This is a genomic window from Buttiauxella sp. AC142 (genome assembly GCF_979253435.1).
Genome location: NZ_CEEDCH010000001.1, coordinates 1,670,150 through 1,726,667 on the forward strand (window position 1 = coordinate 1,670,150; position 56,518 = coordinate 1,726,667).

The 56,518-nt window shown below is 50.0% G+C and carries 58 protein-coding genes, 1 other RNA gene and 1 other annotated feature (2 of these 60 cut by a window edge); of the genes, 36 read left to right on the plus strand and 23 right to left on the minus strand.

Annotated features, from left to right (window positions below; genetic code table 11):
• A protein-coding gene (gene kduD, locus AC0IWZ_RS07635) for a 2-dehydro-3-deoxy-D-gluconate 5-dehydrogenase KduD (protein WP_034494783.1) crosses the window boundary here: on the minus strand, positions 1 to 643 show its 5' portion. It extends 119 nt beyond the left edge of the window; only the first 643 of its 762 coding nucleotides appear in the window; it begins with the start codon at positions 641 to 643; the stop codon falls past the left edge of the window.
• Positions 644 to 799: 156 nt separating this feature from the next.
• Entirely contained in the window at positions 800 to 1,468 is a 669-nt protein-coding gene (gene hxpB / locus AC0IWZ_RS07640) for a hexitol phosphatase HxpB (protein WP_034494785.1), read from the minus strand.
• Positions 1,469 to 1,634: 166 nt separating this feature from the next.
• On the opposite strand from hxpB, the gene AC0IWZ_RS07645 reads away from it, so the two are divergent.
• Positions 1,635 to 2,171: a YniB family protein gene (locus AC0IWZ_RS07645; RefSeq protein ID WP_471679077.1), complete on the plus strand. Its 537-nt coding sequence runs from the start codon at positions 1,635 to 1,637 to the stop codon at positions 2,169 to 2,171.
• Between the two features lie 38 nt (positions 2,172 to 2,209).
• Here the strand turns inward: AC0IWZ_RS07645 and AC0IWZ_RS07650 are convergent, their stop codons facing one another.
• From AC0IWZ_RS07650 to pfkB, 3 genes are all read right to left on the minus strand, one after another.
• Positions 2,210 to 3,070 carry a fructosamine kinase family protein gene (locus tag AC0IWZ_RS07650; RefSeq protein ID WP_034494789.1) on the minus strand — a complete coding sequence of 287 codons (861 nt, stop codon included), beginning with the start codon at positions 3,068 to 3,070 and terminating at the stop codon, positions 2,210 to 2,212.
• Positions 3,071 to 3,173: 103 nt separating this feature from the next.
• Positions 3,174 to 3,464, minus strand: coding sequence for a type V toxin-antitoxin system endoribonuclease antitoxin GhoS (gene ghoS / locus AC0IWZ_RS07655; RefSeq protein WP_034494791.1), 291 nt, complete (start codon positions 3,462 to 3,464; stop codon positions 3,174 to 3,176).
• Positions 3,465 to 3,564: 100 nt separating this feature from the next.
• Entirely contained in the window at positions 3,565 to 4,494 is a 930-nt protein-coding gene (pfkB, locus tag AC0IWZ_RS07660; RefSeq protein WP_471677698.1) for a 6-phosphofructokinase II, read from the minus strand.
• A 289-nt stretch (positions 4,495 to 4,783) separates the two neighbouring features.
• Here pfkB and AC0IWZ_RS07665 point away from each other — a divergent pair, with 289 nt between their 5' ends.
• The 17 genes from AC0IWZ_RS07665 to selO all read left to right on the plus strand — a co-directional run bounded on the left by AC0IWZ_RS07665 (position 4,784) and on the right by selO (position 20,107).
• A complete protein-coding gene (locus tag AC0IWZ_RS07665) occupies positions 4,784 to 5,542 on the plus strand; it encodes a DUF481 domain-containing protein (RefSeq protein ID WP_034494794.1) in 759 nt (252 codons plus the stop codon).
• 271 nt (positions 5,543 to 5,813) lie between these two features.
• A complete protein-coding gene (locus tag AC0IWZ_RS07670; RefSeq protein WP_471677697.1) occupies positions 5,814 to 6,044 on the plus strand; it encodes a hypothetical protein in 231 nt (76 codons plus the stop codon).
• A 469-nt stretch (positions 6,045 to 6,513) separates the two neighbouring features.
• Complete coding sequence (gene thrS / locus AC0IWZ_RS07675; RefSeq protein WP_034494799.1) at positions 6,514 to 8,442, plus strand: threonine--tRNA ligase; 1,929 nt, start codon at positions 6,514 to 6,516, stop codon at positions 8,440 to 8,442.
• Positions 8,443 to 8,446: 4 nt separating this feature from the next.
• On the plus strand, positions 8,447 to 8,989 hold the full coding sequence (gene infC, locus AC0IWZ_RS07680; RefSeq protein ID WP_072011152.1) for a translation initiation factor IF-3: 543 nt from the start codon (positions 8,447 to 8,449) through the stop codon (positions 8,987 to 8,989).
• A 96-nt stretch (positions 8,990 to 9,085) separates the two neighbouring features.
• Entirely contained in the window at positions 9,086 to 9,283 is a 198-nt protein-coding gene (gene rpmI, locus AC0IWZ_RS07685) for a 50S ribosomal protein L35 (RefSeq protein ID WP_005968897.1), read from the plus strand.
• A 45-nt stretch (positions 9,284 to 9,328) separates the two neighbouring features.
• A complete protein-coding gene (gene rplT, locus AC0IWZ_RS07690; RefSeq protein WP_000124850.1) occupies positions 9,329 to 9,685 on the plus strand; it encodes a 50S ribosomal protein L20 in 357 nt (118 codons plus the stop codon).
• Between the two features lie 77 nt (positions 9,686 to 9,762).
• Positions 9,763 to 9,886: a sequence feature (Phe leader region), on the plus strand.
• Positions 9,768 to 9,812, plus strand: coding sequence for a pheST operon leader peptide PheM (gene pheM, locus AC0IWZ_RS07695; RefSeq protein WP_001386830.1), 45 nt, complete (start codon positions 9,768 to 9,770; stop codon positions 9,810 to 9,812). It overlaps the preceding feature by 45 nt.
• Positions 9,887 to 9,941: 55 nt before the next feature.
• The gene (gene pheS, locus AC0IWZ_RS07700) at positions 9,942 to 10,925 is read left to right on the plus strand and encodes a phenylalanine--tRNA ligase subunit alpha (protein WP_034494802.1); all 984 of its coding nucleotides are present in this window, start codon (positions 9,942 to 9,944) and stop codon (positions 10,923 to 10,925) included.
• A gap of 14 nt (positions 10,926 to 10,939) precedes the next feature.
• Complete coding sequence (gene pheT, locus AC0IWZ_RS07705) at positions 10,940 to 13,327, plus strand: phenylalanine--tRNA ligase subunit beta (RefSeq protein ID WP_034494804.1); 2,388 nt, start codon at positions 10,940 to 10,942, stop codon at positions 13,325 to 13,327.
• A gap of 4 nt (positions 13,328 to 13,331) precedes the next feature.
• Complete coding sequence (ihfA, locus tag AC0IWZ_RS07710; protein ID WP_001229265.1) at positions 13,332 to 13,631, plus strand: integration host factor subunit alpha; 300 nt, start codon at positions 13,332 to 13,334, stop codon at positions 13,629 to 13,631.
• 118 nt (positions 13,632 to 13,749) lie between these two features.
• Complete coding sequence (gene btuC / locus AC0IWZ_RS07715) at positions 13,750 to 14,730, plus strand: vitamin B12 ABC transporter permease BtuC (protein WP_471677696.1); 981 nt, start codon at positions 13,750 to 13,752, stop codon at positions 14,728 to 14,730.
• Positions 14,731 to 14,759: 29 nt separating this feature from the next.
• Positions 14,760 to 15,308 carry a glutathione peroxidase gene (locus AC0IWZ_RS07720; RefSeq protein WP_034494808.1) on the plus strand — a complete coding sequence of 183 codons (549 nt, stop codon included), beginning with the start codon at positions 14,760 to 14,762 and terminating at the stop codon, positions 15,306 to 15,308.
• Positions 15,308 to 16,054, plus strand: coding sequence for a vitamin B12 ABC transporter ATP-binding protein BtuD (gene btuD, locus AC0IWZ_RS07725; RefSeq protein ID WP_232062467.1), 747 nt, complete (start codon positions 15,308 to 15,310; stop codon positions 16,052 to 16,054). Before AC0IWZ_RS07720 ends, btuD begins: the two co-directional genes overlap by 1 nt.
• Positions 16,055 to 16,133: 79 nt before the next feature.
• Entirely contained in the window at positions 16,134 to 16,595 is a 462-nt protein-coding gene (locus AC0IWZ_RS07730; RefSeq protein ID WP_034494811.1) for an NlpC/P60 family protein, read from the plus strand.
• 128 nt (positions 16,596 to 16,723) lie between these two features.
• The gene (locus AC0IWZ_RS07735; protein WP_034494813.1) at positions 16,724 to 17,698 is read left to right on the plus strand and encodes a LacI family DNA-binding transcriptional regulator; all 975 of its coding nucleotides are present in this window, start codon (positions 16,724 to 16,726) and stop codon (positions 17,696 to 17,698) included.
• A 168-nt stretch (positions 17,699 to 17,866) separates the two neighbouring features.
• Complete coding sequence (locus AC0IWZ_RS07740) at positions 17,867 to 18,592, plus strand: EAL domain-containing protein (RefSeq protein ID WP_471677695.1); 726 nt, start codon at positions 17,867 to 17,869, stop codon at positions 18,590 to 18,592.
• Positions 18,593 to 18,661: 69 nt separating this feature from the next.
• Positions 18,662 to 20,107 (plus strand): protein adenylyltransferase SelO, encoded by a 1,446-nt coding sequence (gene selO, locus AC0IWZ_RS07745; RefSeq protein WP_410372630.1) that lies wholly within the window; start codon positions 18,662 to 18,664, stop codon positions 20,105 to 20,107.
• A gap of 42 nt (positions 20,108 to 20,149) precedes the next feature.
• Here the strand turns inward: selO and AC0IWZ_RS07750 are convergent, their stop codons facing one another.
• From AC0IWZ_RS07750 to ppsR, 8 genes are all read right to left on the minus strand, one after another.
• Positions 20,150 to 20,929, minus strand: coding sequence for a heme ABC transporter ATP-binding protein (locus tag AC0IWZ_RS07750; RefSeq protein ID WP_471677694.1), 780 nt, complete (start codon positions 20,927 to 20,929; stop codon positions 20,150 to 20,152).
• Positions 20,922 to 21,884: a FecCD family ABC transporter permease gene (locus AC0IWZ_RS07755; RefSeq protein ID WP_471679076.1), complete on the minus strand. Its 963-nt coding sequence runs from the start codon at positions 21,882 to 21,884 to the stop codon at positions 20,922 to 20,924. The genes AC0IWZ_RS07750 and AC0IWZ_RS07755 overlap by 8 nt, the downstream gene beginning before the upstream one ends.
• 35 nt (positions 21,885 to 21,919) lie before the next feature.
• The gene (locus AC0IWZ_RS07760; protein WP_471677692.1) at positions 21,920 to 22,735 is read right to left on the minus strand and encodes a heme/hemin ABC transporter substrate-binding protein; all 816 of its coding nucleotides are present in this window, start codon (positions 22,733 to 22,735) and stop codon (positions 21,920 to 21,922) included.
• A complete protein-coding gene (locus AC0IWZ_RS07765; RefSeq protein WP_471677691.1) occupies positions 22,732 to 23,763 on the minus strand; it encodes a hemin-degrading factor in 1,032 nt (343 codons plus the stop codon). Before AC0IWZ_RS07765 ends, AC0IWZ_RS07760 begins: the two co-directional genes overlap by 4 nt.
• A 9-nt stretch (positions 23,764 to 23,772) precedes the next feature.
• Complete coding sequence (locus tag AC0IWZ_RS07770; RefSeq protein ID WP_471677689.1) at positions 23,773 to 25,749, minus strand: TonB-dependent hemoglobin/transferrin/lactoferrin family receptor; 1,977 nt, start codon at positions 25,747 to 25,749, stop codon at positions 23,773 to 23,775.
• A gap of 93 nt (positions 25,750 to 25,842) precedes the next feature.
• Positions 25,843 to 26,007 (minus strand): hemin uptake protein HemP, encoded by a 165-nt coding sequence (hemP, locus tag AC0IWZ_RS07775; RefSeq protein ID WP_115629195.1) that lies wholly within the window; start codon positions 26,005 to 26,007, stop codon positions 25,843 to 25,845.
• A gap of 223 nt (positions 26,008 to 26,230) precedes the next feature.
• A complete protein-coding gene (gene aroH, locus AC0IWZ_RS07780) occupies positions 26,231 to 27,277 on the minus strand; it encodes a 3-deoxy-7-phosphoheptulonate synthase AroH (RefSeq protein ID WP_471677688.1) in 1,047 nt (348 codons plus the stop codon).
• A gap of 159 nt (positions 27,278 to 27,436) precedes the next feature.
• Positions 27,437 to 28,270, minus strand: coding sequence for a posphoenolpyruvate synthetase regulatory kinase/phosphorylase PpsR (gene ppsR, locus AC0IWZ_RS07785; protein ID WP_034494827.1), 834 nt, complete (start codon positions 28,268 to 28,270; stop codon positions 27,437 to 27,439).
• Between the two features lie 289 nt (positions 28,271 to 28,559).
• On the opposite strand from ppsR, the gene ppsA reads away from it, so the two are divergent.
• Positions 28,560 to 30,971 (plus strand): phosphoenolpyruvate synthase, encoded by a 2,412-nt coding sequence (ppsA, locus tag AC0IWZ_RS07790; protein WP_471677687.1) that lies wholly within the window; start codon positions 28,560 to 28,562, stop codon positions 30,969 to 30,971.
• Between the two features lie 137 nt (positions 30,972 to 31,108).
• Here ppsA and AC0IWZ_RS07795 read toward each other — a convergent pair whose 3' ends face one another.
• Entirely contained in the window at positions 31,109 to 32,506 is a 1,398-nt protein-coding gene (locus AC0IWZ_RS07795) for a glycoside-pentoside-hexuronide (GPH):cation symporter (protein ID WP_471677686.1), read from the minus strand.
• 321 nt (positions 32,507 to 32,827) lie between these two features.
• Between AC0IWZ_RS07795 and AC0IWZ_RS07800 the strand changes: the two genes are divergently transcribed.
• Positions 32,828 to 35,203, plus strand: coding sequence for a glycoside hydrolase family 3 N-terminal domain-containing protein (locus AC0IWZ_RS07800; RefSeq protein ID WP_471677685.1), 2,376 nt, complete (start codon positions 32,828 to 32,830; stop codon positions 35,201 to 35,203).
• Between the two features lie 3 nt (positions 35,204 to 35,206).
• On the opposite strand, the gene rprA is transcribed toward AC0IWZ_RS07800, so the two are convergent.
• Positions 35,207 to 35,313, minus strand: an RNA gene (gene rprA / locus AC0IWZ_RS07805) — antisense sRNA RprA.
• 207 nt (positions 35,314 to 35,520) lie between these two features.
• Positions 35,521 to 36,621, minus strand: coding sequence for an AI-2E family transporter YdiK (gene ydiK, locus AC0IWZ_RS07810; RefSeq protein WP_034494835.1), 1,101 nt, complete (start codon positions 36,619 to 36,621; stop codon positions 35,521 to 35,523).
• A 205-nt stretch (positions 36,622 to 36,826) separates the two neighbouring features.
• Between ydiK and ydiJ the strand changes: the two genes are divergently transcribed.
• Both ydiJ and menI read left to right on the plus strand, forming a co-directional pair.
• The gene (gene ydiJ / locus AC0IWZ_RS07815) at positions 36,827 to 39,883 is read left to right on the plus strand and encodes a D-2-hydroxyglutarate dehydrogenase YdiJ (protein WP_471677684.1); all 3,057 of its coding nucleotides are present in this window, start codon (positions 36,827 to 36,829) and stop codon (positions 39,881 to 39,883) included.
• Positions 39,880 to 40,290: a 1,4-dihydroxy-2-naphthoyl-CoA hydrolase gene (gene menI / locus AC0IWZ_RS07820; RefSeq protein WP_034494839.1), complete on the plus strand. Its 411-nt coding sequence runs from the start codon at positions 39,880 to 39,882 to the stop codon at positions 40,288 to 40,290. Before ydiJ ends, menI begins: the two co-directional genes overlap by 4 nt.
• On the opposite strand, the gene nadS is transcribed toward menI, so the two are convergent.
• Both nadS and AC0IWZ_RS07830 read right to left on the minus strand, forming a co-directional pair.
• Entirely contained in the window at positions 40,291 to 40,581 is a 291-nt protein-coding gene (nadS, locus tag AC0IWZ_RS07825) for a NadS family protein (RefSeq protein WP_034494842.1), read from the minus strand. It abuts the gene before it with no gap.
• A complete protein-coding gene (locus AC0IWZ_RS07830) occupies positions 40,470 to 40,949 on the minus strand; it encodes a type II toxin-antitoxin system RelE/ParE family toxin (protein WP_072011153.1) in 480 nt (159 codons plus the stop codon). Before AC0IWZ_RS07830 ends, nadS begins: the two co-directional genes overlap by 112 nt.
• Before the next feature lie 274 nt (positions 40,950 to 41,223).
• Here AC0IWZ_RS07830 and nudI point away from each other — a divergent pair, with 274 nt between their 5' ends.
• The 5 genes from nudI (at position 41,224) to AC0IWZ_RS07855 (ending at position 44,595) form a co-directional block, all read left to right on the plus strand.
• The gene (gene nudI / locus AC0IWZ_RS07835) at positions 41,224 to 41,649 is read left to right on the plus strand and encodes a nucleoside triphosphatase NudI (RefSeq protein WP_034494846.1); all 426 of its coding nucleotides are present in this window, start codon (positions 41,224 to 41,226) and stop codon (positions 41,647 to 41,649) included.
• Between the two features lie 34 nt (positions 41,650 to 41,683).
• Positions 41,684 to 42,997, plus strand: coding sequence for a sensor histidine kinase (locus tag AC0IWZ_RS07840; protein ID WP_471677683.1), 1,314 nt, complete (start codon positions 41,684 to 41,686; stop codon positions 42,995 to 42,997).
• A complete protein-coding gene (locus AC0IWZ_RS07845) occupies positions 42,997 to 43,611 on the plus strand; it encodes a response regulator transcription factor (protein ID WP_034494850.1) in 615 nt (204 codons plus the stop codon). The genes AC0IWZ_RS07840 and AC0IWZ_RS07845 overlap by 1 nt, the downstream gene beginning before the upstream one ends.
• A 101-nt stretch (positions 43,612 to 43,712) precedes the next feature.
• A complete protein-coding gene (locus AC0IWZ_RS07850) occupies positions 43,713 to 44,216 on the plus strand; it encodes a GlcG/HbpS family heme-binding protein (protein WP_051873657.1) in 504 nt (167 codons plus the stop codon).
• 217 nt (positions 44,217 to 44,433) lie between these two features.
• Positions 44,434 to 44,595, plus strand: a complete 162-nt coding sequence (locus tag AC0IWZ_RS07855) for a hypothetical protein (RefSeq protein ID WP_167333335.1) — start codon at positions 44,434 to 44,436, stop codon at positions 44,593 to 44,595.
• A gap of 71 nt (positions 44,596 to 44,666) precedes the next feature.
• On the opposite strand, the gene AC0IWZ_RS07860 is transcribed toward AC0IWZ_RS07855, so the two are convergent.
• Together AC0IWZ_RS07860 and AC0IWZ_RS07865 are read right to left on the minus strand one after the other, a co-directional pair.
• The gene (locus AC0IWZ_RS07860; RefSeq protein WP_471677682.1) at positions 44,667 to 44,981 is read right to left on the minus strand and encodes a hypothetical protein; all 315 of its coding nucleotides are present in this window, start codon (positions 44,979 to 44,981) and stop codon (positions 44,667 to 44,669) included.
• Positions 44,982 to 45,196: 215 nt separating this feature from the next.
• Positions 45,197 to 45,709 carry an anti-virulence regulator CigR family protein gene (locus AC0IWZ_RS07865; protein ID WP_471677681.1) on the minus strand — a complete coding sequence of 171 codons (513 nt, stop codon included), beginning with the start codon at positions 45,707 to 45,709 and terminating at the stop codon, positions 45,197 to 45,199.
• 213 nt (positions 45,710 to 45,922) lie between these two features.
• Between AC0IWZ_RS07865 and AC0IWZ_RS07870 the strand changes: the two genes are divergently transcribed.
• From AC0IWZ_RS07870 to ldtE, 8 genes are all read left to right on the plus strand, one after another.
• Positions 45,923 to 46,750 (plus strand): aminoglycoside phosphotransferase family protein, encoded by an 828-nt coding sequence (locus AC0IWZ_RS07870; protein ID WP_471677680.1) that lies wholly within the window; start codon positions 45,923 to 45,925, stop codon positions 46,748 to 46,750.
• A 414-nt stretch (positions 46,751 to 47,164) separates the two neighbouring features.
• A complete protein-coding gene (gene sufA / locus AC0IWZ_RS07875) occupies positions 47,165 to 47,539 on the plus strand; it encodes a Fe-S cluster assembly scaffold SufA (protein ID WP_471677678.1) in 375 nt (124 codons plus the stop codon).
• Between the two features lie 8 nt (positions 47,540 to 47,547).
• Positions 47,548 to 49,032: a Fe-S cluster assembly protein SufB gene (gene sufB, locus AC0IWZ_RS07880; RefSeq protein ID WP_034494857.1), complete on the plus strand. Its 1,485-nt coding sequence runs from the start codon at positions 47,548 to 47,550 to the stop codon at positions 49,030 to 49,032.
• A gap of 16 nt (positions 49,033 to 49,048) precedes the next feature.
• Complete coding sequence (gene sufC / locus AC0IWZ_RS07885; protein WP_034494859.1) at positions 49,049 to 49,795, plus strand: Fe-S cluster assembly ATPase SufC; 747 nt, start codon at positions 49,049 to 49,051, stop codon at positions 49,793 to 49,795.
• A complete protein-coding gene (sufD, locus tag AC0IWZ_RS07890) occupies positions 49,770 to 51,050 on the plus strand; it encodes a Fe-S cluster assembly protein SufD (RefSeq protein ID WP_034494861.1) in 1,281 nt (426 codons plus the stop codon). Before sufC ends, sufD begins: the two co-directional genes overlap by 26 nt.
• On the plus strand, positions 51,047 to 52,267 hold the full coding sequence (gene sufS / locus AC0IWZ_RS07895; protein ID WP_471677677.1) for a cysteine desulfurase SufS: 1,221 nt from the start codon (positions 51,047 to 51,049) through the stop codon (positions 52,265 to 52,267). The genes sufD and sufS overlap by 4 nt, the downstream gene beginning before the upstream one ends.
• Before the next feature lie 13 nt (positions 52,268 to 52,280).
• Positions 52,281 to 52,697, plus strand: a complete 417-nt coding sequence (gene sufE / locus AC0IWZ_RS07900; RefSeq protein ID WP_034494866.1) for a cysteine desulfuration protein SufE — start codon at positions 52,281 to 52,283, stop codon at positions 52,695 to 52,697.
• Between the two features lie 100 nt (positions 52,698 to 52,797).
• Positions 52,798 to 53,847, plus strand: a complete 1,050-nt coding sequence (gene ldtE, locus AC0IWZ_RS07905; RefSeq protein WP_471677676.1) for a L,D-transpeptidase LdtE — start codon at positions 52,798 to 52,800, stop codon at positions 53,845 to 53,847.
• Between the two features lie 75 nt (positions 53,848 to 53,922).
• Here ldtE and AC0IWZ_RS07910 read toward each other — a convergent pair whose 3' ends face one another.
• The 3 genes from AC0IWZ_RS07910 to ynhH form a co-directional block, all read right to left on the minus strand.
• Positions 53,923 to 54,159 (minus strand): major outer membrane lipoprotein, encoded by a 237-nt coding sequence (locus tag AC0IWZ_RS07910; RefSeq protein ID WP_034455915.1) that lies wholly within the window; start codon positions 54,157 to 54,159, stop codon positions 53,923 to 53,925.
• A gap of 307 nt (positions 54,160 to 54,466) precedes the next feature.
• Complete coding sequence (pykF, locus tag AC0IWZ_RS07915) at positions 54,467 to 55,879, minus strand: pyruvate kinase PykF (RefSeq protein WP_034494869.1); 1,413 nt, start codon at positions 55,877 to 55,879, stop codon at positions 54,467 to 54,469.
• The gene (gene ynhH / locus AC0IWZ_RS07920) at positions 55,876 to 56,100 is read right to left on the minus strand and encodes a protein YnhH (protein ID WP_418230241.1); all 225 of its coding nucleotides are present in this window, start codon (positions 56,098 to 56,100) and stop codon (positions 55,876 to 55,878) included. The genes pykF and ynhH overlap by 4 nt, the downstream gene beginning before the upstream one ends.
• A gap of 322 nt (positions 56,101 to 56,422) precedes the next feature.
• Between ynhH and AC0IWZ_RS07925 the strand changes: the two genes are divergently transcribed.
• Positions 56,423 to 56,518 carry the beginning of a hypothetical protein gene (locus AC0IWZ_RS07925; protein WP_471677675.1) on the plus strand. The gene runs 111 nt beyond the window's last position, so only the first 96 of its 207 coding nucleotides appear in the window; the start codon lies at positions 56,423 to 56,425; its stop codon lies beyond the right edge, outside the window.

Genomic DNA, 56,518 nt, shown 5'->3' on the forward strand with positions numbered 1-56,518 from the left:
CGGGAATACGGTCGAGAATTTCCTGGCTGCGTTGTTCATCATCGCGGAGCTGTTGAGTATTGTTGGTCGCCATGTATCCCGGCGCGATGGCATTCACATTAATGTTGTGTTGCGCCCATTCGTTTGCCAGCAGACGCGTGACACCCAGGACTGCGCTTTTCGATGCCGTATAAGAGGGGACGCGGATACCACCCTGGAACGAAAGCATGGACGCGATGTTAATGATTTTGCCGCCGCCTCCTTGCTTAATGAACTGCTTTGCTACCGCCTGTGAGAGAAAGAACACTGATTTAATATTCAGGTTCATCACGTCATCCCAATTCTTCTCGCTAAATTCAAGGGCATCTTCACGGCGAATAGTGCCGGCGTTGTTGACCAGGATATCTATTTTCCCCATACCTGCGACGGCTTGTTCTACGATACTCGCTATGGCGTCTTGCTGGCTCAAATCTGCCTGGATGGCCATAAACCGTCGGCCCAATGCCTGCACTTTTTGCGCTGTCTCTTGCGGGACTTTGCGATTCACACTGACAATATCGCAGCCGGCCTCGGCAAGGCCAATCGCCATTCCCTGGCCAAGCCCGGTATCACAACCCGTGACGATAGCGACTTTGCCTTGCAGATTAAAAGCATCGAGAATCATAGTTACCCCGGTATCCGGAAATGCGCATTTGCGCGTGTAAATTAAGGATAGGTAGGGGATTGCAGAAACTCAAACTTAATTGAAATGACGTTTCAATAATTTTGACGCAGGTAGCGTTTTGAGAAAGATGCGGGGTAGCCCCGCATCTTAAAATGATTAACCCAGCAGATGTTCAGCGCGTAATTCAGCCAGCGAGGAGAGTTTGGCATTCGCCAGACACCAGCGCTCATCACTACGGTTTTCTTCGGCTGGAACCACAATTGACCGCATGCGGGCCGCTTTGGTGGCAATCATGCCGTTCACCGAATCTTCTAGCGTGACACACGTCAGCGGATCAACTCCCAGTTTTGCGGCAGCATCGAGATAAACTTGCGGATGTGGCTTGCTATACGGCAGATGTTCAGCGGATGCAATGGCATCAAATTGGTCACGCAGGTCAAACATTTCGAGGACTCGTTCAAGCATATGCAGCGGCGATGCCGAAGCCAGACCGACTTTCAGGCCCTGCGCTTTACATAACGCAATGGCTTCGCGAACGCCGGGTAAAATGGGGCGCTTTTCATCAACCAGGGTAATCGCCCGGGTAATAACGCGTTGGGTGACTTCTTCGCGATCTGGACCATTCCAGGGTTGTTGGGCAAACCATAAATCGACCACCAGATCGATACGCAGACCGAGCGTATCGGGCAGTTCGCAACGGCGCGAAATATCCACACCCAGGCTCGCCATCACTTCCAGCTCAGCCTCGTCCCATAATGGTTCTGAATCAATCAGCAAACCGTCCATATCAAAAATTGCAGCTAAAATCTGGCGCGTTGCAGCCATTTATGACTCCTGTCTTTGTGCATTACCAATAAGATCCCTTATGAATAGCTGGAATTACGCATTGATGCCACCGCTTTGTGAAAATCGCCCGCAAAGCTCAGGCGAAATCACACCAGACGAGGTAAACTTTGTGCGTACAAGTTGCGTCTTAACCAAAGGGGAACGAATGACGTATCAACAAGCTGGACGCATTGCCGTACTCAAACGTGTGGCTGGCTGGGTAATTTTCATCCCGGCAGTGATTTCAACACTGATTTCAATTTTGAAGTTCATGTATGAACATAGCGAAAAACAGGCGGGCATTAATGCCGTGATGCTGGATTTCGCGCACGTCATGATTGAGATGATGCGTTTTAATACGCCATTTTTGAATTTCTTCTGGTACAACTCGCCCCAGCCGGAGTTCCATCAACAAGCTAATGTGCTGTTTTGGGTGATCTACGCGCTGATATTTGTGGGTCTTGCGTTACAGGCATCGGGTGCACGCATGAGCCGCCAGGCGAAGTTTCTGCGCGAAGGTGTGCAGGATCAGTTGATTCTGGAACAGGCAAAAGGGCCGGAGGGATTAACCAAAGAGCAAATCGACAGCAAAATTGTGGTGCCACGACACACGATATTCCTGCAAATTTTCCCGCTCTATATTTTACCTGTCATTATCATCGTCATCGGTTACTTCTTCTTTTCTGTATTGGGTTTTATCTAGAAAAACGCCACTCCTGATGCGCGGGAGTGGCGAGTTTTTTACGCGGCCAGAACTCTATCAAGCGCTTTTTGCGCGACCACTAAATGCTGACCGCCGAACAAAATTGCACGATTGAGCAGGGTATAGAGTTGGTAAATCGGCTGGCGTAAGAGGAAATCGGAAGGAAGGGGACAAACTGACTGATAACCATCATAAATTTGTGGGGGTTGATCCGGGTGCAAAGGCAACATGGCTAAATCGCACTCTCTGTCACCCCAGTAGCAGGCCGGATCATAGATAAATGGCCCATCCGGTCCCATCGCGCAGTTCCCCGACCACAAATCACCGTGTAATAAAGAAGGCTGCGGCTGGTGGGAGGCAAGGGCTTGATGAACAAACTCGACAATTAAGTCGATATCACCAAACTGGATCCCTTTTTCTGCGGCGAGTTCAAGCTGCCAGCCGATACGTTGTTCGGCAAAGAATGTGGACCAGCGTCGTTGCCAGGCATTCGGCTGCGGCGTGGTAGAAAGATCGTTATCAAAATCTAGCCCAAACTGCGGTTGGTCACTCCATTCATGCAAACGTGCCAGCTGTTGCCCCAGCAAAAAGGCGTTATGCGCATCCAGCGGTTTAGCGGGCATGTATTCGAGCAGCAGGAAGCTGTAATCTCGATCGCTGCCGAGAGCCCAGACTTTGGGGACTCGCACCGTGTTACTGCGCGACAGTAACTCAAGCTGATCGGCTTCGGCGGTGAAAATGGGTAACATCTCGCGAGCGTCGCTTTTGACAAAGATCTCATGACCGGCATAGTGAATACGCCAGGCGGCATGAATTTCTCCGCCGGGTAATTCTGTACGATGTTCGATTTCAGCGGTGCCGAGTTGTTCACTTAACAGACGACTAATGGCTTGCCACATGATACTTCTCCCCAGGTTTTCTGGTAGATCATTAGCTTATCGCTGTTAACCGGGTCAAACTTCGAACTAACGCACATCCCCGGTCATGATATTTGAAACAAAGCTATTTACTTTCTTGTTGCCAGGCATCCCAGGTCGTGACAGAAACTTCTGGCTCCACGCCCAATGCCAGTTTGCCAAGACCTCGGGCTAACTCTTCCACTTCTTTCGGGCTTAAAGGGCTAATTAAACCGAAGGTGTTGATACCTAATTCGTGTACCTTGCCTTCGTCATCAGACAGTGTGAGCAAAAAACCGCCGCGCGTCAGATGGTTATTTAACTCATTAAGGTCGGTGAGGTTATGTTCCTGAAATTTTAATGTGATGACATAGCGTTCAATGTCTCCGTTACTCATGATTCACCTCGTTGTTATCCCGAAGGTTTTAGCATAGCCTTTCTGCGCAAAATGGCGACTTTTGACGAAACGACAAGCCGCCTGGCGAATACCCGACTCGTTAACTTCGCAAGTAATCGTAGATTTTTTGGGTGTTTTCCAGCGAGCACAAACGTGTTCCCTGGTTAAGCGTTGCGGCACTACCTGCGGCGACACCAAAACGAACCATATCTAATAGCGGCGCATTTTCAGCAAGTTTCAGGGTCATCGCTCCAACCATGCTATCACCCGCGCCAACGGTGCTTTGGCTTTTCACCGGCGGCGGAACGACCTGCACACATCCGCTGGCATCAACGCCCAGCGCACCTTGTGGGCCAAGTGAGACCACGACACATTTGGCTTTGCCGCTATCGACAATTTCTTGTGCTGCTTTGCGGACATCATCAGGTTGCGTGAGGTCGCGATTCACCAGCGCACTCAGCTCTTTTTGATTGGGTTTGACCAGTTCGATACCTCCTATTTCAAGCGTGGCTTTTAACGCCTCACCAGAGCTATCGACAATGCAGCGTATTCCGGATTTTTGCGCGGTTTTGACTAATGCGCAGAGTTCAGCGACATCTATCCCTGGCGGCAGGCTGCCGCTTATGACCAGAATGGAGCCGGATTCTATGGTCAGCACTTTTTCTTCAAGAAGGCGAAATTCGTGATCGCTCAGTGCGGCGCCTGGCATGACGAAACGGTATTGCTCACCTGTTGATTGCGCGTGAACATGCAGGTTTTGCCGCGTCCAGTTATGTGCGTCAACAGTATCAATAGCAACGTGTTCATCTAAAAGCAGCTTGCAAAGGTGTTCTCCGGTGGCACCTCCTGACGGGAAAATGGCGGTTGCCTGCCCGCCAAGATGAGCAATCGCCCGCGCAACGTTAATGCCACCACCGCCTGGTTCAAAAACGGGTGCGGTACAACGTAGTTTCCCTTCGGGATAAATTTGTGCGGTGAGTGTTGCGCTATCGAGAGAAGGGGCGAGAGTCAAAGTGTAAATGCGTGTCATATATCCTCCTTAATTTAGCATTGGGATAAAGCGTAGCACTGTTTCAGGATGTCGAATGTCGATTAACATCATGATTTATCAAATGATTTGTAAAAAGCAACCGATCTCTATGTTTATGAAAATAAACATGTTTTAAGAGCTCTCTTATTCAAAAAATGAAAGAAGAATTCATTGCTATGTTATTCGGGCTTTTTTATAATTTGTAACCTTTCTTGGCTCATAAATATTTGATCCACAGAAAAGATTCCGGAACCTTGATGGTTTCTTTTTATGTTGTACGGACGATTAAATGAATTTTGTTAAGACAGTACCGGCTGCTATTTTGCTGACCGGAAGTGCGCTATTGAGTCACTTTGCAATTGCAGATAATTCGGTTTTCACTGTCATGGATGACCCATCCACCGCCAAAAAACCTTTCGAAGGTAATCTGAACGCGGGTTACCTTGCGCAATCAGGTAACACAACAAGCTCCTCATTGACGGCGAACTCCAACCTGACCTGGTATAACACCTCTACCGCATGGTCTCTGTGGGGCAACGCAAACAATACCTCTGCTAACGATCAGCGCTCTTCTGAGACTTATGCACTGGGCGGTCGTAGCCGTTACAACATGACAGACAGCGATTACTTGTTTGGCCAGGGAAGCTGGTTGACGGACCGTTTCAACGGTTATCAAGCCAGGGATGTCCTCACCGCGGGTTACGGTCGTCAGTTCCTTAGCGGGCCGGTGCACAGTTTGCGTGTGGAATTCGGTCCTGGCGTTCGTTACGACGAATACGCAGATGGCGACCACAAGACTCAGGCGCTGGGTTATGCATCCGGTATCTATAACTGGCAATTGACCGACAATGCTAAATTTATCCAGGGCGTTTCTGTGCTGGGTAGTGAAGATACGACGGTCAACTCTGAAACGGCGCTCGAAGTTGCTATCAATGAGCACTTCGGTTTGCGGGTGGGTTATAACGTCACCTGGAACTCCAATCCGCCAGATTCTGCACCTGAGCACACCGACAGACGCACTGCAGTGACGCTTGGTTATAAGATGTAATTGGCAAAGCCGGGTCATGCCCGGCTTTATTGTTTTAAATTATCAATATGTGCTAATATTATTTTGGTCCGGAGTTTTATTTTAAATAAAAAACAAACCTAACTAATTTTCTCCATAATTTCTCCTTAATCATCTGTTTAGTCATATCTTCTATATATTTGACACGAATTGATAAATCATTAGCCTTGTCAAAAGTGTGATCTGGATCTACTCTTGTTTTGTAGCGAGATAATAACTTGCTGGCCCACAAATAAATAAGAGAATAAAGATTATGAAAAATATTAAATATGCCACTGTAGCTATTGCACTTTCGATGCTTTCATTTGGCGCTTTTGCTGCAGCACCAGTTACGACCACAACAACAGAAACCGCTCCTGCTGCCGTATGGCATGCAACCGATATTGAAGCTGGTTCCAATATTCAACCTGGCGCACAATCTACAGGGCAATCTATGGATGATGCTTTTAATGTCCATACTCTGGTTGCAGGTGAGTGGTCTTAACAAGTAAGTTTTATTATCCCTTTGTGCGGAATACATAATTGATTACTCCATTTTAATTCTGCATAAAATAAAAAGCCGAGCATGAAGCCCGGTTTTTTTATGTCTGGAACATCGCTTGTGCATCATGAAAATCATTTGATTTAAAACGTTAGAAAAACTTATTAATGGTAAGCCACATGTTTTCGTTGAATTAATAAGCATCCTTAGCAACGGCCCCTAAAATGAAGATAAAACAGGTGGTTATTCTTATTGTCAGACGAGACCTTCCGGTCGCGAAGCGCGACATTCCCTCTTGAAAGTGATAATATTCCCAACCGTCGCGAAGCTGTGAACCGCACGCTCGCGCATAAATTGTGCAGTCGGCCTTGCAATTGTAGGCGAGATGGCTGAACAACTAATTGAAACTAAAGCAAAATAAACGTTGCATGTGATCTTACGTGTGGGTCACCACTGCGAATAAGGACTTATAATGCCTGTTATTACTCTTCCTGATGGCAGCCAACGCCATTACGATCATGCTGTTAGCCCGCTGGATGTTGCTCTGGATATTGGTCCAGGCCTTGCAAAAGCGTGTATCGCTGGCCGTGTTGATGGTGAATTGGTTGATGCATCTGATGTTATTGAGCACGATGCCAAACTTGCGATTATCACTGTAAAAGATGAAGCTGGCCTGGAGATTCTCCGCCACTCATGCGCCCACTTATTGGGTCATGCTATCAAGCAGTTGTGGCCGCACACCAAAATGGCGATTGGCCCGGTGATTGACAACGGTTTTTACTATGACGTTGATATCGACCACACGCTGACGCAGGAAGATCTTGAGCTGCTCGAAAAGCGTATGCATGAGCTGGCTGAGAAAGATTACGATGTCATTAAGAAGAAAGTGAGCTGGCATGAAGCTCGTGAAACTTTCGTGAACCGTGGTGAGAGCTACAAAGTCGCGATCCTTGATGAAAACATCAGCCATGATGATAAGCCTGGTCTCTATCATCATGAAGAATATGTTGATATGTGCCGTGGCCCGCATGTACCGAATATGCGTTTCTGTCATCATTTCAAATTGCAGAAAACGTCCGGTGCTTACTGGCGTGGCGATAGCAACAACAAGATGCTGCAACGTATCTACGGCACTGCATGGGCTGATAAAAAACAACTGAATGCCTATCTGCAACGTCTGGAAGAAGCGTCCAAGCGTGACCATCGCAAAATTGGTAAGCAACTCGACCTGTATCATATGCAGGAAGAAGCGCCTGGTATGGTGTTCTGGCACAACGATGGCTGGACTATCTTCCGTGAGTTAGAAGTGTTTGTTCGCTCCAAACTCAAAGAGTACCAGTACCAGGAAGTGAAAGGCCCTTTCATGATGGACCGTGTGCTGTGGGAAAAAACCGGCCACTGGGACAACTATAAAGATGCGATGTTTACGACTTCTTCCGAGAACCGTGAATACTGCATCAAGCCAATGAACTGCCCTGGTCATGTTCAGATCTTTAATCAAGGCCTGAAATCCTACCGCGACTTGCCATTACGTATGGCTGAGTTTGGTAGCTGCCACCGTAACGAACCGTCAGGTGCGTTGCATGGTCTGATGCGCGTTCGCGGTTTTACTCAAGACGATGCGCACATTTTCTGTACTGAAAGCCAGGTTCGTGATGAAGTAAACAGCTGTATCCGCATGGTTTATGACATGTACAGCACCTTCGGTTTTGAAAAAATCGTTGTGAAACTGTCTACTCGTCCTGAAAAACGCATCGGTACTGACGAAATGTGGGACCGTGCAGAAGCAGATTTGGCTGTTGCACTGCAAGAAAATAACATTCCGTTTGATTATCAACCGGGTGAGGGTGCATTCTATGGCCCTAAAATTGAATTTACCCTGTACGACTGCCTGGACCGTGCATGGCAGTGCGGTACTGTACAGCTAGACTTCTCATTACCATCACGTTTGAACGCTTCGTTTATTGGTGAAAATAACGAACGCCTGGTTCCGGTAATGATTCACCGTGCAATTCTCGGGTCAATGGAACGTTTTATTGGTATCCTGACTGAAGAGTTCGCGGGTTTCTTCCCAACTTGGCTTGCGCCAGTACAAGCAGTGGTCATGAATATCACTGATGGACAGTCTGATTACGTTAACGAATTGACCCGTAAACTGCAAAATGCAGGCATTCGTGTAAAAGCAGACTTGAGAAATGAGAAGATTGGCTTTAAAATCCGTGAACACACGTTGCGTCGTGTCCCATACATGTTAGTTTGTGGCGATAAAGAGGTCGAAGCAGGCAAAGTAGCCGTTCGTACTCGTCGTGGCAAAGATTTGGGCAGCATGGACGTAAACGAATTGATTGAAAAGCTGCAAAATGAAATTCGCAGTCGCAATCTTAACCAACTAGAGGAATAGAGTTATTAAAGGCGGAAAAAGAGTTCAACCGGCGCGTCCTAATCGCATAAACAAAGAAATTCGTGCCACAGAAGTTCGTCTGACAGGCTTAGAAGGCGAACCTATTGGTATTGTCAGTCTGAATGAAGCTTTGGAAAAAGCCGAAGAGGCAGGAGTTGATTTAGTCGAAATCAGTCCTAATGCTGAACCGCCTGTTTGCCGCATTATGGACTACGGCAAGTTTCTCTATGAAAAAAGCAAATCTTCTAAGGAACAGAAGAAGAAGCAAAAAGTTATTCAGGTCAAGGAAATCAAATTCCGACCTGGTACCGATGATGGCGACTATCAGGTAAAACTCCGCAGCCTGGTTCGCTTTCTGGAAGAGGGTGATAAAGCTAAAATCACACTGCGTTTCCGCGGTCGTGAAATGGCTCACCAACAGATTGGTATGGAAGTGCTTAACCGCGTCCGTGACGATCTGAGTGAACTGGCAGTCGTCGAATCCTTCCCATCGAAGATCGAAGGCCGCCAGATGATCATGGTGCTCGCTCCGAAGAAGAAACAGTAAGGCCATCAAGTAACAGTTCTCGCGAGGTTTCGGTCTCGTGAGATTTGTTCGCCTTCTGGTTCGTTTTATTAACAATGCGAAGTGGAAAGTTATTAAATGCCAAAGATTAAAACTGTACGCGGCGCCGCTAAGCGCTTCAAAAAGACCGCCGGTGGTGGTTTTAAGCGTAAGCACGCTAACCTGCGTCATATTCTGACTAAAAAGTCTACTAAGCGTAAACGTCACCTGCGTCCGAAAGGTATGGTCTCCAAAGGGGATCTGGGCCTGGTCATCGCTTGCCTGCCGTACGCATAAGTAGCACTTTTTAATTAATTCAGAATATAGAACAGGAGAGCTAATATGGCTCGCGTAAAACGTGGTGTTATCGCACGTGCTCGTCACAAAAAAATCCTTAAACAAGCCAAAGGCTACTACGGTGCGCGTTCACGCGTTTACCGCGTTGCTTTCCAGGCTGTTATCAAAGCTGGCCAATACGCTTACCGTGACCGTCGTCAACGTAAACGTCAATTCCGTCAGCTGTGGATTGCACGTATCAACGCTGCAGCTCGTCAGAACGGGATCTCTTACAGCAAATTCATCAACGGCTTGAAAAAAGCTTCTGTTGAAATCGACCGTAAGATCCTGGCTGACATCGCCGTATTCGACAAAGTGGCATTTACTGCACTGGTTGAGAAAGCGAAAGCAGCTCTGGCGTAAGCCGGTTATTAGAGGGAGCTTGTCTCCCTCTTTTAATTTCTAATGGTAATTTTTAACACTGATCAATAAGGTAACTGCAAGCATGAATGCTGCTATTTTCCGTTTCTTTTTTTACTTTAGCACCTGAATCAGGGGGCTTTGCGCGTAAGAAAAGAAACGAAAAATAGCGCCGAAAGCCTCCACTATGGAGGCTTTTTTTTTGCTTCTGTATACGGATCAACTACCCCGGCAATTGTGCCGGCATAAGAGGAATACCATGCCACATCTCGCAGAGCTGGTTGCCAATGCAACGGCCGCCATAAACGAGGCCCATGATGTTGCCGCGTTGGACAACGTACGCGTCGAGTATTTAGGGAAGAAAGGGCATCTGACCCTCCAGATGACAACCCTGCGTGAATTGCCACCAGAAGAGCGTCCAGCCGCTGGTGCGGTAATCAATGAAGCGAAAGAGAAAGTGCAGGAAGCATTGAATGCACGCAAACACGCTCTCGAAAGTGCCGCGCTGAATGCGCGTCTGGCAGAAGAGACCATTGATATTTCCCTGCCTGGCCGTCGCATTGAAAATGGCGGCTTGCATCCGGTGACTCGCACCATTGACCGTATTGAAAGCTTCTTTGGTGAACTTGGTTTTACTGTGGCAACTGGCCCGGAAATCGAAGACGATTATCATAACTTTGATGCGCTGAATATCCCAGGGCACCACCCAGCTCGCGCTGACCACGATACTTTCTGGTTCGATGCAACTCGTCTGCTGCGCACCCAAACGTCTGGCGTACAGATTCGTACCATGAAAGACAAGCAGCCGCCGATTCGTATTATCGCGCCTGGCCGCGTTTATCGTAACGATTACGATCAGACTCACACCCCGATGTTCCACCAGATGGAAGGTTTAATTGTTGATACCAACATCAACTTCACCAACCTGAAAGGAACCATCCACGACTTCCTGAACAACTTCTTCGAAGCGGATCTGCAGATTCGTTTCCGTCCATCCTATTTCCCGTTCACTGAACCGTCCGCAGAAGTTGATGTGATGGGTAAAAACGGCAAGTGGCTGGAAGTATTAGGTTGTGGCATGGTGCACCCGAACGTTCTGCGTAACGTCGGTATTGACCCAGAAGTTTATTCAGGCTTTGCGTTCGGCATGGGCATGGAGCGTCTGACCATGTTGCGCTACGGCGTGACCGATCTGCGTGCATTCTTCGAAAATGATTTACGTTTCCTCAAACAGTTCAAATAAGGGCGGGATATCCAATGAAATTCAGTGAACTCTGGTTACGCGAATGGGTAAACCCAGCCAACAGCAGTGAAGAGCTTTCAAACCAAATCACTATGGCTGGCCTGGAAGTTGATGGCGTTGACGCCGTTGCCGGTGCATTCAATGGCGTGGTGGTGGGTGAAGTGGTTGAGTGCGGTCAACATCCAAACGCGGACAAACTGCGTGTAACGAAAGTGAATGTCGGTGGCGAGCGCCTGTTAGACATCGTTTGTGGTGCGCCAAATTGCCGTCAGGGCCTGAAAGTTGCGGTGGCAACCGTTGGTGCTGTTCTGCCAGGTGATTTCAAAATCAAAGCCGCCAAACTGCGTGGCGAGCCATCTGAAGGGATGCTGTGCTCGTTCTCCGAGCTGGGTATTTCCGACGATCATAACGGTATTATTGAGTTGCCGCTGGATGCGTCAATTGGCACTGATATCCGCGAATACCTGAAGCTCGATGACAATACTATCGAAATCAGCGTTACGCCAAACCGTGCCGATTGCCTTGGCATCATCGGTGTTGCGCGTGATGTAGCGGTTGTGAACCAACTGCCGCTGCACGAACCAGAAATGCCCGCAGTAGCGGCGACCATTACCGACACGTTGCCCATTCGTGTGGATGCGCCTGAAGCGTGCCCGCGTTACCTTGGCCGTGTGGTTAAAGGCATCAACGTTAAAGCGCCAACTCCACTGTGGATGAAAGAGAAACTGCGCCGTTGTGGTATTCGTTCTATCGATGCAGTCGTTGACGTGACCAACTATGTGCTTCTCGAACTTGGCCAACCGATGCACGCATTCGATCTGAGTCGCATCGAAGGTGGCATTGTTGTGCGTATGGCAGAAGAGGGCGAAGCGCTGACTCTGCTTGATGGTAACGAAGTGAAGCTGAAAGCTGACACGCTGGTTATTGCTGACCACAATAAAGCGCTGGCAATGGGCGGTATTTTTGGTGGTGAACATTCTGGCGTGAATGATGAAACCCAGGACGTGCTGCTGGAGTGCGCATTCTTCAGCCCGCTGTCTATTACAGGCCGCGCTCGTCGCCATGGTCTGCATACCGATGCTTCCCATCGTTATGAGCGTGGTGTGGATTCAGCTCTGCAATATAAAGCGATGGAACGTGCAACTCGCCTGTTGACTGATATCTGCGGTGGCGAAGTGGGTCCAGTTATTGACGTGACTAATGAAGCACATCTGCCAAAAGCTGCCACAATTACTCTGCGTCGCAGCAAACTGGATCGCCTGATTGGTCATCACATTGAAGATGCACAGGTTAGCGACATCCTGCGCCGCTTAGGCTGTGAAGTAACTGAAGGCGACAACCAGTGGACGGCAGTGGCACCAAGCTGGCGCTTTGATATGCAGATTGAAGAAGATCTGGTTGAAGAAGTGGCTCGCGTTTATGGTTATAACAGCATCCCGAATGAGCCTGTTCAAGCAGGTCTGATTATGGGCAGCCATCGCGAAGCAGACTTATCGCTCAAGCGTGTGAAAACCATGCTGGTCGATAAAGGCTACCAGGAAGTTATCACCTACAGCTTTGTTGATCCTAAAGTTCAGCAATTGCTGCACCCAGGTGAAGAAAATCTGATTCTGCCGAGCCCAATTTCCAGCGAAATGTCAGCGATGCGTTTATCTTTGCTGCCAGGCCTGCTTAATACCGTGGTTTATAACCAAAACCGCCAGCAGGCACGCGTACGTATCTTTGAATCAGGTTTACGCTTTGTTCCTGATACTCAGGCAGACCTGGGTATCCGTCAGGATCTTATGCTGGCTGGTGCCATCTGTGGTAATCGCTACGAAGAGCATTGGGATCTGGCGCGTAATACCGTCGACTTCTATGATTTGAAGGGCGATCTGGAAGCAGTATTAGATCTTACTGGTAAACTTTCTGACATCGAATTCAAAGCTGCAAGCAACCCAGCTTTGCATCCAGGCCAAAGCGCTGCCATTTATTTAGGCGGGGAATACGTTGGTTTCATTGGTGTTGTGCATCCAGAGCTCGAGCGCAAGCTGTCACTCAATGGCCGCACGCTGGTGTTCGAAGTGCTGTGGAGCAAGCTTGCAGACCGCGCTGTGCCTGAGTCGGCTGAGATTTCTCGCTATCCTGCGAACCGCCGTGACATTGCTGTTGTAGTCGCTGAAAACGTTCCCGCAGCAGATATTTTGGCCGAGTGTAAGAAAGTTGGCGCAAATCAGGTAGTTGGCGTAAACTTATTTGATGTGTACCGTGGCAAAGGCGTAGCCGAAGGCTATAAGAGCCTTGCCATAAGCCTTATCCTGCAGGATACGGGCCGTACACTCGAAGAAGAGGAGATGGCCGCTACCGTTGCAAAATGCGTAGAGGCATTAAAAGAGCGATTCCAGGCATCATTGAGGGATTGAACGTATGGCGCTTACAAAAGCTGAAATGTCAGAATATCTGTTTGATAAGCTAGGGCTTAGCAAACGTGATGCTAAAGAGTTGGTAGAGCTGTTTTTCGAAGAGATCCGTCGCGCTCTGGAGAACGGCGAGCAGGTTAAGCTATCAGGCTTTGGTAATTTTGACTTACGCGATAAAAACCAACGTCCCGGGCGTAACCCGAAGACTGGTGAAGATATTCCTATCACGGCTCGCCGTGTTGTGACTTTCCGACCTGGTCAGAAGTTGAAAAGTAGGGTTGAAAACGCGTCGCCAAAAGACGAGTAACCTGAATTAACCAAAAAGGCCGCCTGAAGCGGCCTTTTTCTTTTCTTCTTGTCCTGCGCGGAAAATCCCCCGTAAAATCAAGTTTATGAATTGTTACTAATTGGATCTTATTATCCAGATGCACACTTTTGTTGCGCGACAGCGCTTTCTCGAACACCGCTGGTTGCTAGCATTGTTCGCCACAATGCTAGGCATGGTGGTGTTGAGCCTGAGCGCAGGGGATCAATGGTTTGCCCCACAACACTGGATGCGTGAGGATGCGCAGTTGTTTATCTGGCAAATTCGACTGCCTCGTACAGTAGCGGTGTTACTGGTTGGAGCGGCACTGGCGATTTCTGGCACTATCATGCAGGCACTTTTTGAAAACCCACTGGCAGAACCCGGTCTATTAGGGGTTTCCAATGGCGCGGGTGTGGCCTTAGTGGCGGCTGTTTTACTTGGGCAGGGCATGCTGCCGGGTTGGGTTTTGGGTATCTGTGCCATTGCTGGTGCGCTTATCATCACATTTATCCTGCTGCGTTTTTCACGACGTCATCTTTCGAATAGCCGCTTGCTGCTCGCCGGTGTGGCGCTGGGCATCATCTGTAGCGCACTGATGACCTGGGCAATTTATTTCAGCAGCAGCCTCGACCTGCGCCAGTTAATGTACTGGATGATGGGCGGGTTTGGTGGCGTGGACTGGCGGCAATGGTGGCTCATGGTCACGTTATTGCCCGTGATGCTGTGGTTATGCCGCAACTACGCCCCATTGAATCTCATGGCGCTTGGCGAAATATCCGCACGTCAGCTCGGTTTGCCCGTCTGGGTATGGCGCAACATTCTGGTGATAGCGACAGGCTGGCTGGTGGGCGTGAGCGTTGCGCTTGCTGGCGCAATTGGTTTTATCGGCCTGGTTATCCCTCATATGTTACGTCTGAAAGGCTTAACCGATCATCGTATTTTACTGCCCGCGAGCGCGTTGGCAGGTGCCACAGTGTTATTGGGGGCCGATGTGATTGCTCGCCTGGCTCTGGCTTCCGCAGAATTACCAATAGGCGTCGTGACAGCAACGTTAGGCGCACCTGTATTTATCTGGCTATTATTAAAAGCTGGGAAATAATCAAACGCTATTCAATTCAGGGGTAAACAATGCAAGACATTCTGAACACTCAAGTTACTACCATTGATGGTGAAGCCACAACGCTCGAAAAGTGGAAAGGTAAAGTGCTGCTGATGGTGAACGTTGCCTCTAAATGCGGCCTGACAGTGCAATACGAGCAACTAGAAAACCTGCAGAAAGAATATGAGCAGCAAGGCTTCTCAGTGCTCGGTTTTCCGTGCAACCAATTCCTGGGGCAAGAGCCGGGTAGTGAAGAAGAGATCAAAACTTTCTGCAGCACCACTTACGGCGTGACTTTCCCGATGTTCAGCAAGCTGGACGTGAACGGTGAAAATCGTCACCCGCTATATGAAAAACTGGTCGCCGCTGCACCGAATGCCGTCGCGCCCGAAGGCAGCGGCTTTCTGGAGCGCATGAGCAGCAAAGGCCGCGCTCCAGCTCATCCTGGCGATATTCTGTGGAACTTCGAAAAATTCCTGATTGGTCGTGATGGTCAGGTCATTCAACGCTTTTCACCAGACATGACGCCTGACGACGCAATCATTGTTGATGCAATTAAGTCGGCACTGGCAAAATAATGCCGTTGTTGCAACTCAATGATGTCGCCGTGGCGGAACGGCTTGGGCCGATTTCCGCTACGGTGCACGCTGGTGAACTGATACACCTTGTCGGGCCAAATGGGGCCGGGAAAAGCACCTTGTTAACACGGGCTGCGGGTTTAAGCTCCGGTGGCGGGCAAATCACTTTTGTTGAACGTGAACTGAATGACTGGCAACCGACGCAGCTGGCACGTCATCGGGCTTATTTATCTCAACAACAGATGCCGCCATTTTCCATGCCCGTCTGGCACTATTTACAGCTTCATCAAACGATTGGCCCTACAGACACCATTATGCTAGACCTTGTGGAAACGCTCGGTCTGACCGACAAACTCACCCGCAGCGTGAATCAGCTTTCGGGTGGGGAATGGCAACGCGTTCGTCTGGCCGCTGTCGTTCTGCAAATTCATCCTGAAATCAATCCGCAAGGGCGTTTACTCTTGTTGGATGAGCCAATGAATAGCCTCGATGTCGCGCAACAGACTGCGCTGGACAGGATCCTGGTGGCATTGTGTGAAGCGGGTATTGCGGTGGTGATGAGCAGCCATGATTTAAACCATAGTTTGCGCCATGCGCACACCGTCTGGTTATTGCGGGCAGGTAAAATGATTGCACAAGGAAATCGGGATGAAGTGCTGTCGCCGCAACATTTAGCGACAGCTTATAACATGCACTTCCGCCGATTACAGATTGAAGGGCACAGTATGCTAATAGCCCCGCTTTAGATGATGTTAAAAACTTGCACCAAATCATAGGTAAGCGCTAAATTACTGGAAATTATAAACGGGTGAGGATTAGCCTGAAATGCGTGTATGGATTCTTCTTGTAGCATGTCTGGTACTCGCAGGGTGTAGCCATCATGCGCCACCGCCAAATTCTCGTTTGTCGGACTCGATAACGGTCATCGCTAAACTCAACGATCAGCTCAGTGGCTGGCATGGCACGCCTTACCGTTATGGGGGAATGAGCCGCCGTGGCGTTGATTGTTCAGGCTTTGTCTCTCTTACTTTCCGCGACAGGTTCGAGTTACAACTCCCGCGTGAAACAAAACAGCAGGCGAAGATCGGCACGCAAATAGACAAAGACGATTTGCTGCCGGGTGACCTGGTATTCTTTAAAACCGGTTCTGGTGAAAGCGGTTTGCACGTCGGTATTTACGATACGGATAACCAGTTTATTCATGCCTCGACCAGCCGTGGCGTGATGCGTTCGTCGCTTGATAACGTCTACTGGAGCAAAAAATTCTGGCAGGCTCGCCGCATCTAGTTTTACGCGTCAGGGCCAGCAAATGGCCCTAAACGTGACTCCCTTCCGCAATTCCGTGGTTAACCCAGGCGCTAATGATAATTTCAGGTAATATCTGGGTGCATTTCGCCCCCTTGAAAGGATAGTTCATGGTTACTCTGGAAGATGTTGCCGCCAGCGCAGGTGTATCCCGGGCAACCGTTTCACGCGTCGTGAATGGCGATACTAAAGTTAAATCGCAGACGCGTATCAAAGTTGAAGCCGCCATTGTTGAGTTGGGTTACTCCCCAAATCCCGCCGCTCGTGCGTTAGCGTCGAGCCAAAGTCATACACTCGGTTTAGTCACCACGTCGTATCGCGGCGGATTCTTTGGTGCCTTAATGGACACCGTACAAAGTGAAGCTGAACTAAATGGTAAGCAATTGTTGGTAACGCAAGGGCGAGATACGGCTGAGAAAGAACTCAATGCCATTCAGCGGCTGTTTAATCTGCGCTGCGACGGGCTGGTATTACACGTTCGCGCCATCAGCGATGAAACGCTGAATCAACTGGCGGAACAAGAAAAGAAATTTATCATATTAGACCGGGACGTTCCAGGCCTCGAACCGCGTTGCGTGGTGTTTGATCATCGTGCCGCGAGTGCCTGCGCCACCCAGGTATTTATTGATGCTGGGCATACTAAAATTGCCTGTCTGCACGGGCCGGTAAGCCGTTCTTCAAGTTTACTGCGCAGGCAAGGTTTTATTGATGTCATGGACCGGTCAAACATCGAACCTGTTGCGATTCTGGGGGGCGAGTATGATATGCCCAGCGGCTATCAACTGGCCGCGCAACTGCTTGAAAATACGCAGCCGACGGCAATATATTGTTGTAACGAAGAACTGGCGATTGGCGCGATGCTGGCTATCACCGAACGCGGGTTGCGAATTCCCCAGGATATCTCACTTATATGTTATGACAGTGGGGAACGAGCCGCATTTGTCCGCCCTGCAATTACCAGCGTCCATTTTCCGATAAGTGAAATGGCCCGCTTCGCTATCCGTAAATTATTGGACTCTCATTGTGAGAATGAATCTTTTTCTCCCGAGATAATCCATCGCGATTCAGTTCGTGTTATTCGCTAAAACTGGCGATAGTCAGATAACCAGGATAATATAAAATAAATTCAAAGATAATTCTGATACAGACTCAGGGACGAACTTGCGCTTAATACTTTTAAAATCAATCCAGTTAATGCTGGATGATCATCGTGCTGCGATGCCATCCACTCCTTTAGATACGCGGCTGGTATCATGATCCTGGAACTCGAAATACTGTATCGCTCAGACTTTTATTTTCAACCCGTTTACTTGCCTGATGGTAAGGTTTTAGGTATTGAATTATTACTTAATTTTGTTGGTGTTGACGCTCCAGTGCGTATTCCAACTGAATTAGTGAACTCGACAATTACACCAGAACAGCAATTACAATTATTCAAAGAACAAATAGAATTACTCGAAAACTATCAAGAATTCTTTAAGGCTCAAAATATAGTTGTCTGGGTGAATATAAGCGTGGTAATTGTTGATGCGGTTTTAGCCAGTACCGTGCTGCATTCCCGGTTGATGCAGCTTTCATTCATTGAATTCTCTATCAATGAGAACTTTCCCGAGTTAAATCTTGGCAATGAAAATGCCAGGCTAATGGCAATGACTAAGCATTTTCCATTAGCGTTGGCTAATTTTGGTGCTGGAATTGCGACCACTAAACCGATTTTCGACGGTTTATTTAAGCGTGTGTTTTTGGATAAAGTGTTTATTCATAAACAAATTAAACAACGTTCTTTTGAGCCTTTTATGATGGCATTACTGGCGCAGCTTTCGCCGTTTTGCCAGACTCTGGTGATTAACGGTGTTGATGAAGATACTGCTCGCCAGAAAGTGCTTTCATTATCGGACTTTGCTATGCAGGGGAATTACTGGCCCGCTATTCCCTCAAACGCGCTGATAGACTGGCTTCATCCTTATTCTCTGCATTAAGAGAATACCCCTGCCAATGTGCCGTGTTTAAAACTTCACACAAGCACTACACTATCGGCAGGAGGTTCCATGACCAATAAACCTGTATTCAACAATAGCTGGCACGATGAATTGCCCGGCTTCTATACGGCTCTTAAGCCAACACCGCTGCATAATGCGCGTTTGTTTTACCATAACCGCCCTCTGGCCGATGATCTGGGTCTGGATGATTCATTGTTTGATGCAGCCCACACGGGTATCTGGAGCGGTGAAACCCTGTTGCCGGGAATGCAGCCTTTGGCACAAGTGTACAGCGGGCACCAGTTTGGCGTCTGGGCGGGACAGCTTGGCGACGGACGCGGTATTTTGCTCGGCGAACAGCAGTTAGCGGACGGGCGTAAATTCGACTGGCACCTTAAAGGGGCGGGATTAACGCCTTATTCGCGCATGGGCGATGGCCGCGCGGTGCTGCGTTCAACGGTTCGCGAGTTCCTTGCGAGTGAAGCCATGCACGGGTTAGGCGTTCCGACCACGCGTGCGCTCAGTATTGTCACCAGCGAAACGCCGGTACAACGTGAAACTACCGAACAAGGTGCGATGATGATTCGCGTGGCGCAAAGTCATGCTCGCTTCGGCCACTTTGAGCATTTCTACTATCGTCGGGAACCGCAAAAAGTCCAGCAACTGGCGGATTACGTGATTGCCCATCACTGGCCGCATCTGGTTGATGAAGCCGATAAATACCCGCTTTGGTTCCGTGATGTTGTCGAACGTACAGCGCAAATGATTGCCCACTGGCAAACTATTGGTTTCGCTCATGGCGTAATGAATACCGACAATATGTCGATTCTTGGACTGACGATGGATTACGGCCCGTATGGTTTCCTCGATGATTATCAGCCCGATTTTATCTGCAACCATTCTGACCATCAGGGGCGTTACGCTTTTGATAATCAACCTGCGGTTGGGCTGTGGAATCTGCAACGTCTCGCGCAAACGCTGTCACCGTTTATTTCTGTGGAGTGGTTAAACGAGTTGCTCGATCATTATCAATTCGCGCTAATGAAAGCTTTCGGTGAGTTAATGCGTGGGAAACTGGGGCTGTTAACCGAGCAAACGGCGGATAACGAAATTCTCACCGAGCTATTCGGGCTGATGGCCAAAGAAGGGAGTGATTACACGCGCACATTCCGCATGTTAAGCCTGACCGAACAAAACTCTGCCAGCTCTCCGCTGCGTGATGAATTTATCGACCGCGCAAGTTTTGATAACTGGTTTACTCGTTATCGCACCCGTTTGCAGGCCGAACAGGTCAGTGACGAACAGCGTCAACAAGCGATGAAAGCCGCAAACCCTTCAATCGTGTTGCGTAACTGGTTGGCACAACGGGCAATTGATGCCGCAGATAAAGGGGATGTGAGTGTGCTGGCACAACTGCATGAAGCACTGCGCCAGCCATTTGCTGAACATTCTGCTGATTTGACCCAACGCCCGCCGGACTGGGGCAAGCGGTTAGAAGTGAGTTGCTCAAGCTAACCGTTTTTGTCGGTCGTACAGCAGCGTCATCCGACAAAACGATCACTGCTGCAACCAAACCTGCGGCACCGGGTGTTCAGGATGACTGAACACCCGTAAATCGGCCTGATACCAGTGTTGTAAGATAGCCTCGTTCAACACTTCTTGCGGCGAACCACTCGCAACCAGTCGTCCTTCGTGCAACAGCACAATCCGGTCAGCCCACAGTGCGGCCAGGTTCAAATCATGCAGCACCACGCAAACCGATAATGTCCCCATCAACGATAACCGGCGCAGCAAACGCAGGATGTGTTGCTGATGATAGAGATCGAGTGCAGAAGTCGGTTCATCTAAAAACAGCCAGCCGTGGGGTTGACCGTTCTGCCACAATTGCGCCAGGGCGCGTGCGAGCTGGACGCGTTGTTGTTCACCGCCGGAAAGCTGGCAAAAATCGCGCCCGGCGAGCGTATCGCATCCCGTCAGCGCCATCACTTCCTGAATGACCGCTTTTGTCTCTTTTTCCGGCCACGGCGCACGTCCCATGGCGATGACATCTTCGACCGCCCAACTAAACGCCATGCCGCCGCGCTGGCGCATCACCGCGCGTTTGCGCGATAACGCATCGCCAGACCATTCATGTAACGGGCGTCCGTCCAGGGAAATATAGCCGCTTTCCGGCAGTTGAAAACCGGTAAGCACACGGAGTAGCGTGGATTTCCCTGCACCATTTGGGCCGATTAGCGCGACCACTTCGCCCGCCGCCAGCGTCAGATTAATATCATCAAGCAGCTTTCTAACGCCTGAGCGTAGCGTGACGTTTCGCGCCAGGAGTAAATCAGCCATCTGTTTCTCTCCGTTGGCGGAAAATTAATGCCAGGAACCACGGGCCGCCGAGCAGGCTGGTCAGCAAACCTACCGGCATTTCCGCAGGGGCAACCAGTGTGCGGGCGAGGGTGTCCGCCACCAGTAATAACATTGCTCCTGCCAGTACAGAACCCGGGATCAGCCAGCGATGATCGGCCCCGAGCCACATCCGCATCAGATGCGGAACCACCAGGCCAACGAAACCAATCACGCCACTCACGGCAACCGCTGCCGCCACCAGCAATGCGCTTAGAATCAGCAACTGACGCTGCGTTTTTTTGACGTCCACGCCCAGGTAATGGGCTTCTTCGTCACCCAGTTGCAAAAGATTAAGGCGTCTGGACGTAAACGCGATAGCCACTGAAGCCGGAAGAATAAACGAAGCGGTGGCCAGTAACGTTGACCACTGTGCCTGCCCAAGACTGCCCATCCCCCAAAGCGACAACTGGCGCAGCTGCGCATCGTTGCTTATCCAGGAAAGAACTCCCACCGCCGCACCGCATAACGCATTAATCGCGATACCGACTAACAGCAGGCGCGAAAGGCTATTGTTGCCCTGGCGGCTCAGGAAGAAAATCACCAAAGTGACGGCGAGGCTACCCAAAAATGCGGCAAGCATCGGAACATACAACGCCAATACAACGGGCAAGGCGAAGGGCATGACGACCGAAAAACCGACCGCCAGTGCCGCACCGCTGCTTATCCCGAGCAAGCCAGGGTCCGCAAGCGGGTTACGAAACAGTCCCTGCATCACGCAACCTGAAAGCGCCAGTGCGCCGCCTACCAGCGTTGCCAGCAGCACGCGAGGCAGGCGAATATTGAGCCAGATATGGCGCAATGCGTCGTCCTGGACTTGCCACAAAACGGCAATGGAAAGCCGCATGGCACCTAAATTGGCGGCAACTAAAGACAGCGCTAACAACGCCAAAACCATGGCGAACAGGGCGCGTTGAGGCAGGGGCCGACGTATCAAGGCAATTGCTCCGCTTTATGACGTAATGCAAGAATCGCATCCGGTGTTTGCAGGCCAAAACCCAGCAGTGCCATATCATCCACCACTAATAGCTGGCGGTTTTTCCCGGCAGGGGTTTGCGCAAGCCCCGGTAACTTCCAGACGTTATCTTCACCGCCCAGTGTTTTCACGCCGTCGGCAGTGACCAGCACCAGTTGTGGCTGGCTGGCAATCACACCTTCCTGCGACATGGGCTGGTAACGTTTGAAACCTTGCATCGCATTTTGCAAACCAGCGGCATGAATTGCGGCATCTGCCGCAGTTTCTTGCCCGGCAGCCATCGCAGTCATGCCGCCATGACTCATGATAAACAGCACTTTTACCGGCAGTGGTTTTTCAGGAATCGCCGCCAGCCTGGTATGGACTTGCTGGCGCAAAGCGTCGCCCTGGGCCGTTTTTCCCATGGCCTGCGCGACCGCAGAAATCTTGTCATCAATCCCATCCAGCGAATTTGCGGCGGGAATCGTCACGACTTTGACGTGGCTGCTGGCAACCTGCTCCAGCGCAAGTGAGGGTTTCGCCTGCGCGCTCGCCAGCACCAACGTTGGGCGCATGGCCAAAATCCCCTCGGCATTAAGCTGACGCATATAGCCAACGTCAGGCAGTTTGGTTGCCGCAGCCGGATGCAGACTGGTGCTGTCACGAGCGACTAACTGGTCGCTCGCACCTAATGCATAGGCAATTTCTGTCACGTCACCGCCAATTGCTACCACCCGTTCACTGGCGGTGACAACCACAGGCATTGCAAGCAGGGCAATTAGCCAGCGTTTCATGCGGCCAGCCCTTTACTTACCAGCGCCTCAAGCTGAGTGCGCCACTGTTGTTGCTCCGGTTCGCCTTCAGTACGTTGGCCGTAAAGTTGAGCGATTTGCGTGCCATCGGCGGCAAACAATTCAAGGCTGGTAACAAAACCGTCGCCGCTTGGCTTACGTGTGATCCAGCTTTCAGCGATGGTGTCAGCCAGCAAGTGCAGCGTGAATTGTGGGTTGAAAATGTTAATCCAGTTCTCCATCGGCACGACTTTTTCAACCACGCCGGTGAAAATCTGCACGCTGCCCTTGTTACCAACAAACACCATGATTTCGTTTTTGTCTTGCTTAGCCATCGCCAGCAGTTGTGAAAGTGCGCTGTTATCAACCTGGCACGCCAGGTCTTCTGCGACCAGTCGGAACGCTTGTTGGCGCGTAAGCTGGTGGCGTTTGAGCAGCCCGAAGAACTGATGCACGTCACGCATGGCGCGCCATTCGTCTTCAACCAGGCGGCCATCAACAGCTGGCGTTATGACACTTTCTTCCGCCGCTTGCAGTTCAAGCTCCGGGTTGTCAGCATAAATATACGTCGCGAGAACCTGGCCCCAGGCTGCAAAATCCGTGTTGTCAGTGGTGTAAACCTTCAGCAGTGCATCGCCCTGATGGTCAAAGAATTGAATGCTTTGACGTTCACCGCGGGCAGTTTCCTCGCGAACGTGGAAGGCGAAAGCCCACTGATTCAGGAACAGGCGCAAGTCCAGCGCTCGAGGGTTAAGAACCAGCCCGGCGTGACCGTGCAATTGCTGGTTTTCGAAGCGCCCGATGTGCTCATGTACCGCATATTCATTCCGGCAGATGGACTTAATTTCACCCACGCTCTCCAGAGAGGTGAGGATGTCGCGCACTTCGCCTTTCAAGCGCCAGGCATCATGCCCGACGCGGGCATGAGTTAATTCGGCTTCGCTGATATTCATCAGTTTTGCTATGTCGCGAGCATATTTTTTAGGGTTCTGTTGTTTTAGCTGCAACCAGTTTTCATAACGCTGAGTCATATTGCTTCCTTACCATTGATAACTAACGAAGATTTTGCCATTACGGCCATCTTGAGGGAGCCCCTGTGGCGACCAGTATTCCTTATCAAAGGCGTTACCCAGTACCAGGGAAGTGGTTAGCCCGCGCAACTGCTGCTGGCCGGTATAACTGATATAGAAATCATTCACGCCATAGCCAGGCTGCGGGCTATAGCTGCTGCTGATATGCGTGGAACTTTCAGCAAATGTGCCAACCCAGCCCACGGAAAAGCCGCTTTGTGCAACGGGAACGTCAAGAATGCTGGTGACGGTGTCCGGATTCAGACTTGAAATCCACTCGCCGGTGTCGGTGTCTTTCCCGCGGGTGCGGTTATAAGCCAGATCCAGGCTGAACCAGGCGCTAGTGTATTTCGCTGTCATATCCCAGCCCCAAATTTTTGCGTTAGGGACGTTGTAAGACATGGTGGTCGCGCGGGCGAAATCGACGGTAGTTGAAATATAGTCTTCCGCTTTGGTATCGAAGTAGCTGGCTTTGAATTCAATGCCGTCGTCAGCCAGCATTAAATCGTCGAAGCGCAGGCCGAAACCGTATTCCTGAGTTTCGTTGGTTTCAGGGCGCAGGTTAGGGTTCGGCACCCAATAGTTGGTGTAACGGGAACCAATCGAGAAGTGTTTCGCATCGTTATACATTTCGCCCATCGTCGGGGCGCGGAAGGCTTGTGCGTAAGAACCGAACAACATCAGCCAGTCGGTTGGCGTTATGGACAGTGCGCCGCGAGATGACCATTCGTCAGCATTCACATCCTGATAGCCGTCGCTGCTGCCGCTGTAATCGTCATAACGCGTACCCGCGAGAATAGAAACAGGCAGGTCACGCAGGGTGATTTCATCCTGCAACCAGCCAGAGCCGAAGTCGATATTGGCCTGTGGGAAGCCGGTTGCGTTGCCGCCTGGTTTTTGATCCTGGCGGTAATATTCACCACCATAAGTCAGCAAATGTGCGGCGAAGCTGTCGGTAAACAGGCGGCTGCGGTTTTCAAGTTTGCCGCCCGTTGTGGTCTGTTTGCGGAATTCAGACTCATCGGTTTGACCCTGGGCATTAATACGCGCTTCGGACCAGTAAGCGGTGGCATCAGTATTCAGCCAGTCACTTTGCTCCGGCCCGATATGGTATTTCACCTGCGCGTCACGCTGGATGGTTGAGCGATCAACCATCGGATTGCTTGGGTCAGCAGTCGTCGTTTGCGGGTTTTTGGGTTCACGAGCGGCATTGTTGTAGTAACGCAGAGAGCCACCCAGAGATTGCGCCGGGTCGATATACCACGTGCCTTTGGTCAGGAAGTTGCTGATGCTTTCATCGTTAGGGGCCGTTTCACCGTCGCTCTGGCGAATATCACCCCGATCGCGGCTTGACCAGGCCACCAGGCCGTCAAGATTGTCGGTGCGGCCAAATGCACTGGCACCCATGCCAACGCTGTGGTCGCCAGTGGCTCCTGTTCCAAATACGCGGTATCCGCTGTTTTGGCCTTCGTACAGCAAATCGCTGGCATCAGCGGTTTCATATGAGATTACCCCGCCTAACGCACCGCTGCCGTAGAGCAGAGCAGAAGGGCCACGCACCACTTCGATACGTTTGATCAACGCAGGATCGATAAACGTGCTGTTGAGGTGCCCGGTGTCAGTTCCCTGACGGACGCCGTCAACCAGCATCAACACACCACGGCGGTCATAACCACGCATATTGATGTCCTGACCGTTGGTGCGACCGGAGCCGGAAACGGTAATCCCCGGGACTTTACGCAACATATCAGCGGCAGAAGAGGCGGTCTGGCCTTCAGGAGTATCGCCATCAATGACGGTAACCATCATTGGCGCTTCGAACGTGCTGCGTTGGTTTCCCGTGGCGACAACGGTCATTTGATCGTCTTTTGCACTGGCGGGCAGGGCAGAAAATACCGCAACAGTCAGTAATGACAGACGGAATCCGACTGTGTGTAAAGCAGGCATGCGCAAATCTCCATAAGAAAATTAAAAGCGCTGGCTGCCTGGGGATGGTGAAAAACCTGGGTGGCTTGCGTAGTCGTAAGGCTATTTTTTTGTTTACTTGGTCAGGATTAACTTTCCTGCCTGGGTCTGACGTAATTGATATTGTTGGCCTTCGTGGACAATTACCACACGCCCGTCAGGGCCGAGCAAGGCTTTACTGTCTATCTGACGGGGAACGGTCGCAGATTGCGAATTCGTAGGGGCGAATGTTTTATCCATGTTTCACTCTGTATACAAATGACAATCAATGTAACAATGATAATCATTATCAATAAACTGTGTTTCATCATCAAGTGTTATTTGTAAGAAATTTGTGAATGGATCAATTTTGGGGAAGGATTGCTTTTCTCCTTCTCCTGGGGGATGAGGGGATCAGAGAAAATGTTCAGGTATCGGACGCCCTCACCCTGGCCCTCTCCCCCAGGAGAGGGGACTCGAAAAATCAGAAGCGACTGTCTGTTGCGTCAGCCAGCATATCAAGCAATGTCTCAGTATCTTCCCAGCTCAGACAAGGGTCGGTAATCGACTGACCATAAACCAATGGCTGCCCGGCAACGATTTTCTGTGTGCCTTCGCGAATAAAACTTTCAGCCATAACACCGGCAATCGCGCGGGAACCATTGCGAATTTGGTTACACACGTTTTCGCACACTTCTAGCTGGCGACGGTGCTGTTTCTGGCAGTTGCCGTGGCTGAAATCAATGACCAATTGTTCTGGTAAATCAAACTCATGCAGGCTATCGCAAGCGGCGGCAATATCGGCTGCGTGGTAGTTCGGCTGCTTGCCGCCGCGCATAATGATATGGCCGTACGGATTACCGCTGGTCTGGTAAATGGTCATCTGACCGTTTTTATCCGGCGACAGGAACATGTGGCTGGCGCGTGCAGCACGAATGGCATCAACAGCAATACGCGTATTGCCATCGGTGCCATTTTTGAAGCCAACCGGGCAGGAAAGTGCTGAGGCCATTTCACGGTGAATCTGGCTTTCAGTGGTTCGCGCACCAATCGCGCCCCAGCTAATTAAATCGGCAATATATTGGCCTGTGACCATATCGAGGAATTCGGTGGCGGTCGGCACGCCCAGCTCGTTCACTTGCAGCAGTAAACGGCGAGCCTGCTCAATGCCGTGATTCACACGATAGCTGCCGTTTAAATCAGGATCGGAAATCAAACCTTTCCAGCCAACCACGGTGCGCGGCTTCTCGAAATATGTCCGCATGACAATTTCAAGGCGATGCTGGTGTTTTTCACGCGCAGTTTGCAGGCGTTGCGCGTAATCCATCGCCGCATCCAGGTCGTGGATTGAGCAAGGGCCAACAATCACCAGTAAGCGATTGTCTTCGCCATTGAGGATTTTTTCGATACGACGACGCGCGGCAGTCACATTTTGCGCAACGTCCTGGGAAACCGTCAGGCGCTGTGCCAGTTCCGCAGGTGTTACCAGACTGTCGATGCGCGCGGTGCGCAATTCATCTGTTTTGTTCATTGGGTGTCTCAGAAAATTTGTCTTCAGCTCGGCAGGAATACCGGGAAGTGATGGCAGTCACGATAAACCAATTTATGTTGAATTCAACCGTAAAACTGAATCGTAACCACCAGATTGCGTACACCCTACCATACAAAATTGCACCTTTGAACTAGTTTGTTAGTACATGCGACGATTCAATCCCATGATATCGAGGATCTTAGTTGCCATCTCTTCCACCGAATAATTGGTGCTGTTGAGATAGCGAATCTGGTTTTTGCGAAACAGCGCTTCAACTTCGGCAACTTCAAGACGGCACTGGCGCATGGAGGCGTAACGGCTATTTTCACGGCGTTCTTCGCGAATCGCCGCGAGGCGCTCAGGATTGATTGTCAGGCCGAAAAGCTTATGTTGCAGCGGCTTAAGCACAGCAGGGAGTTGAATATTATCCATATCATCGGCAATAAACGGATAGTTTGCCGCCCGGATACCAAATTGCATTGCGAGGTACAAACTGGTCGGGGTTTTGCCGCAGCGCGAAACGCCGAGCAAAATCACTTGTGCCTGGTCGAGGTTGCGCATCGAAATGCCGTCATCATGCGCGAGTGTGTAATCAATCGCGGCGATACGCGCATCGTATTTAATTAAGTTGCCCGGATTCAGGCCGTGAGTACGGTGGGCAATGGGCGTCGGTTCAAGCTTCAATTCTTGCTGCAAAGGGGCGACTAACGCTTGCACGATATCCTGACAAAAACCTTCACTTTGCAAAATAATGTCGCGAATTTCCGGGATGACGATGGAGTAAAACACCAGCGGACGAACACCAGATTTTAGGTAAAGGGCATTGATTTGCTCCTTCACGGCATTCGCCCGGCTTTCGTTTTCGACAAACGGCAGCGTAATACTGTTAATCGCAACCGGAAACTGCGACATCACCGCATGTCCGAGCACTTCGGCGGTAATGGCGGTGCCATCGGAGATATAAAAAACTTGTCTGTCTGCCGCGTTATCCATTTATTGTCCCTGATATTTATTCGTCAATTTCCTAAAGCATAAATTAAAACAACACACTTCGGGATCATACTCATCTCAAAATTAAAAATGAAACGTAGTTTTTATTTTTAATGAAATGCACGGTTCATTTTTACTCTTTCTTTAAACCATTATTAATATAGGGATTAAATTAAGAATCAAGGGTTTATGCAAAATGTAAATATATCTGAAAAATTCAAATTTTTATTTTGCTTGAACGATTCACCTGTTTTATTCCCTCATCTAATTATGCCAATCTAAAAAGGATGTAATGTATTTCTCATTCATATATCACAAAAGGATTGTTTCGATGTCCAACTCGTCACCGCTGGTGCTTTGGTACAACCAACTCGGCATGAATGATGTAGACAGGGTCGGGGGCAAAAATGCCTCTCTGGGTGAAATGATTACTAACCTTTCTGGTATGGGTGTTTCCGTGCCGAATGGTTTTGCCACCACGGCCGAAGCGTTTAACTTGTTTCTTGACCAAAGTGGGGTGAACCAGCGTATTTATGAGCTGCTGGATAAAACGGATATTGATGATGTCACTGAGCTTGCAAAAGCAGGTGCGCAAATCCGCCAATGGATAATCGACACGCCTTTCCAGCCTGAGCTGGAAAAAGCCATTCACGATGCCTACGAACAACTTTCCTCTGACGATGCTGATGCTTCTTTCGCCGTGCGTTCCTCAGCGACAGCCGAAGATATGCCGGATGCATCGTTTGCCGGACAACAAGAAACTTTCCTCAATGTGCAAGGATATGACGCGGTATTGATTGCCGTGAAACACGTCTTTGCTTCGTTGTTTAACGACCGCGCTATCTCTTATCGCGTTCACCAGGGTTATGACCACCGTGGTGTGGCGCTTTCCGCTGGTGTGCAACGCATGGTGCGTTCAGATCTCGCGTCTTCCGGCGTGCTGTTCTCCATCGACACTGAATCTGGTTTCGACCAGGTGGTGTTTATCACCTCCGCTTATGGCCTGGGTGAAATGGTGGTGCAGGGCGCAGTCAACCCGGACGAATTCTACGTTCACAAACCGACACTTGCGGCGGGTAAACCGTCGATTGTGCGTCGTAATATGGGTTCTAAAAAAATCCGGATGGTGTACGCGCCAAGTCAGGAGCATGGCAAGCAGGTGCGTATCGAAGATGTGCCGCAGGCCGATCGCGATAAGTTCTCTATCACACCGGAAGAAGTGCAGGAACTGGCGAAGCAAGCGGTGCAAATCGAGAAGCACTACGGCCGCCCGATGGATATCGAGTGGGCTAAAGATGGGCATACGGGCAAGCTGTTTATCGTCCAGGCTCGTCCGGAAACCGTGCGTTCTCAGGGCCAGGTGATGGAGCGTTATCAGCTTCATTCTCAAGGCAAAATCATTGCTGAAGGACGTGCCATCGGCCATCGCATTGGTGCGGGTCCGGTGAAAGTGATTCACGACATCAGCGAGATGAATCGCATCCAGCCAGGCGACGTGCTGGTGACCGACATGACTGACCCGGACTGGGAACCTATCATGAAAAAGGCCGCCGCGATTGTCACCAACCGGGGCGGGCGTACCTGCCATGCGGCGATTATTGCCCGTGAACTGGGAATTCCTGCGGTAGTGGGTTGCGGCGACGCGACAGAACGCATGGCCGACGACCAGAATGTGACCGTTTCCTGCGCCGAGGGCGACACCGGCTATGTTTACCAGGAATTGCTGGATTTCAGCATCAAAAGTTCCACCGTCGATACCATGCCGGACCTGCCGCTGAAAATCATGATGAACGTCGGCAACCCTGACCGTGCATTTGATTTTGCCTGCCTGCCGAACGAAGGCGTGGGTCTTGCGCGTCTGGAGTTCATCATCAACCGTATGATTGGCGTGCATCCACGTGCGTTGCTGGAATTTGATCAGCAAGAACCTGCTTTGCAAAACGAAATCCGTGAAATGATGAAAGGCTATGACGATCCGGGTGAGTTTTATGTCGGTCGCCTGACCGAAGGGATTGCCACATTGGGCGCGGCTTTCTGGCCGAAGCGCGTGATTGTGCGTCTTTCTGATTTCAAATCTAACGAATACGCCAACCTGGTCGGCGGCGAGCGTTATGAGCCGGAAGAAGAGAACCCAATGCTCGGTTTCCGTGGCGCAGGCCGTTATATTGCCGACAGCTTCCGTGAGTGCTTCGCGCTGGAATGTGCGGCGATGAAACGCGTGCGCAACGAAATGGGCCTGACTAACGTTGAAGTGATGGTGCCGTTCGTGCGCACCGTGGCGCAGGCCAAAGCCGTGGTTGAAGAGCTGGAGCGTCAGGGACTGAAACGTGGAGAAAACGGACTGAAAATCATCATGATGTGTGAGATCCCATCGAACGCTTTGTTGGCTGATGAGTTCTTGCAATACTTCGATGGTTTCTCAATCGGTTCAAACGACATGACTCAGTTGGCTCTCGGTCTGGATCGCGACTCCGGCGTGGTTTCCGAGCTGTTTGATGAGCGTAACGACGCGGTGAAAGCGCTGCTGTCGATGGCGATCAAAGCGGCGAAGAAACAGGGTAAATACGTTGGGATTTGTGGTCAGGGTCCATCGGACCATGAAGATTTTGCCGCGTGGTTGATGGAAGAGGGGATAGACAGTCTTTCTCTGAACCCGGATACCGTGGTGCAAACCTGGCTGAGTCTGGCGGAAGCGAATAAGTAAAAAAAGGCTCCTCATCATTGAGGAGCCTTTAATATTCGTAGGTCGGATAAGTTGCAGGGTGGCTAAGCGCCAGCGTCATCCACCATTGTCGTCGATTATGTCGAGGGCGCTGCGCTTGCCGACCTACCAATCGTTTATTACAAAGCTCCTGGCGTCATCACTCCAGTGACTTTACTTTCGGTCTGGAATTTCCCTTCACGCAGATCGCTGACTACAATATTCATTCTTTCTTCGGTTAATTTATAATAACGAATCGAGATTGCGGTAATTAAGTAGAAAATAGCCGGTAACACCGTAAACAGAATCAACACGCCCTGTACGGCTTCAGCAGATTGCTGTTCTACGCCCGCCTGATACCCAAACGCCGCCAGACCCCAACCCGTTAATGCGCCACCAATTGCCACGCCCAATTTAATAATGAAGATATTCGCGGCGACGTTCATGCCTGTAATACGGCGCTGGGTTTTCCATTCGCCATAGTTATTGGCATCGGTAATCATCGACCATTGCAGAGGGGCATTAATGCCTTGCAAAATATTAAGGAAAATATGCACCAGGAAGGCTGGAATCCAGTAGTTAGTCGGTAATACCAGGAATAATAACCCTACTAATGCGCTAAGGACGTTAATCCAGATAGAAGCCCGGATTTTACACATCCAGCCGCCGAGGTGTTTGGCAAATAAGCTGCCAAATACAGCGGCTATTGTGGTGGCGAGCATAAACATAGAAATAATGCCACTGCCCTGATTAAGGATATATTGCACGAAGTAAACTAACAGGCTACCGCGCACGACAACACCGCACAGCATTGCAAGGTTATAAACCGACAAAATACGCCACTGATCGTTTTTCAATAAAACTTTCACGTCGCGCATAATATTCAGGTTTTCTTCTTTGACTGGCGTAATACGCTCGCGGGTCGTCAAGAAGCAAACCAGGAACATTATGCAGCCAATCACGCCAAAGATACCCATTGCCCACTGCATCCCCGCCGCTCTGTCTGTTGGAGAAATAAAATCAGCCAGCGGAAGAATCAGTGCAGTACCCATCGCACCGCCGATTGGCGCGATAGCGAAACGCCAGGACTGCAAAGAGAGGTTCTCTTGTGGGTCAGAAGTAATGGCGGCACCCAGCGAGCAATAGGGAATATTAATCGCTGTGTACATTAGCGTCATAAATATATATGCGAGGACGGCATAAACAATTTTACCGGTTTGTTCAAAGTCTGGTGTTGAATAAACCAGCACGCAACTGACAGCGAAGGGTACGCAGATAATCAATAACCATGGGCGGAAACGCCCCCAACGGCTTTTGGTTTGATCGGCAATGGCACCCATAATAGGGTCGGTAATCGCATCCAGGACTCTGACCACTAAAAACAATGTCCCCATTACTGCCGGGGGCAAGCCATAAATATTGGTATAAAAATAAGCCAGGATAGCGACGGAGGAATCAAAAACGATGTGACTTGCCGCATCGCCAAGGCCAAACCCCAGTTTTTCTTTGTTGGTAATCTTTTCTGCCAGTACCGACATACATTCACCTTTATTAAAATCCCGAATATGCCAGTAGTTATATGTTGTGAATGTTGTCAGGAGTATTGTAATTTTTCATTTGTGTTTTATGTTTCTTATCAAATGTGACGGAGTTATCTCTTATCCCCCTCGCTTTGCACTGAAATAGATTTGTGCTCACTATATTTTTGAATCCCGTCACAGTTATGGCTAAAAACTAAAAAACGTAATCTGGCTGGTTATTCTGGCAATTGTTCCCTGTGCTATTCATCACTCATATTGATGATTAGATATCATATCCGCGACAGTCGCGCGGATGACCGAACTTGAAAGGGGAATATGATGCCAGCCATTTATAAGGACGCTCACCGCAAAATAAATGAACGTGTCAGCGATTTGCTGTCGCGTATGACGCCGGAAGAAAAATTTGCGCAAATGCATGCGTACTGGCTGATTTTACAAAGCGACGGTAATCATCGTGAACGTACCGATTTGAGCGATGAGTTTTCCGGTGTCACAGAACAAGCGGCATTGACTGAGCGCCTTAAACTTGGCATCGGGCAGATTACCAGGCCGTTAGGCACGCATATTGTGGAGGCGAAAGAGGGCGTGCGTGCGGCCAACCGCTTACAGAAAACGCTGGTGGAAGAGACTCGCCTGGGTATTCCAGCGTTGTTTCATGAAGAGTGTTTAGTCGGTTTATTGTGCAAAGACGCGACGTTATTTCCCTCATCGCTAAATTATGGTTCGACCTGGGATTTAGACCTTGTTGAGCGCGCCGCTGCCGCGATTGGTGAAGAAGCCCGTTCAACGGGTTGCCACCAGGGGCTTGCGCCCGTGCTTGATGTTTCGCGCGATGTGCGTTGGGGGCGTACCGAAGAGACTTTAGGTGAAGACCCATGGCTGGTGGGGATGATGGCGACGCATTATGTCAACGGTTTGCAGGGCAAAAAACGTGACCTGCTGGCGACGCTCAAACATTACGTTGGCCATTCATTTAGCGAAGGCGCGCGTAATCATGCCCCGGTGCATCTGGGTTTTTGCGAGCTGAATGACATCTTCTTGCTACCGTTTGAAATGGCAGTGAAGCTGGCAAATGCCGGTTCGGTCATGCCGGCCTATCACGATATTGATAACCAGCCGGGGCATTCTGATGAATTCCTGATGACCACCGTTTTGCGTGAGCAGTGGGGCTTTGACGGGCTGATAGTGGCGGATTACGGCGGTGTGAGTTTGTTGCACCAGCATCATGGGATTTCGCACGATGCGGCAGAATCCGCGGCGCTGGCGTTTAACGCTGGCCTGGATGTGGAGTTGCCGAAAGATGACTGTGCCCGCCACCTCGCGCAAGCGGTGGAACGTGGCCTGATAACCATGGAAAAGATTGATGAAATTGTTAGTCGCGTACTGAAAGAGAAATTCCGCCTTGGCTTGTTTGAGCAGCCTTACCGGGATGAAAATGGCGTTGTGCTGCAAACGGAATCGACACGAAAAATTGCCCGCGACGTAGCAACGCGTTCCATGACTATGCTGGAAAACAACGGCGTTTTGCCTTTGCACGGCAAACCCCGCGTGGCAGTTATTGGCCCGACGGCTGATGACCCGCTGGCATTGCTGAGCGGTTATAGCTTCCCGGTGCATCTGATCATCAGCGATATGCTTGAGCAAACGTCGCAAGTGACCACGCCATTGCAAGCGCTGCGCGAGCAACTGGGCAGCGACAATGTTCACTACAGCAAAGGCTGCCATATTATCGAAAAACGCATGGCTGGCGCTCCGGTGTTCCCTGGCGACAGTGGCGGAAAACCGATGCAGTCATCGCCCGTTTCACACGATATTTCTTTGATTCCTGATGCGGTGAAAACAGCCGAACAAAGTGATGTAGTGGTGTTATGCGTGGGGGATTTATCCGGTTTGTTCCAGAGTGGCACCGTTGGCGAAGGCTCCGATACCGATAGCCTGGCGCTACCTGGCGTACAGCAACAATTACTCGATCAACTCATCGCGACAGGCAAACCGGTGGTCGTCGTGATGACCGGCGGGCGTCCGTATAATTTAGGTGGGCAGGAAGACAACGTTGCGGCATTGCTGATGGCCTGGGCACCGGGGCAAGAGGGCGGATACGCGATCGCCGATGTGCTTACCGGGCGCGCAGAACCCGGCGGGCGACTGGTGGTGTCCATCCCGAAAAGTGCCGGTGCCGTGCCGTATTACTACAACCATAAACTCAAAAGCGGCGGTACACCGTTCGCGTTCCATTTTGGCTCACGCTATCCGTTTGGCTTCGGTAAGACGTGGACGGAATTCGACTACAGCCCGCTACAAATTGAAAGCGATAGTGTCCCCAGCGACAGTGGCGTGGTGACGGTTAGCGTCATCGTTCGCAACAGCGGGACCGTCGCGGGCAGCGAAGTGGTGCAGCTTTATGTTCACGATAAAGTGGCGTCAATGGTGCGCCCGGTGCAAGAGTTGAAAGCCTTCCAGCGTGTTCATCTTGAACCTGGTGCCAGCGCTCGACTCACGTTCAGCATCCCAACCGATATGCTCAATTTCACTCGCCGTAATGGTGAACGCGTGGTGGAACCGGGCGAGTTTGAAATTCGTGTTGGTGCGTCGAGTGCGGATATCCGAAGCGCGGGTGTCGTACGGGTCACAGGTGAAACGCGGGTCATTACCGGTAAATGGCGGATGGTGAGTCATTGCGAGGTCGAAGACTGATCTACAAAAAAAAGCCCATCGTAGAGATGGGCAAAGACTACACACAGCAATTCGTTGTTTCACTCAGGGGATTTCCATGCTTATAAATCAATGCGTTGATTCATAGCCGTGAACTAATAGTAGGCATCTCCCCCTGGAGCGTCACTCGGATTCGTCTCAATAGTTAATAAGAAGTTAACGGTTGAGATCACATTACTGCATGGTTATAGAATCAAAGGCTTAAACAGAAGATAAAATGCGGGGAATTGATAAGCGTTGTTAATCAATGTGCTTGTGTTGCTCCCATTCCAGGCGAGCAACACAAGTATTAGCGTGGTTTATTCCTGCTCTTCCAGAATCTCTACCACTTCATTCGGGTCATCTTGCGGGGCTGGAGCTTCGTGCATCCACACTGAAATTAAACGGTAAGAGACCGCCAACAGAACTGGCCCGATAAACAAACCAATCATCCCGAAGGCAATTAACCCCCCAATAACCCCGGAGAGAATCAGGATCATTGGTAAGTCTGCACCCATACGAATCAGAACCGGGCGGATAACGTTATCCATCGTACCTACCACGCAACTCCACACCAGCAGCACCGTGCCCCAGGTCGTGTCACCGGTCCAGTACAACCAGGCAATTGATGGGACCAACACCAGCAACGGACCGATTTGCACCAGGCAGCACAGCATCATCACCACGGTGAGTAGCGTTGCGTTAGGAATGCCTGCAATAGCTAAACCCACGCCACCGAGGACTGACTGAACCAGCGCCGTAACCACAACACCCAACGCGACGGCGCGAATGGCTTGTCCTGCCAGCAATACCGCCGCATCACCACGTTTACCCGCCAGGCGGAACGCAAAGTGTCGAATGCCGTTACCCAGCGTTTCACCTTTCGCATACAGCAGCACGCTGAACAACAGCATCAGGCCGCAATGCATCAGGAAGCTACCAACGTGAATGGCCTGGCCGAGGAACCAGGTCGTCGTTGTGCCGATATAAGGGCGAATTTTTGCCATAATAGCGCTGCCGCCGCTATCAACCAGAGCATTCCAGCCAGCGTAAAGTTTGTCGCCCACCAATGGAATAGTGTTAAGCCAATCGAACTTTGGCAGCTCCATATTGCCTTTCGTCGCCCAATCGATAACCGGGCCGCTGTTATCCACCAGGCTGTTCACCAACAGCGCAACGGGGATCACGAATAACATTAGCAGCAACAGCGTCATCACCAGAACGGCAAGGGAGCGTTTCCCCCACAGCAATTTCTGTACCTTAAGCATCAGAGGCCATGTCGCGAGCACGATGGTACCTGCCCAGGCAAAACCGAGTACGAACGGACGGACAACCCATAAGCAGGCGATGATCATCACCGAGATAAACAACACCGACAGCAGAATCTGTAGCAGATCCTTCGGCTGACTGACTTTAACCATAGATAAAATCACCTTAATAACTGATAACGGGCAAAGTGCCTTCGTTAAAGCCGCGAAGCGGATGTGTTAATGATGATGTATTTCCTCAGTTTTTGACAGGAACAAAACGTACGCGCATGTCCTAAAAAAATGTGTTAAAAAATGAAAGGAAGCAAACGCAAACGATAACTCACAACTAATAACGTTAGGCAGGGTCGACCCTTCAATGATCCCACAAATATCTCAGGCGCCAGGTCTTGTTCAATTGGTGCTCAATTTTTTACAGGCACTGGAACAACAAGGTTTCACCGGCGATACCGCCACCAGCTACGCTGACAGACTCACGATGGCGACCGATAACAGCATTTATCAGCTGTTACCGGATGCGGTGTTATTCCCGCGTTCTACGGCAGATGTGGCGTTGCTGGCCAGACTCGCCTCCGAAGAACGCTTCAAATCTCTGGTCTTCACGCCGCGCGGCGGTGGAACGGGAACCAACGGTCAGTCGCTCAATACGGGCATTGTCGTTGATATGTCGCGCTACATGAATCGCATCATTGAAATCAATCCTGAGCAGGGTTGGGTGCGGGTGGAAGCCGGGGTAATCAAAGACCAGCTGAACCAATACCTCAAGCCTTACGGTTATTTCTTCGCGCCTGAGCTTTCTACCAGCAACCGCGCAACGCTCGGTGGAATGATCAACACCGACGCCTCCGGGCAAGGCTCGTTGGTGTATGGCAAAACCTCTGACCACGTGATGGGCGTGCGGGCTGTTCTATTGAACGGCGATATTCTTGACACTCATCCTATGTCTATAGCCCTCGCGGAAGATTTAGGGCGCGATGACAGCCCGACCGGAAAGATTTATCGCACCGTACTCGAACGTTGCCGTGAGCAGCGCCAGTTGATTATCGATAAATTCCCGAAACTTAACCGTTTCCTGACCGGTTACGATCTACGCCACGTTTACAACGACTCCCTTTCGCAATTCGATTTGACGCGCATTCTCTGCGGTTCGGAAGGCACGCTGGCGTTTATCACTGAGGCGAAGCTGGACATCACGCGCCTGCCGAAAGTGCGCCGTCTGGTGAATATCAAGTACGACTCTTTTGATTCGGCGCTGCGTAATGCACCGTTTATGGTGGAGGCGCGTGCGCTGTCCGTCGAAACTGTCGATTCAAAAGTCCTGAACCTGGCGCGAGAAGATATCGTCTGGCATTCGGTCAGTGAATTAATCACCGATGTTCCCGGCAAAGAAATGCTCGGCCTGAATATCGTTGAATTTGCAGGCGACGACCTGGAATTAATTGAAGGGCAGGTGGCTTCATTGTGCGAGCGCCTCGATTCATTGATTTCGCAAGGTGAGGGTGGCGTTATCGGCTGGCAGGTTTGTACAGAGCTGGCAGGCATTGAACGCATTTATAACATGCGCAAAAAAGCCGTTGGCCTGCTGGGTAACGCGAAAGGGCAGGCGAAACCAATCCCGTTTGCGGAAGATACCTGTGTACCGCCGCAACATCTGGCCGATTACATCACTGAGTTCCGCGCTTTGCTCGACAGCCACAATCTCAGTTATGGCATGTTCGGCCATGTTGATGCTGGCGTTTTACACGTGCGCCCTGCGCTGGATATGACCGATCCGCATCAGGAAGTGCTGATGAAGCGCATTTCTGATGATGTGGTTGCCCTCACCGCGAAGTACGGCGGTCTGCTTTGGGGCGAACACGGAAAAGGTTTCCGTGCTGAATACAGCCCGGCGTTCTTTGGTGAAACGCTGTATGAAGAACTGCGTCGCATCAAAGCGGTATTCGACCCCGACAACCGCCTGAACCCTGGGAAAATCTGCCCGCCGTTAGGTGTGGATGACCCGATGATGCAGGTTGATGCGGTGAAGCGCGGCACTTTCGACAGGCAAATCCCCATTGCGGTGCGAACCTCGTGGCGCGGGGCGATGGAATGTAACGGGAACGGTTTGTGCTTTAACTTCGATGTGAAAAGCCCGATGTGTCCGTCGATGAAAATCACCAGCAATCGTATTCACTCGCCGAAAGGGCGGGCAACATTAACGCGCGAATGGTTGCGTTTGCTGGCCGATCGCGGGGTTGATCCGGATGCACTTGAAAAACAGATGCCAGAAAAGCGCGCCAGCCTGCGCACTTTAATCGAGCGCACGCGCAACTCCTGGCATGCTCGCAAAGGTGAATACGATTTCTCTCATGAAGTGAAAGAAGCAATGTCCGGGTGCCTGGCCTGCAAAGCGTGTTCAACGCAATGCCCAATCAAAATCGACGTGCCGGAATTCCGCTCGCGCTTCTTGCAGCTTTATCACACCCGCTATTTACGCCCGATGCGCGATCATCTGGTGGCAACCGTAGAAAGTTACGCCCCTCTTATGGCTCGTGCGCCGAAGACGTTTAACTTCTTTATGAGTCAGCCGTGGGTGCGTAATTTGTCTGCCAGACACATTGGCATGATTGATTTGCCGATGCTCTCTACCCCCTCGTTGCAACAGCAATTGGTCGGGCATACTTCGGCAAATACCACACTTGAACAGCTGGAAAGCTATTCCGCTGAACAGAAAGCCAGAACGGTGCTGGTGGTACAAGACCCGTTCACCAGTTACTACGATGCGCAAGTGGTGGCCGATTTTGTGCGTCTGGTTGAAAAACTGGGACTGGAGCCGGTGGTACTGCCATTTTCACCCAACGGTAAAGCGCAGCACATTAAAGGATTCCTGCAAAAGTTCGCCAGGACGGCACGTAAAACATCTGACTTCCTCAACCGCGTTGCGAAACTCGGAATGCCGATGGTAGGTGTCGACCCTGCGCTGGTGCTGTGTTATCGCGACGAATACAAACAAACGTTGGGTGAAGATCGTGGGGAGTTTCACGTTCAATTAGTTCATGAATGGTTGCCTGGTGTGCTTGCAAACCGTGAAGCCGCTGCGGTTGGTGGAGAATCCTGGTATCTGTTTGGCCATTGTACCGAAGTCACCGCATTGCCTACGGCGCCAAACCAATGGTCGGCAATTTTTGCGCGCTTAGGTGCGAAGCTTGAAAATGTTAGCGTCGGCTGCTGCGGCATGGCTGGAACCTACGGGCATGAGGTAAAAAACCATGCTAACTCACTGGGGATTTACGAGCTGTCGTGGCACCAGGCAATGCAGCGCCTGCCGCGCCAACGCTGCCTGGCAACCGGCTATTCGTGCCGCAGTCAGGTCAAACGTGTGGAAGGCAACGGTGTTCGCCATCCGCTACAGGCATTACTGGAGATTATGGGATGATCTGGCGACGTGAAGTGAATCTGGAAGCGCTCAATAAAATGGGCGCGGACAACATGGTGGAACACGTGGGAATCGTATTTACCCGCATCGACGATAATGAACTGGAAGCCACTATGCCCGTGGATAACCGCACGCGCCAGCCATTTGGCTTGCTTCACGGAGGCGCATCGGTGGTGTTGGCTGAAACGCTCGGTTCGGTAGCCGGATATTTATGTACCGAAGGCGAGCAGAAAATCGTTGGTCTGGAAGTTAACGCTAACCATCTGCGATCGGCGCGAGAAGGCATTGTGCGCGGTGTTTGCAAAGCAGTGCATGTCGGGCGCAGGCACCAGGTCTGGCAAATAGAAATCAGCGATGAACAAGGGCGGCTTTGTTGCACATCGCGACTGACCACAGCGGTGGTCTAATTAAATAGCCAGCAGAACCTTAATAAGCGCCGGATTATGTTCGAGCATCAACAGTATTTTTAGCGATGACCCGGATGGGATGCGGCGCTTTTGCTCCCAACTTTGCACCAGTGAAGGGCTAACCCCCACAGCCTGAGCAAACTCTTCCTGTTTTAGACCGATTGATTCACGCAATGCTTTTACATCTGGTAAAGGGTAGCGATGAACGCGGCCTGGCTGCATTTCCCCTTTTTCGATGGCAACCATCTCTTCCATGCTTTGCACCAGATCGTTGAAAAGTTGCTTATCCATATTGGTTTCCTTGAGTTTTCATTGTGAAAAATAGTCAATGCCAGATCCAGATGATGCGCCAACCGTTTGAGTACAGATTTCTCCGCTTCGGTCATATCGTCTTTGACGTTTTTTGCGTAAATCGTCAGCAGATAGAGTTTACCTTTTTGAGTTACCGCATAATAAATAACCCTTACACCGCCACGTTTGCCCGTTCCAGGCCGGTTCCAGCGCAGCTTTTTACAGCCACCGGAGTTTCGTATGGTGTCTCCATCGACATGCTGCCTGAGCAGATATTCCTGAAGCTGTTGGAAGGTATCATCATCTAACAAGCTTTCACGCTGCCTGACAAAAGTCGGCGTCTCTATAAACTCAAAATGTTCCATCATCTGTTTTGTCCTTGTGTTGTATTTTTAGTCGTACGATGTGCGAGTGTCAATGTTTTTTTCGTACTAAGTACGATTTTTGCGATGATTAATTGAACGGGTTATGCCATGAGTTCGTCACTTTAGATTCATTGCCAGCGTAATAAAATCTGCACGAATGAATTGCGGAAAGCGCCTCGCAAATAATTAATTATCAGCGTCATAAGCGTGACTTCCCGTGAGACTCACGGGCGCATTTCTGCTAACGTTTGCAAAATTAAAGACAGCAGGAGGTCGTATGCGTCAGAGAGTTATTGTTTGCCCGATTATTGAAAATAATGGTGAAGTTCTGTTGTGCAAGATGGCCGACGATCGCGGTGTGTTCCCCGGACAATGGGCGTTATCCGGCGGTGGAATGGAGCCGGGTGAACAAATGGAAGAAGCGTTGCTGCGAGAGATCGCTGAAGAGCTAGGAACTGAGCTGCAAATTACCAGTATTAAACCCTGGACCTTCGCTGACGATGTGCGCGTGAAGACTTACGCTGACGGTTCAAAAGAAGAAATTTATATGATTTACCTGATATTTGACTGTGTGAGCGCCAACCGTAATGTCGCCTTTAACGAAGAGTTTCAGGATATTGCCTGGGTTAAACATTCTGAGTTGAGCAACTACGATTTGAATGAAGCGACGAAAGTGACATTCAGTAAAAAAGGCTGGATTTGATTCTCCAACAACCCTTCCCACATTAAGGAATGCGATGCGTAAAGCACTCATCTGGCTGATTCTCACCGTGCTGTCGGGCGGTGGCGTCGTGGTTTATGCGCTGCATCAGCAGTATGAGGAGCAAAGTGCGGAGTTCCGCATTTTGTATCGCGACATCACCGTTAAACTTTCGCAAAACGATGTGATTCTTGCATTGCTTTCTAACAGCAGCGATCCTGCCGTGGTGCAGCAAAAATTTCCTTATATTCTGCGCTGGCAAACCCAACCCCATGAGCCACCGCGCCCGGATATAAACCCTGCGCGTGCAGGCACATACTGGATAAACTCGCCGCAGGGGTCTTTGCTGATTGATTTGCCAACGTTGCTCGCCGATTTTGTTCGCACCCAGAAATTCCGCCATTTCAGCCTGAGCTGGAAAGATACGCCGCTTATCACGCAGGGCGCGGAAGGCAAGGGGGACTGGTGGCGTTGGGAAAAGGACATTGCCAGCCCTTCACAGCCTTTGAATTTACTGGTGACGAATAATCCGGACTGGCGAAGTTTGCCCTGGTTGGTTTTGCTGCTGGTAGGAGTTTTTTGGGCGGTCGATATCTACTTTTATAATCAGTATCAGATGACTAAACGACAGCGCAACATTGCCAATTTACGCGCCCATTTTTCAGAGTTGGCGCGTTTGAATGCGATGGGAGAAATCGCTGCAGGCATGGTGCATGAACTGAATCAACCCCTCACTGCAATTTTGAGCTATTCGCAAACGGCACAGCGTTTAATTAAGCAGCAACAGGCGGAAAAAGCACAACCGCTGCTGGATGCGTCGGTCATGCAAACTAAACGCATCAGCGCTCTGCTACTGGCATTCCGTGAAAAATTGCACAGTGACGAACAGGCGCTACAACCGGTCAATTTGCGCCAGATATGGGAACGAGTGGTGATGCTGCTGGGGAACGAAATCGAGCGCGGCAAAGTCAGTGTCATTAACCAGGTTCCTGACTTTCTGCCTTCTCTCATCGCCTCGCCATTGGGCATTGAGCAAATCTTCCATAATCTGCTCAATAACGCGATTCAGGCGCAGCAGAAAACGGAAACAGCCTGGGTCACAATCCATGCATCCCAGACGGCGGACAGCATTATTTTGACCGTCACTGATGGTGGGCAGGGGTTATCTGAACAGGCATTAGAGCAAGTTTTTATGCCTTTCTTTACCACGCGTAAAGATGGGCTTGGGCTAGGAATGGCGCTGACGGAAACGCTGGTGCAGCGGTTGAATGGCAGTATTCAGGCGCAAAACAGCGCCACTGGCGGCGCGTGTTTCACTCTGGTTTTCCCTCTCACACAGCAGGAGGCGTGATGGCGCAACGAATCTACTTAATTGACGACGACGAAGCAATCCGCATTTCATTAAGCGCTCTTCTGGCGACGATGGGCTGGGAAACGCAGGCCTATGACAGTGTACAAAGTTTTCTGGCGTCTCAGCCTGAGTTGCAACATCTGAACGGGTGTTTGCTTTTGGATATTCGTATGCCTGGTAAATCAGGCATTACGTTGCTTGAAAGCTGGGAACAACGGGGAAGTACCTTGCCGATTATCATGATGACCGGCCATGGCAGTATCGATCTTTGCCGTCGAGCGTTTAAAAACGGGGCTTTTGAGTTTCTCACCAAACCTATTGATGCGGATTTGTTGATTGAAACGGTCGGGGCGGCATTTGAGCAGCAGAAACTGACCCAGCAACAACGTGAAAGCCAGGCCGATTTACAGGCGAAGCTGGCCACGCTTTCTGCCCGAGAACAGGAAGTGATGGCGCTTATCATGCAGGGCAAATCAAATAAAGAAATGGCGCGCGATCTTTCGTTATCACCACGAACCGTGGAGGCGCATCGAGCCAGTTTATTTGCCAGACTGGAAATTAATTCTCTGGCGAAGCTGATTAAAGTTTACGGCGGTTTAAAAGGAACTACGTAAAATTACCTGGTTTGCCAGGTATTCACCCGAATGGTTTCGATTTGCGCAGTTGGTTACCTTAACTCTTGTCAATTAATCACTCCGAGTTGAGGGAAGAAACCATGAAAAAATCCATCCTGTTAGCGGCTGCTCTGTTCAGTACCATGGCGGTAATGCCTGCATTTGCCAGTAATGTTTTGACTGAAAAGAATCTCTCTCTCGAGTTTGCTGACAAGCTTGCCCAAAGCGCCATCCAGGCTTGTAGTGCCAAAAACTACAACGTGGCGGTGACGATTGTTGACCGTGCGGGCGTGGTGAAAGTGGTTAAGCGCATGGATAACGCAGGCCCGCATACCGTTGAAGCTAGCCGTATGAAAGCGTATACCGCACTGACCACAAAAAATACCACTGGTGATGTGATGAAAAGTGCGCAGGATAACGCCGGTGCACAGAATATGCGCGATATTCCAGGCTTCTTATTATTGGGCGGTGGAGTTCCTGTGAAAGTCGATAACCAGACTATTGGCGCTATTGGTATTGGCGGCGCACCAGGCGGGCATCTGGACCAGCAATGTGCGGTTGATGCGCTCGAAGCAAATAAATCACTGCTCATTACTTCCGCATAATAATCCATCCATTCTGTTTAAGTTGCAGGTCTATTATATAGTCTGCAACTTAAATTATTTCAGCTATAAGCTGTATCTCACTCGCTATATAAAACAGACTTGAATCCAGCGCACCTTGCCCATGAACTCATTTTTTGTCAAAATAATGGCGTAAGCGTCAAATACTTTAAGTATTACACGGACGTTATTTATACAGAAATGATTTTATGGAGCTAAAATGAAGTATGTACTTGCACTTATGTTGGGCGTGGTATTATCCGGTTGTACAGCTAATGACTGGGTAGATGCTGCTGGTGGCATAATGCAGGCTAAAGATAGCCATGAAAAAGAGAGCAGGAATAAGCGTATAAAAGCGGCTAATAAGGCTGCAGGTTACTAATATTTAGAGAAATTCACATATCCCTCTTCTGACTATATAGAGTGAGAAGAGGAATGATCTTTTATGATGACTTACTGGCTAAATATTCCTTTGGCTCTCGCCTGTTGGCAGGAGATATAGCCATAATGTTTGCGGTTTCCATTCTCATCGAATGCCACATAAAAAGGCATTGTCTCAGCATCTTTTTTTAGCGTGTAATTGATGCAAGTCCCATTGATTTCAGGAACATTCATCTCACTGTCTGGTTTCCCACCCGCTGCAATAACGGAGCTTTTTGTCGCATTAGTCGCGTACGTCGCTTGTACTAACGGATCATTATCAAACTTCATAAAACTGAAACTACAGGCACTTAATAAAGGCACAATTATAAAAGGTGTATAGCGCATTAAATATCCTTCCGTAGAATATAATTACCAACAAATTTAACGAACGGATTTTTCTTGCTCGTCAAAGCTACTTTCTCATATATATTAAGCGTATGAAGGACTCAGTACAATTACCGGGCTAATGGTCACGGTATTTAACAAAATGAAGAACAGGGATATTGTCGCTGGGCATAAAAAAGCCCCGCAGATGCGAGGCTCTCGGATAGGGGAGTATGTTAATCGAACACACCGTTAATGACGGAGGTCACAATGGCTGTGCTTAAAGCAATAAGCACCAAATCATTACCCACCGCTTGCCATTCGTAACCAGGATAATATGGCAGATCGTTAATCATGGATGCAGGTAAAGTTTTCTTAGCAATTCCCGGAGGCAACGGTTTACCTCGTGCTAAATTTTTAGCGATTCCAGGGGGGAGTGCCTGATATCCAACAAGGCCATAATTCACGGCTAGAGAGCGTGCATGAGAAAAGTTGATATCCGCGTCAACATGGTCTGGTTTACCGTAGTTTTTGCGGTTGCCATGATCCTCATTCGACTTTCCGTTACCCTGGCCTTTGTTGCCCTGGTCCCCGCTTTTAGCGCTATTGCCACTGTTACCGCTATTACCACTGTTACCGTGATTACCGCCACCATTGCCGTTGCCCGGGTTTGCATAAACGGGGGCGGCAAGGACAGTCAGAGAAAAAACCGCCGCAAGTGCAGTTTTGAGGGTGCGACGCTTAATCATGATGCTTATTCCTTGAGGGTAAATACACACTTAGAAGATATGACAAGGTTATAACCTTAACAATCTCATGTTTTCTTATTTTTAAATACAGCTGCATGAATGACCTAACCATCAGATTTAAGTTGAGAAAAATTTACTCGAGCTATGAGTTAGAATGGTTCACATGCCTGTCGCATTCACTGACTTACACGATAAGGAAGTAAGGAAAATATTATGGACATTAGCGAGTTCGCACTCTGGTTAGATCGCTGGAACCTCATTCCAGATGGTACACCGTTCACAACCCATACCTCCAAACTCTTGCCTGTTGAGACAATAACAGGAGGTATGAAAGCCATGCTTAAAATCACAGATGATGCGGATGAGCAATCCGGTAGTGCTCTAATGTCATGGTGGGAAGGAAATGGCGCAGCACAGGTTATTGCATATGAAAATGAAGCCATTCTTCTTGCACGCGCAATGGGGGAGGCATCACTCTCCTCTATGTCCCGGGAAGGTCAGGATGCTGAGGCATGTCGGATTTTATGCTTTACAGCAAACAGACTTCACACCACCCCAAAACGGCCTTTACCACAACTTCCGACTCTGGCTGAGTGGTTTTGCCCTCTTCAATCAGCAGGCCAGCGGTATGGAGGCATCCTGTCACGTAGTGCTGAAATAGCAGAAGAGTTGTTATCGACACCACAAGAGTTGGTCGTATTACATGGCGACTTACATCATGAGAACGTTCTTGATTTCGGTGCCTCAGGCTGGTTGGCCATTGATCCAAAAGGAATCCTCGGTGAACGAGGTTTCGACTTTGCCAATATTTTTACCAATCCGGATCTTGGCAATCCCATACCCCGGGTTGCTACTGTCCAAGGAATATTTAAACAACGACTGAATCTCGTTAGCGAAATGGCGGGCCTTGATAGAGAGCGTCTACTCAAATGGATCATTGCGTGGTGCGGACTCTCAACAACATGGTCACTCGAGAGCAACGAAACAGCATCCGTAACATTAGAAGTTGCAGCGCTGGCAATGTCCGAACTGAATCAGTGAACATGCAGTCTCGAGTTAAATGCCCATAGGCCACCTGTCTGGATCTTGCAACAACAAGTGTTGAGGCAATTTTCACGTCACCAGATTAAGCAGAAATAGTTAAACTGTTGATGTTGCAGTAAATCGTTGTTTTCAGGCATTTTAGGTTACCTATCACTTAAATCGGTATTCTCTATACATCTTTTACTTTCTATCACCTAATCATTCGCCCGGTATTTAAATCCTTCTCAATTCAGTGGCTTAAATAGCTCTTTTCACCACCTGCAAGAGTTTCAGCAGGGTCTATCCTTAGTAAATACGCCTAAAAATACAGCATTTCATGAATACCCCTGTTATCAGGATGTTGTATTGATAATTGTTATCATTAACATAGGGTATTGGCCTTTAGGCGGCAAAACATAAAAGAGGTGAACTATGACTAAGGATGTGCAAACCGGTAGCTTCGATCCCACTGATTTCGCCTGGAAGGGGCTAACCCTCACGTCTGAAGCGTGCTCACATATTCGCAAACTGGCAAGTCAACAGCCGGGGTTTTTGGGCGTGCGTCTGGGTATCAAACAAACTGGATGCGCGGGCTTTGGCTACGTGCTGGACACCGTAAAAGAGCCCAACCCTGACGACCTACTTTTTGAGACGGACGGCGCGAAGTTGTGGGTTCCGCTTTCAGCTATGCCGTTTATCGACGGAACGGAAGTCGATTATGTGCATGAAGGATTAAACGAAATATTCAAATTTAACAACCCGAAAGCACAACACGAATGTGGTTGTGGTGAAAGCTTTGGGGTGTAGGCGGGATTATGTCACGTAATACTGAAACGTCTGAAGAAGTGCAAACCTGGGCGGGCAGCCATTCTTATAAAGAAGGCTTTTTCACCCAGTTGAAAACCGACGAAATGGCGCACGGCATCAACGAAGATGTGGTGCGGGCAATCTCTGCGCGGCGTAATGAGCCCGAGTGGATGCTGGAATTTCGCCTGAATGCTTATCGTGCCTGGCTTGAAATGGAAGAGCCACACTGGCTGAAAGCCAACTACGAAAAGCTGAACTATCAGGATTACAGCTATTACTCTGCGCCGTCGTGCGGCAGTTGTGACGATAACTGCGAGTCGCAACCGGGTGCGGTTCAGCAACCCGGCAGCAATGCGTATTTGACGGGCGAAGTAGAAGAGGCTTTTAAACAGCTTGGTGTCCCGGTGCATGAAGGCTCGAATATCGCCATGGATGCCATTTTTGACTCCGTTTCTGTGGCGACCACTTACCGTGAAAAACTCTCCGAACAGGGCATTATTTTCTGCTCCTTTGGCGAAGCGATTCATGAGTTCCCTGAACTGGTGCAAAAATATCTCGGCACAGTGGTTCCCAGCAACGACAACTTCTTTGCCGCGTTAAATGCAGCTGTGGCCTCCGACGGCACATTTATTTATGTGCCGAAAGGCGTGCGTTGCCCGATGGAGCTTTCAACTTATTTCCGCATCAATGCCGAAAAAACCGGCCAGTTCGAACGCACTATTTTAGTCGCCGACGAAGGAAGTTATGTCAGTTATATCGAAGGCTGCTCGGCTCCCGTGCGCGACAGCTACCAGCTTCACGCAGCGGTAGTGGAGGTCATCATCCATAAAGATGCTGAAGTGAAATACTCGACCGTACAGAACTGGTTCCCGGGCGATGGCAACACCGGCGGCATTCTTAACTTCGTGACCAAGCGTGCATTGTGCGAAGGGGCGAACAGCAAGATGTCCTGGACGCAGTCTGAAACGGGTTCAGCAATCACCTGGAAATACCCGAGCGTGATCCTGCGCGGCGATAACTCCATTGGCGAATTCTTCTCGGTGGCGCTGACGGCAGGGCATCAGCAAGCTGACACCGGCACCAAAATGATCCACATCGGCAAAAACACCAAATCGACCATTATCTCGAAAGGGATCTCTGCCGGGCATAGCCAGAACAGCTACCGTGGACTGGTGAAAATCATGCCTACGGCGACCAACGCCCGTAACTTTACGCAGTGCGATTCGATGCTTATCGGCCCGGACAGCGGCGCGCACACTTTCCCGTATGTTGAGTGCCGCAATAATACTGCTCAGCTTGAGCACGAAGCGACGACATCGCGCATCGGTGAAGACCAGTTGTTCTATTGCTTGCAACGTGGGATAGCCCAGGACGATGCGATTTCAATGATCGTCAACGGCTTCTGTAAAGACGTGTTCTCGGAATTACCGCTGGAGTTCGCAGTGGAAGCACAAAAATTATTAGCGATTAGCCTCGAACACAGTGTCGGATAAGAATTAAGGGAAAATTATGCTGAGCATTAAAGATTTACAGGTAAGCGTTGAGGACAAAGAGATCCTGCGCGGCTTAAGCCTTGAAGTAAAACCGGGTGAAGTGCATGCCATCATGGGGCCGAACGGCTCCGGGAAAAGCACGCTGTCCGCAACGCTTGCCGGACGTGAAGATTACGAAGTCACCGGCGGGCAGGTGCATTTCAAAGGCAAGGATTTACTGGAATTATCGCCGGAAGACCGAGCGGGCGAAGGCATTTTCATGGCATTTCAGTATCCGGTAGAAATTCCCGGCGTCAGCAACCAATTCTTCCTGCAAACCGCATTGAATGCGGTGCGCGAATATCGGGGCAAAGAAGAACTCGACCGCTTTGATTTCCAGGATTTGATGGAAGAGAAAATCAAATTACTGAAAATGCCAGAAGATTTACTGACGCGTTCGGTGAACGTTGGTTTCTCTGGTGGTGAGAAAAAACGTAACGACATTCTGCAAATGGCGGTGCTGGAACCTGAACTTTGTATTCTCGATGAAACCGACTCAGGGCTGGATATTGATGCGCTGAAAATTGTCGCAGAAGGGGTCAATTCCCTGCGTGATGGCAACCGTTCATTCATTATCGTCACTCACTATCAGCGTATCCTTGACTATATCAAACCTGATTTTGTTCATGTGCTGTATCAGGGCCGAATCGTGAAATCGGGTGATTTCAGTCTGGTGAAACAACTGGAGGAGCAGGGTTATGGCTGGCTTACCGAACAGCAGTAACGGCAATGCCCTGCAGCAATGGCATCATTTGTTTGAAACGCAGGGTGATAAACGCAGCAAAGAAGCTCAGGAACATATGCAGCAAATGCTGCGCCTGGGGCTGCCGACGCGTAAACATGAAAACTGGAAATACACGCCCCTGGAAGGGTTGCTGAATAATCAGTTTGTTCTGCCTGTGCAAGAATCGTTGAGTGAAGTTCAGCGCGATAAACTGGCATTGCCGGTAGACGCATGGCGGCTGGTGTTTGTTGATGGGCGATTCAGCCGTGAACTGAGCGACGATATTACCCATAGCGGTTTTGATGTGACCGTCGATGAACAACGGGATTCGCTGCCCGCCGCAGTGCAGGGCGAAGTATTCCTGCATCTTACCGAGAGTCTCGCCGAAACGGTGACGCATATTCGCGTAGCGCGTAATCACAGCCCGGCAAGAGCGTTGCTGCTAATGCACGTCAGCCGGGGGAGTGCGCTGGGTGAGATGAATACGGCACATTATCGCCACCACTTGTCTCTGGGCGAAGGCGCAAACGCGACGGTTATCGAGCACTACGTGAGTTTTGACGAGCACCCACATTTTACTGGCGCGCGCTTTACCGCAGAAATCGGTGCGAACAGCCAGCTTCACCATGACAAAATGGCGTTTGAAAATGCACAGAGCTATCACTTCGCTCATAACGATTTAGTGGTCGGCCAGGATGCGACGGTTGAGAGTAATAGCTTCTTGCTGGGTGCAGCGGTGTTGCGCCACAACACCAGTACGCAACTTAACGGCGAGAACACGCAACTACGCATGAACAGCCTGGCGTTGCCGATAAATAACGAAGTGTGCGACACGCGAACTTGGCTTGAGCACAACAAGGGTTATTGCAACAGCCGTCAGCTGCACAAAACTATCGTGCGTGATAAAGGTCGTGCGGTGTTTAACGGCATGATTAAAGTGGCTCAACATGCCATTAAAACCGATGGACAGATGACCAACAATAACCTGTTGCTCGGGCGTCTGGCGGAAGTGGACACCAAACCACAGCTGGAAATTTATGCCGATGACGTGAAATGTAGTCATGGCGCGACGATCGGTCGCATCGACGACGAACAGATGTTCTATCTACGTTCGCGCGGCATTAAAGAAGAGGCCGCCAGACAGATGATTATTTATGCCTTTGCCGCAGAGCTTACGGAAAGTATTCGCGACGAAGCATTAAAACAGCAGGTTCTGGCGCGGATCGGCCAGCGCTTTGCGGGAGGCGATGCATGAGTTTTTCCATCGAACGGGTGCGGGCTGATTTCCCCATTCTAAGCCGCGAAGTCAACGGTCAGCCGCTGGCCTATTTAGACAGCGCGGCCAGTGCGCAAAAGCCGCAGGCGGTTATCGGCGCTGAACTGGACTTTTACAGCCACGGTTACGCGGCGGTGCATCGCGGGATACACACGCTGAGCGCGGAAGCGACGCAGCTCATGGAAAACGTGCGCAATCAGGTTTCGCGCTTCATTAATGCGCGATCGCCAGAAGAAATTGTCTTTGTGCGAGGCACCACTGAGGGGATCAATCTGGTTGCCAACAGCTGGGGGCGAGCCAATATTCAGCGCGGAGATAATATTATTATTTCCGCGATGGAACACCACGCCAATATCGTGCCATGGCAAATTCTGTGCGAACACACGGGAGCGACGTTGCGCGTTATCCCGCTCAATCAGGACGGCACGTTACAACTCGAAGTGTTCCCGACGCTGATTGATGAGCACACAAAACTGCTGGCGATTACGCATGTTTCAAACGTACTGGGCACCGAAAACCCGGTACAACAAATGATTGCGACTGCGCATCAGGCCGGCGTAAAGGTGCTGGTGGACGGCGCGCAGGCCATCATGCATCACGCTATTGATGTGCAGGCACTGGATTGCGATTTCTACCTTTTCTCCGGTCATAAAATTTACGGCCCGACGGGAATTGGCGTGCTGTATGCGCGTGAAGAAATCCTGCAAAACATGCCGCCGTGGGAAGGGGGCGGGTCGATGATTGCCAGTGTGAGTCTCACAGAAGGCACGACTTACGCCGCCGCTCCGTGGCGTTTTGAGGCGGGCACGCCAAATACAGCCGGGATTATTGGGCTGGGTGCCGCTTTGCGATATGTTGAAAACCTTGGCCTGGCGGAAGTGGGCGAGTACGAGCAATCGCTTATGCGCTACGCGCAGCAGGCGTTGAAGGCTGTGCCGGATTTAACGATTTATGGCCCTGAGCAGCGGCTCGGTGTTATCGCGTTCAACCTCGGTAAACATCATGCTTATGATGTCGGCAGCTTCCTTGATAACTACGGTATTGCGGTACGAACCGGGCACCACTGCGCGATGCCGTTGATGGCGTTCTACAAGGTTCCGGCAATGTGTCGTGCTTCTTTTGCGATGTACAATACCGAAGAAGAGGTGGACCGCCTGGTTACGGGATTACAACGCATCCATCGCCTGCTGGGCTAACACGGAGAAAGCCATGGCTACGTTGCCAGACAAAGAAAAACTGCTGAAGAATTTCAGCCGCTGTAGTAATTGGGAAGAGAAATATCTCTATATCATTGAGCTTGGTGGGCGGTTACCTGAACTACCACCGGCTGAACATAGAGCGGAAAATACCATTCAGGGCTGCCAAAGCCAGGTGTGGATTGTGATGCATCAGCAGCCGGATGGCGTGATTACGCTTGAGGGTGACAGTGACGCCGCAATTGTCAAAGGGCTGATTGCTATCGTTTTTATTCTCTACCAACAGATGACTGCGCAGGATATTGTCGCGTTTGATGTACGCCCATGGTTTGAGAAACTTGAACTTGCTCAACATCTTACGCCGTCTCGCTCTCAGGGGCTTGAGGCAATGATCCGCGCAATCCGCACCAAAGCCACCAATCTTAGCTAAACTCTTAGAACAGCTTTCATCCTGTTAACGCGAGGTAATTTTATTGCCTCGCATGGCTTTCAGCATTCCGGCATTCAGCCGGTGAATACAGGAATTCAGTATGAAACGCGCGTTCTCTCAAATAACACTTATTTTGGTAAGCGCCCTGGCTGCAAGCCAGTCGGCATGGGCTGTTGATTATTTACTCCCGCCCCCGGGCAGCCGGATTATTGGCGTGAATCAAACTTATATAGTTCCGAATGATGGTAAAAACCTCGAAGCGGTAGCCGCGAAATATAATACCGGCGTGTTATTACTTCTGGAGGCAAATAATACTGTCGATCCTTTCCTGCCAAAACCGGGCAGTGAATTGACCATTCCTTCTCAAATGATCCTGCCGGATACGCCGCGAGTCGGTATTGTGATTAATCTTGCTGAACTGCGGCTGTATTACTATCCGCCAGGGCAGAATCGTGTCGAAGTCTATCCATTGGGAATTGGCCAGCTTGGGCGTGAAACACCGGTTATGGTGACGCGTATCAGCCAGAAAATCCCTAATCCGACCTGGACGCCGACGGCCAATATTCGTGCTCGTTCTGCCGCGCAAGGAATTACGTTGCCCGCAGTGGTCCCTGCCGGGCCGAATAACCCGCTTGGCCGCTATGCGCTGCGTCTTGAACAGGGCGGGGGTGAATATCTGATTCATGGTACCAACGCACGTAACAGCATTGGGCTGCGCGTAAGTTCTGGCTGCATGCGGATGCGGGCGCCAGATATTAAGGCGCTGTTTAGCCAGGTGGCCTGGGGCACACGCGTGCAAATCATTAATGAGCCGGTGAAATTTACGATTGAGCCGGACGGCAGGCGATTTGTGGAAGTGCATCAACCGCTGTCGCGAAACGATTGGGAAAACCCACAGACCGTGCCGATTGCGATTAATGCCTCTTTTGCATCGTTTATCGATAACTCAATGAGCGATAAGGCGCAGGTTGATAGCGCTATTGTACGGCGAGCGGGTTATCCGGTGCTGGTGAATGCGCCGCAGGGAGTGCCATCGCAACCGGTTAATATCACGCCAATACAGAGCGTCAAAGCGTCCACTGGCGGCACGATAGCGCCGAACGGTAGCGGAAGTTTGGTGAGTGGACAAAACAGCGTGGTGATGAACTAGCGGAGTTTTTACGGGAACAGGAATGACAGGCAAAAAAAATGGCGCACAATGTGCGCCATTTTAATACAAGTACTCTTACTTACGGTAAGAGTGAGCTTGGTTGTCCAGACGCTGGTTAGCGCGAGCTGCGTCGTCTTTAGCAGCTTGAACGTCAGAACGCATTGCGTTCACGTCGTTGCTCAGCTGATCAACTTTAGCGTTCAGAGTCTGAACGTCAGAAGACAGTTGATCGATTTTAGCGTTAGAAGAACAACCTGCCAGCATAGTAGAAGCCAGGATTACCGCGCCCAGTACCAGTTTAGTACGATTCATTATTAATACCCTCTAGATTGAGTTAATCTCCATGTAGCGTTACAAGTATTACACAAAGTTTTTTATCTTGAGAATAAATTTTTGATGGGAATGCACTTAAATTTGATCGTTCGCTCAAAGAACCAGCGAACCGGGGCTGAAAACTAAAAAAAATAGAAAAAACAGAGGATTTTAATCGGATTCATCTTACTAAATTGCATCTTAAATAGAGCAAGCCGATTTGATTTTTATTTCAGACCGTCTATTAAACCCCATAAAAAAAGCGCCCGAAGGCGCTTTTTTAGCAAATTATTCGTTCACAGGAAATTTACAGTACGTGAACGGACGCAGTATTGGTGGTGCCACTTGGTACTAATGCACCAGAAACCATCACTACGATGTCGCCTTTACGAGCTAAACCGCTCTCCAGCGCAACTTCTTTGCCCAGACGGTAGAAATCATCAGTAGAAGCGATTTCTTTAACCAGCTGTGGAATCACGCCTTTGCTCAGAACTAACTGACGAGCAGTGAGTTCATTGGTGGTCAGCGCCAGGATAGTTGCGTTCGGGAAGTATTTACGCACAGCTTTAGCTGATTTGCCGCCCTGGGTTGCAACAACAATGATTGGAGCTGCCAGGTTTTCAGCAGTTTCAACTGCACCACGGCAAACTGCTTCGGTGATACGCAGTTTACGGCTGTCATGGTTGTTATCCAGACGGCTGGTCATCACGCGGTCAGTACGCTCACAGATAGTAGCCATGATGGTCACAGCTTCCAGTGGGTATTTACCTTTAGCAGACTCACCAGACAGCATTACTGCGTCGGTACCGTCGATGATGGCGTTAGCCACGTCACCCGCTTCTGCGCGAGTAGGGCGTGGGTTTTTGATCATGGAGTCGAGCATCTGAGTTGCAGTGATAACAACTTTACGAGCGCGAACACATTTCTCAATCATCATCTTCTGCGCGAAGATAACTTCTTCAACCGGGATTTCAACGCCCAGGTCACCACGAGCAACCATGATGCCGTCAGAAGCTTCGAGGATTTCGTCGAAGTTGTTCAGGCCTTCCTGGTTTTCGATTTTGGAGATGATCTGGATGTTCTCGCCGCCATGCGCTTTTAAGTGCTCACGGATTTCAACAACGTCAGAACGTTTACGGATGAAGGAAGCCGCTACGAAATCAACGCCTTGCTCGCAACCGAACACCAGGTCTTGTTTGTCTTTTTCAGCCAAAGCTGGCAGCGCGATGGAAACGCCCGGCAGGTTAACGCCTTTGTTTTCGCCCAGGTCGCCGTTGTTCAGTACTTTACAAACAACGTTTTTGCCTTCAATTGCAGTGACTTCCATACCGATCAGACCATCGTCAACCAGTACGGTGTTACCAACGCTCAGGTCGCTGGTGAAACCTTCGTAAGTGACAGCAACGATATCGCTGTTACCCACAACAGTTTTGTCGGTGGTGAAAGTAAAGGTCTGACCCGCTTTCAGAGAGACGTCGTTGCCGCCTTCCAGTTTGATTGTGCGGATTTCAGGACCTTTGGTGTCCAGCAGGATTGCTGCTTTCTTACCGGTTTTTTCCATTACGTTGCGCAGGTTCTTGATACGCTGACCGTGTTCTTCGTAGTCACCGTGGGAGAAGTTCAGACGCATTACGTTCATGCCAGCATCAAGCATTTTGCTCAGCATTTCTTCGGATTCGGTTTTCGGACCGATGGTGCAAACAATTTTAGTCTTTTTCATGACAGTCTTATCTGTAAGTTGAGAAGGATTGTGAAAATTCGGTTCCGGTCGATACGGGCGCCGGAGCGCAAACTAAAGCTGGTATTGTTCATGTGCCACCCGGTAAGGATAGGTGACAGAAATAAAGCGTGCAGAGGAAAGTGTGCTTGCGGTTCAGCCTGCCGGGGATATTGATTGCTTTCTAGTGTATTAGGACAGTTCAATGCGCTGAAACCATTCAAGTCAAGACGCGCCCATTATAGAGGTAACTTGCTCCGAAAGGAATTGAAAACGCTGTTTCAAATACGGAATGCGCAGAAATACGGCGAAGTGTTATCAGTGCGTTAAGTGGTTATTAACAAACTTGGCGTCGCAAAAGGTTGGGGAGGCTTATTCCTGGTCTCAGCGACCCTGGGCGCGACTTTGCAACTTTTTTAGTCATTTATAATAAATATGAGTTATTCCTTAAAATATAATTGCGGAATATAATATTTTTTTGAATGACAGGATCGATGAGCATTAACGTCCTGTTGACGGCTTTTATATTAATGAAGAATTTTTGTCATGATTAAGTGGTTTATCCCCGGTGTTGTGGTTGTCGCTTTCCTGTTGATATGCGGGAATGCTCCGGCAAAAAGAATTGCGCAATGTGAAAACCAG

Coding starts and splice junctions, on each gene's coding strand:
- hxpB (WP_034494785.1), bottom strand. CDS start 1,468: ATGGCTGCAACGCGCCAGATTTTAGCTGCAATTTTTGATATGGACGGT.
- AC0IWZ_RS07645 (WP_471679077.1), top strand. CDS start 1,635: ATGACGTATCAACAAGCTGGACGCATTGCCGTACTCAAACGTGTGGCT.
- AC0IWZ_RS07650 (WP_034494789.1), bottom strand. CDS start 3,070: ATGTGGCAAGCCATTAGTCGTCTGTTAAGTGAACAACTCGGCACCGCT.
- ghoS (WP_034494791.1), bottom strand. CDS start 3,464: ATGAGTAACGGAGACATTGAACGCTATGTCATCACATTAAAATTTCAG.
- pfkB (WP_471677698.1), bottom strand. CDS start 4,494: ATGACACGCATTTACACTTTGACTCTCGCCCCTTCTCTCGATAGCGCA.
- AC0IWZ_RS07665 (WP_034494794.1), top strand. CDS start 4,784: ATGAATTTTGTTAAGACAGTACCGGCTGCTATTTTGCTGACCGGAAGT.
- AC0IWZ_RS07670 (WP_471677697.1), top strand. CDS start 5,814: ATGAAAAATATTAAATATGCCACTGTAGCTATTGCACTTTCGATGCTT.
- thrS (WP_034494799.1), top strand. CDS start 6,514: ATGCCTGTTATTACTCTTCCTGATGGCAGCCAACGCCATTACGATCAT.
- rpmI (WP_005968897.1), top strand. CDS start 9,086: ATGCCAAAGATTAAAACTGTACGCGGCGCCGCTAAGCGCTTCAAAAAG.
- rplT (WP_000124850.1), top strand. CDS start 9,329: ATGGCTCGCGTAAAACGTGGTGTTATCGCACGTGCTCGTCACAAAAAA.
- pheS (WP_034494802.1), top strand. CDS start 9,942: ATGCCACATCTCGCAGAGCTGGTTGCCAATGCAACGGCCGCCATAAAC.
- pheT (WP_034494804.1), top strand. CDS start 10,940: ATGAAATTCAGTGAACTCTGGTTACGCGAATGGGTAAACCCAGCCAAC.
- ihfA (WP_001229265.1), top strand. CDS start 13,332: ATGGCGCTTACAAAAGCTGAAATGTCAGAATATCTGTTTGATAAGCTA.
- btuC (WP_471677696.1), top strand. CDS start 13,750: ATGCACACTTTTGTTGCGCGACAGCGCTTTCTCGAACACCGCTGGTTG.
- AC0IWZ_RS07720 (WP_034494808.1), top strand. CDS start 14,760: ATGCAAGACATTCTGAACACTCAAGTTACTACCATTGATGGTGAAGCC.
- btuD (WP_232062467.1), top strand. CDS start 15,308: ATGCCGTTGTTGCAACTCAATGATGTCGCCGTGGCGGAACGGCTTGGG.
- AC0IWZ_RS07730 (WP_034494811.1), top strand. CDS start 16,134: ATGCGTGTATGGATTCTTCTTGTAGCATGTCTGGTACTCGCAGGGTGT.
- AC0IWZ_RS07735 (WP_034494813.1), top strand. CDS start 16,724: ATGGTTACTCTGGAAGATGTTGCCGCCAGCGCAGGTGTATCCCGGGCA.
- AC0IWZ_RS07740 (WP_471677695.1), top strand. CDS start 17,867: ATGATCCTGGAACTCGAAATACTGTATCGCTCAGACTTTTATTTTCAA.
- selO (WP_410372630.1), top strand. CDS start 18,662: ATGACCAATAAACCTGTATTCAACAATAGCTGGCACGATGAATTGCCC.
- AC0IWZ_RS07750 (WP_471677694.1), bottom strand. CDS start 20,929: ATGGCTGATTTACTCCTGGCGCGAAACGTCACGCTACGCTCAGGCGTT.
- AC0IWZ_RS07755 (WP_471679076.1), bottom strand. CDS start 21,884: ATGGTTTTGGCGTTGTTAGCGCTGTCTTTAGTTGCCGCCAATTTAGGT.
- AC0IWZ_RS07760 (WP_471677692.1), bottom strand. CDS start 22,735: ATGAAACGCTGGCTAATTGCCCTGCTTGCAATGCCTGTGGTTGTCACC.
- AC0IWZ_RS07765 (WP_471677691.1), bottom strand. CDS start 23,763: ATGACTCAGCGTTATGAAAACTGGTTGCAGCTAAAACAACAGAACCCT.
- AC0IWZ_RS07770 (WP_471677689.1), bottom strand. CDS start 25,749: ATGCCTGCTTTACACACAGTCGGATTCCGTCTGTCATTACTGACTGTT.
- hemP (WP_115629195.1), bottom strand. CDS start 26,007: ATGGATAAAACATTCGCCCCTACGAATTCGCAATCTGCGACCGTTCCC.
- aroH (WP_471677688.1), bottom strand. CDS start 27,277: ATGAACAAAACAGATGAATTGCGCACCGCGCGCATCGACAGTCTGGTA.
- ppsR (WP_034494827.1), bottom strand. CDS start 28,270: ATGGATAACGCGGCAGACAGACAAGTTTTTTATATCTCCGATGGCACC.
- ppsA (WP_471677687.1), top strand. CDS start 28,560: ATGTATTTCTCATTCATATATCACAAAAGGATTGTTTCGATGTCCAAC.
- AC0IWZ_RS07795 (WP_471677686.1), bottom strand. CDS start 32,506: ATGTCGGTACTGGCAGAAAAGATTACCAACAAAGAAAAACTGGGGTTT.
- AC0IWZ_RS07800 (WP_471677685.1), top strand. CDS start 32,828: ATGCCAGCCATTTATAAGGACGCTCACCGCAAAATAAATGAACGTGTC.
- ydiK (WP_034494835.1), bottom strand. CDS start 36,621: ATGGTTAAAGTCAGTCAGCCGAAGGATCTGCTACAGATTCTGCTGTCG.
- ydiJ (WP_471677684.1), top strand. CDS start 36,827: ATGATCCCACAAATATCTCAGGCGCCAGGTCTTGTTCAATTGGTGCTC.
- menI (WP_034494839.1), top strand. CDS start 39,880: ATGATCTGGCGACGTGAAGTGAATCTGGAAGCGCTCAATAAAATGGGC.
- nadS (WP_034494842.1), bottom strand. CDS start 40,581: ATGGATAAGCAACTTTTCAACGATCTGGTGCAAAGCATGGAAGAGATG.
- AC0IWZ_RS07830 (WP_072011153.1), bottom strand. CDS start 40,949: ATGATGGAACATTTTGAGTTTATAGAGACGCCGACTTTTGTCAGGCAG.
- nudI (WP_034494846.1), top strand. CDS start 41,224: ATGCGTCAGAGAGTTATTGTTTGCCCGATTATTGAAAATAATGGTGAA.
- AC0IWZ_RS07840 (WP_471677683.1), top strand. CDS start 41,684: ATGCGTAAAGCACTCATCTGGCTGATTCTCACCGTGCTGTCGGGCGGT.
- AC0IWZ_RS07845 (WP_034494850.1), top strand. CDS start 42,997: ATGGCGCAACGAATCTACTTAATTGACGACGACGAAGCAATCCGCATT.
- AC0IWZ_RS07850 (WP_051873657.1), top strand. CDS start 43,713: ATGAAAAAATCCATCCTGTTAGCGGCTGCTCTGTTCAGTACCATGGCG.
- AC0IWZ_RS07855 (WP_167333335.1), top strand. CDS start 44,434: ATGAAGTATGTACTTGCACTTATGTTGGGCGTGGTATTATCCGGTTGT.
- AC0IWZ_RS07860 (WP_471677682.1), bottom strand. CDS start 44,981: ATGCGCTATACACCTTTTATAATTGTGCCTTTATTAAGTGCCTGTAGT.
- AC0IWZ_RS07865 (WP_471677681.1), bottom strand. CDS start 45,709: ATGATTAAGCGTCGCACCCTCAAAACTGCACTTGCGGCGGTTTTTTCT.
- AC0IWZ_RS07870 (WP_471677680.1), top strand. CDS start 45,923: ATGGACATTAGCGAGTTCGCACTCTGGTTAGATCGCTGGAACCTCATT.
- sufA (WP_471677678.1), top strand. CDS start 47,165: ATGACTAAGGATGTGCAAACCGGTAGCTTCGATCCCACTGATTTCGCC.
- sufB (WP_034494857.1), top strand. CDS start 47,548: ATGTCACGTAATACTGAAACGTCTGAAGAAGTGCAAACCTGGGCGGGC.
- sufC (WP_034494859.1), top strand. CDS start 49,049: ATGCTGAGCATTAAAGATTTACAGGTAAGCGTTGAGGACAAAGAGATC.
- sufD (WP_034494861.1), top strand. CDS start 49,770: ATGGCTGGCTTACCGAACAGCAGTAACGGCAATGCCCTGCAGCAATGG.
- sufS (WP_471677677.1), top strand. CDS start 51,047: ATGAGTTTTTCCATCGAACGGGTGCGGGCTGATTTCCCCATTCTAAGC.
- sufE (WP_034494866.1), top strand. CDS start 52,281: ATGGCTACGTTGCCAGACAAAGAAAAACTGCTGAAGAATTTCAGCCGC.
- ldtE (WP_471677676.1), top strand. CDS start 52,798: ATGAAACGCGCGTTCTCTCAAATAACACTTATTTTGGTAAGCGCCCTG.
- AC0IWZ_RS07910 (WP_034455915.1), bottom strand. CDS start 54,159: ATGAATCGTACTAAACTGGTACTGGGCGCGGTAATCCTGGCTTCTACT.
- pykF (WP_034494869.1), bottom strand. CDS start 55,879: ATGAAAAAGACTAAAATTGTTTGCACCATCGGTCCGAAAACCGAATCC.